Annotated in this window: 42 protein-coding genes (1 of these 42 running past the window's edge); 5 read left to right on the forward strand and 37 right to left on the reverse strand. The window is 58.9% G+C overall.

All coding sequences use genetic code 11. The annotated features are described in order from the left end of the window. Positions 1–226: 226 nt before the first annotated feature. The 12 genes from CLV84_RS00030 to CLV84_RS00085 form a co-directional block, all read right to left on the reverse strand. Positions 227–532, reverse strand: coding sequence for a hypothetical protein (locus CLV84_RS00030; RefSeq protein WP_104417693.1), 306 nt, complete (start codon positions 530–532; stop codon positions 227–229). Between the two features lie 253 nt (positions 533–785). Continuing rightward, positions 786–1,511 carry an NADase-type glycan-binding domain-containing protein gene (locus tag CLV84_RS21400; protein ID WP_406603337.1) on the reverse strand — a complete coding sequence of 242 codons (726 nt, stop codon included), beginning with the start codon at positions 1,509–1,511 and terminating at the stop codon, positions 786–788. Positions 1,512–1,858: 347 nt separating this feature from the next. After that, complete coding sequence (locus CLV84_RS00045; protein WP_104417696.1) at positions 1,859–2,320, reverse strand: hypothetical protein; 462 nt, start codon at positions 2,318–2,320, stop codon at positions 1,859–1,861. 85 nt (positions 2,321–2,405) lie between these two features. Further along, complete coding sequence (locus tag CLV84_RS21405; RefSeq protein WP_146088652.1) at positions 2,406–2,639, reverse strand: hypothetical protein; 234 nt, start codon at positions 2,637–2,639, stop codon at positions 2,406–2,408. 379 nt (positions 2,640–3,018) lie between these two features. Continuing rightward, positions 3,019–4,170 (reverse strand): tyrosine-type recombinase/integrase, encoded by a 1,152-nt coding sequence (locus tag CLV84_RS00050; RefSeq protein WP_104417697.1) that lies wholly within the window; start codon positions 4,168–4,170, stop codon positions 3,019–3,021. 1,025 nt (positions 4,171–5,195) lie between these two features. Continuing rightward, the gene (locus CLV84_RS00055) at positions 5,196–6,356 is read right to left on the reverse strand and encodes a patatin-like phospholipase family protein (RefSeq protein WP_104417698.1); all 1,161 of its coding nucleotides are present in this window, start codon (positions 6,354–6,356) and stop codon (positions 5,196–5,198) included. A gap of 47 nt (positions 6,357–6,403) precedes the next feature. Next, a complete protein-coding gene (locus tag CLV84_RS00060; protein WP_104417699.1) occupies positions 6,404–7,093 on the reverse strand; it encodes a DUF5995 family protein in 690 nt (229 codons plus the stop codon). A 50-nt stretch (positions 7,094–7,143) separates the two neighbouring features. Next, positions 7,144–7,911, reverse strand: a complete 768-nt coding sequence (locus tag CLV84_RS00065; protein WP_104419464.1) for a DUF6090 family protein — start codon at positions 7,909–7,911, stop codon at positions 7,144–7,146. Between the two features lie 191 nt (positions 7,912–8,102). Then, a complete protein-coding gene (locus CLV84_RS00070; protein WP_104417700.1) occupies positions 8,103–9,026 on the reverse strand; it encodes a helix-turn-helix domain-containing protein in 924 nt (307 codons plus the stop codon). Between the two features lie 12 nt (positions 9,027–9,038). Next, a complete protein-coding gene (locus CLV84_RS00075; protein WP_104417701.1) occupies positions 9,039–9,929 on the reverse strand; it encodes an NmrA family NAD(P)-binding protein in 891 nt (296 codons plus the stop codon). A 122-nt stretch (positions 9,930–10,051) separates the two neighbouring features. Beyond that, a complete protein-coding gene (locus CLV84_RS00080) occupies positions 10,052–10,804 on the reverse strand; it encodes a hypothetical protein (protein ID WP_146088653.1) in 753 nt (250 codons plus the stop codon). Positions 10,805–11,076: 272 nt separating this feature from the next. Continuing rightward, on the reverse strand, positions 11,077–11,661 hold the full coding sequence (locus tag CLV84_RS00085; RefSeq protein WP_104417703.1) for a DUF2911 domain-containing protein: 585 nt from the start codon (positions 11,659–11,661) through the stop codon (positions 11,077–11,079). 126 nt (positions 11,662–11,787) lie between these two features. Between CLV84_RS00085 and CLV84_RS00090 the strand changes: the two genes are divergently transcribed. Next, positions 11,788–13,671: a gliding motility-associated C-terminal domain-containing protein gene (locus CLV84_RS00090; RefSeq protein ID WP_146088654.1), complete on the forward strand. Its 1,884-nt coding sequence runs from the start codon at positions 11,788–11,790 to the stop codon at positions 13,669–13,671. Positions 13,672–13,689: 18 nt separating this feature from the next. On the opposite strand, the gene CLV84_RS00095 is transcribed toward CLV84_RS00090, so the two are convergent. The 12 genes from CLV84_RS00095 to CLV84_RS00150 all read right to left on the reverse strand — a co-directional run bounded on the left by CLV84_RS00095 (position 13,690) and on the right by CLV84_RS00150 (position 33,173). Beyond that, complete coding sequence (locus CLV84_RS00095) at positions 13,690–16,455, reverse strand: DUF7619 domain-containing protein (RefSeq protein WP_104417705.1); 2,766 nt, start codon at positions 16,453–16,455, stop codon at positions 13,690–13,692. A 169-nt stretch (positions 16,456–16,624) separates the two neighbouring features. After that, positions 16,625–17,464, reverse strand: coding sequence for an NmrA family NAD(P)-binding protein (locus CLV84_RS00100; RefSeq protein ID WP_104417706.1), 840 nt, complete (start codon positions 17,462–17,464; stop codon positions 16,625–16,627). A gap of 58 nt (positions 17,465–17,522) precedes the next feature. Then, positions 17,523–18,023, reverse strand: coding sequence for an anthrone oxygenase family protein (locus tag CLV84_RS00105; RefSeq protein ID WP_104417707.1), 501 nt, complete (start codon positions 18,021–18,023; stop codon positions 17,523–17,525). Positions 18,024–18,111: 88 nt separating this feature from the next. Next, complete coding sequence (locus CLV84_RS00110) at positions 18,112–18,927, reverse strand: helix-turn-helix domain-containing protein (RefSeq protein ID WP_245911331.1); 816 nt, start codon at positions 18,925–18,927, stop codon at positions 18,112–18,114. A gap of 123 nt (positions 18,928–19,050) precedes the next feature. After that, positions 19,051–19,704 carry an ATP-binding cassette domain-containing protein gene (locus CLV84_RS00115; protein WP_170067502.1) on the reverse strand — a complete coding sequence of 218 codons (654 nt, stop codon included), beginning with the start codon at positions 19,702–19,704 and terminating at the stop codon, positions 19,051–19,053. A gap of 1 nt (position 19,705) precedes the next feature. Continuing rightward, a complete protein-coding gene (locus tag CLV84_RS00120; protein WP_104417710.1) occupies positions 19,706–20,041 on the reverse strand; it encodes a hypothetical protein in 336 nt (111 codons plus the stop codon). Positions 20,042–20,306: 265 nt separating this feature from the next. Then, positions 20,307–21,476 (reverse strand): T9SS type A sorting domain-containing protein, encoded by a 1,170-nt coding sequence (locus CLV84_RS00125; RefSeq protein WP_146088655.1) that lies wholly within the window; start codon positions 21,474–21,476, stop codon positions 20,307–20,309. Positions 21,477–21,484: 8 nt separating this feature from the next. Beyond that, the gene (locus tag CLV84_RS00130; RefSeq protein WP_104417712.1) at positions 21,485–22,954 is read right to left on the reverse strand and encodes a formylglycine-generating enzyme family protein; all 1,470 of its coding nucleotides are present in this window, start codon (positions 22,952–22,954) and stop codon (positions 21,485–21,487) included. A 104-nt stretch (positions 22,955–23,058) separates the two neighbouring features. Next, positions 23,059–24,639, reverse strand: coding sequence for a glycoside hydrolase family 30 protein (locus CLV84_RS00135; RefSeq protein ID WP_104417713.1), 1,581 nt, complete (start codon positions 24,637–24,639; stop codon positions 23,059–23,061). A 137-nt stretch (positions 24,640–24,776) separates the two neighbouring features. Beyond that, positions 24,777–26,420 carry a RagB/SusD family nutrient uptake outer membrane protein gene (locus CLV84_RS00140; protein WP_104417714.1) on the reverse strand — a complete coding sequence of 548 codons (1,644 nt, stop codon included), beginning with the start codon at positions 26,418–26,420 and terminating at the stop codon, positions 24,777–24,779. Between the two features lie 11 nt (positions 26,421–26,431). Further along, positions 26,432–29,500, reverse strand: coding sequence for a SusC/RagA family TonB-linked outer membrane protein (locus CLV84_RS00145; RefSeq protein WP_104417715.1), 3,069 nt, complete (start codon positions 29,498–29,500; stop codon positions 26,432–26,434). A 247-nt stretch (positions 29,501–29,747) separates the two neighbouring features. After that, a complete protein-coding gene (locus tag CLV84_RS00150; protein WP_104417716.1) occupies positions 29,748–33,173 on the reverse strand; it encodes a VCBS repeat-containing protein in 3,426 nt (1,141 codons plus the stop codon). Positions 33,174–33,584: 411 nt separating this feature from the next. Between CLV84_RS00150 and CLV84_RS00155 the strand changes: the two genes are divergently transcribed. Further along, positions 33,585–34,850, forward strand: coding sequence for an aminotransferase class I/II-fold pyridoxal phosphate-dependent enzyme (locus CLV84_RS00155; RefSeq protein WP_104417717.1), 1,266 nt, complete (start codon positions 33,585–33,587; stop codon positions 34,848–34,850). Between the two features lie 97 nt (positions 34,851–34,947). Here CLV84_RS00155 and CLV84_RS00160 read toward each other — a convergent pair whose 3' ends face one another. The 3 genes from CLV84_RS00160 to CLV84_RS00170 form a co-directional block, all read right to left on the reverse strand. Further along, on the reverse strand, positions 34,948–36,690 hold the full coding sequence (locus tag CLV84_RS00160; protein ID WP_104417718.1) for a phospho-sugar mutase: 1,743 nt from the start codon (positions 36,688–36,690) through the stop codon (positions 34,948–34,950). A 236-nt stretch (positions 36,691–36,926) separates the two neighbouring features. Beyond that, entirely contained in the window at positions 36,927–38,639 is a 1,713-nt protein-coding gene (locus CLV84_RS00165) for a hypothetical protein (RefSeq protein WP_104417719.1), read from the reverse strand. A gap of 567 nt (positions 38,640–39,206) precedes the next feature. Continuing rightward, positions 39,207–39,632, reverse strand: coding sequence for a CBS domain-containing protein (locus CLV84_RS00170; RefSeq protein WP_104417720.1), 426 nt, complete (start codon positions 39,630–39,632; stop codon positions 39,207–39,209). Between the two features lie 147 nt (positions 39,633–39,779). Between CLV84_RS00170 and CLV84_RS00175 the strand changes: the two genes are divergently transcribed. Together CLV84_RS00175 and CLV84_RS00180 are read left to right on the forward strand one after the other, a co-directional pair. Then, on the forward strand, positions 39,780–40,613 hold the full coding sequence (locus CLV84_RS00175; protein WP_104417721.1) for a hypothetical protein: 834 nt from the start codon (positions 39,780–39,782) through the stop codon (positions 40,611–40,613). A gap of 41 nt (positions 40,614–40,654) precedes the next feature. Continuing rightward, a complete protein-coding gene (locus CLV84_RS00180) occupies positions 40,655–41,719 on the forward strand; it encodes an AAA family ATPase (RefSeq protein WP_104417722.1) in 1,065 nt (354 codons plus the stop codon). 5 nt (positions 41,720–41,724) lie between these two features. On the opposite strand, the gene CLV84_RS00185 is transcribed toward CLV84_RS00180, so the two are convergent. The 3 genes from CLV84_RS00185 to CLV84_RS22135 all read right to left on the reverse strand — a co-directional run bounded on the left by CLV84_RS00185 (position 41,725) and on the right by CLV84_RS22135 (position 45,428). Then, a complete protein-coding gene (locus CLV84_RS00185) occupies positions 41,725–43,104 on the reverse strand; it encodes a glycoside hydrolase family 27 protein (protein WP_104417723.1) in 1,380 nt (459 codons plus the stop codon). Positions 43,105–43,219: 115 nt separating this feature from the next. Then, positions 43,220–44,674, reverse strand: a complete 1,455-nt coding sequence (locus CLV84_RS00190; protein WP_104417724.1) for a DUF1499 domain-containing protein — start codon at positions 44,672–44,674, stop codon at positions 43,220–43,222. Beyond that, entirely contained in the window at positions 44,667–45,428 is a 762-nt protein-coding gene (locus CLV84_RS22135) for a hypothetical protein (RefSeq protein WP_104417725.1), read from the reverse strand. Before CLV84_RS22135 ends, CLV84_RS00190 begins: the two co-directional genes overlap by 8 nt. Positions 45,429–45,476: 48 nt before the next feature. On the opposite strand from CLV84_RS22135, the gene CLV84_RS00200 reads away from it, so the two are divergent. Beyond that, positions 45,477–46,076 (forward strand): thymidine kinase, encoded by a 600-nt coding sequence (locus CLV84_RS00200; RefSeq protein ID WP_104417726.1) that lies wholly within the window; start codon positions 45,477–45,479, stop codon positions 46,074–46,076. 87 nt (positions 46,077–46,163) lie between these two features. Here CLV84_RS00200 and CLV84_RS00205 read toward each other — a convergent pair whose 3' ends face one another. The 7 genes from CLV84_RS00205 to CLV84_RS00230 form a co-directional block, all read right to left on the reverse strand. Then, positions 46,164–47,012, reverse strand: coding sequence for an oxidoreductase (locus tag CLV84_RS00205; protein WP_104417727.1), 849 nt, complete (start codon positions 47,010–47,012; stop codon positions 46,164–46,166). Positions 47,013–47,094: 82 nt separating this feature from the next. Beyond that, complete coding sequence (locus tag CLV84_RS00210; protein ID WP_211295107.1) at positions 47,095–47,898, reverse strand: helix-turn-helix domain-containing protein; 804 nt, start codon at positions 47,896–47,898, stop codon at positions 47,095–47,097. 556 nt (positions 47,899–48,454) lie between these two features. Then, positions 48,455–48,622: a hypothetical protein gene (locus CLV84_RS21620; RefSeq protein ID WP_170067503.1), complete on the reverse strand. Its 168-nt coding sequence runs from the start codon at positions 48,620–48,622 to the stop codon at positions 48,455–48,457. Positions 48,623–48,664: 42 nt separating this feature from the next. Further along, a complete protein-coding gene (locus CLV84_RS00215) occupies positions 48,665–51,295 on the reverse strand; it encodes a DNA gyrase/topoisomerase IV subunit A (RefSeq protein ID WP_104417729.1) in 2,631 nt (876 codons plus the stop codon). 541 nt (positions 51,296–51,836) lie between these two features. Beyond that, positions 51,837–54,269 carry a zinc-dependent metalloprotease gene (locus tag CLV84_RS00220; RefSeq protein ID WP_104417730.1) on the reverse strand — a complete coding sequence of 811 codons (2,433 nt, stop codon included), beginning with the start codon at positions 54,267–54,269 and terminating at the stop codon, positions 51,837–51,839. Between the two features lie 577 nt (positions 54,270–54,846). Continuing rightward, positions 54,847–56,409: a hypothetical protein gene (locus CLV84_RS00225; RefSeq protein ID WP_104417731.1), complete on the reverse strand. Its 1,563-nt coding sequence runs from the start codon at positions 56,407–56,409 to the stop codon at positions 54,847–54,849. A gap of 155 nt (positions 56,410–56,564) precedes the next feature. Further along, a protein-coding gene (locus CLV84_RS00230) for a glycan-binding surface protein (protein WP_104417732.1) crosses the window boundary here: on the reverse strand, positions 56,565–57,671 show its 3' portion. Its footprint extends 18 nt past the window's final position; the window shows 1,107 of its 1,125 coding nt (coding positions 19–1,125); its start codon lies beyond the right edge, outside the window; its stop codon occupies positions 56,565–56,567.

Consider the following 57,671-nt stretch of genomic DNA (forward strand, 5'->3'; position numbering starts at 1 on the left):
CTCTGTTTATGTTTTGATCTAATTGCCATTGATGTGTAAGTAGTAGCGGGATGCTTATAGTTGGCGACCTAAATGTCGTCTATTTCGCCCAACGGATACGCCGGCGCAGACCGGCTTCACTCACCAGCTTATCGGACCACCACCAGCTTCACCCCCCAATATAAAACCCTCTCGACGCCTACCAACCCCACCGCCGGTTTGTCGCTGGCGTGTTGTTAGCGGCATTTTAATCATTTGATAATATACTTATAGTTTGAAGCAAACTAATTGAGTCCTGTACTTTACTTAGCACAATATCGTCCAGTTCTTTAACTCCAATAGCTAGATCTTCTACAGCTTCATTCTCTTCGTATCTAAGGACCAATTCGACCGCAGATATATTAGGAACCAAAGTTGAATCAATCATGGTTAGATTTATGTAATCTCCCACCTTTACGGTTCCGCTCTTCAGTTCACCTACTAAAAACAATCCGCGACCAGTAATCTGGAAGGCGGTGAAGACTTTAAATTTTCCTACTATATCAAATTTCAATATTCTTTAGTTTGTGTTGAATCACTCGGATTGGAGAAAGTAGACATTTGAACAATTTATGCCCGCTTGAATGGTAGCCAACCTCTAAATAATCTAACGTGAAATCTATAAATTGATCTACGTATACTCCTCGACGCTATAATTTATTTTAAATAAAGAGACTAACTATATAATATAGTATTCCAGTCTGATACGTTAGTTTCCCACGGTCGCTATTTAACGCAGTTCGCTAGAAAATTACATGTTTTCATAATCAATGTACATCCAATCCGTCAAAGTTAATCTCGCTAATAACAAGATCATCATATTTTTCGCCTCTATATATACTCAGAACCTCGAATGACAGGACTAGAGTTTCTTCAGATAAAGTTGATCCAACTGGATAAAATTCAAACCTTTGGCCGTTTGTCACATCGAGCAATTTCAGTATTGCATGTGGCCGCCCGTTCACTTTCAAAAGTAGCTCCCTTGCTCTTGAATTTGCATTCCATATTTCTTTATTTTTGATGTAGCCATTGTAAATGATAACTGCATTGATCCTTGGCGAACGGGGATCAAAATGAAAATTGATATTTGCTCCCATAGATCTAACTGGTGCCCAGCCCGTAAAAAGGTTAAAGTCATGAACATTAGCAGCATCGTAAGTCAAATCACCAACAGCTGCCAAAACTTCAGAAGATTCAATGAAAGATGGTCCACCACCGCAGTACCAACTGCATCCTGCGCCTTCTGTCAAAGGCCCTAGTGTTTCTTCTAGTGAATCAATATAGATCCTTGAAATCGAATCTAAGTCTAAATAATTATTTTCACCTGTATTCAATGAAACTAAATTATCAATTGATTTCTCCCATACAGTTTGTTGCTTCTTTGAGTAATCGTTAGGATGCAGCAAATCTGGGTAGATTGCTGTAGTATCTTGTGAGATTGCGGGTATAGTCATCAATACCATAACCGCTAAAATTATCATTGCTGATTGCATGCCTTCCACTGCATTTCTTTTCCAATTTAACGGCCATTCTTGCTTTTGATTGCCGCTAACGGGTGCGCCACCGCAGGCCGGCTACCACCAGCCAGCATCCAGATCTTATTAATCTTAAGGTAGCTTATAAAGGCGTGATCGTCACCCAAACGCTTCATCGCCGGCTTGACGATGGCGCAATGTTCGGCGAATATAAATTTCCTTATTATTTGAAAAATTATTGATACCGAGGCATAATATTCTACGGGTGTATACATCAGATCCGCTCGAAATCAACATAGCTTTGCCACGGAGGACGCGAACCTAAGCTACCATTTACTATTCAGGGTAAATTGGTCACGTACTTATTAATTTGTTAGTTCTAATTTAATATAATTTTTGTCAAATTCAGAGAGAGGCTTTCTGTCAAATTCGACACCGTCCAATATTAATAAATCTTCCTTAACGCTAAGCGGTATTTGGCTTTCTATCAGAGGAGCGTCTCGGCGTTTTTCAAAGTCCAAAATATCTGTTGTATAGATATTATTTATTCTTCTAATCAGCGATACCCAGCTGTCTACCACTTTCAAGCGAGCGACATAAATTGCCTTTTCCCTCATTATCTCTTCTCCTTCTGAGTCGACGGCGTATACTGCCATTGATTTGTTTGGCATCAAAAGGTATGAGACAGTTCCATCCTTTGCTTCATGGACATATTTTGACGGTTGTTCAACTGCAAACGTCTTTTCGATAAAGGAATGAAAGCCAATGAATAATGCCAAAGCTATGCCAATTATCCAACCACCAATTGTTTTCACTTTATCAACCATCGTTATGAATAAGTTTATTTGCTATTGTAGTTAGGTTGTTGAGGAATGCAATCACTCTAAACACCTATAAAACTGCATGGAAATTTTACATAAATGTCTTGCCTGTACTTGTTTTGATGAATAGTAAACCATTAGTATCAATACCTATCTCTCGAATAGTATGAGGATGGTTACTTTCTTCAAGTTCTTCTAAGTATGCTAAACACTTCTCTATATCTCGTTCATTCAAGTGATCAGACATGATAAAATTCCTTACTTCTCGATCGTCTTTTCCTTCAGGAGGGGCATAATCTAAAAGTTTTTCTTTTAAGGCTTTCATGTGACTAATTTGATTTAAAGATAATGATGTCTAGTGAATGGCAAAAATTGCGGATGTCCTTTCAGGTTTCGCCGAACATAAACGCATCCGAATTGCGCATACGCGCACAATGGCCCCGCTATTATTGACGGGTGTGCACCACCATCGGCATGAAACACGCAACTCCATACTTGCGCTTATTCATCAATTGACGGGTGTGCAGCTATTGACGTATACGTACCCAAGATGGCCCGTATTACGCAATTAACCAATCGACCAAGGTCATTCCCGGGCTCCGCCCCCGGTAGCGCAACCCCCTCCTTCCAAACCGCTCTTATCCTCCGCCTGAGAATGACGGCCTGCTACTGTCCCGTTTATCGACTCCCCTCCGTCCGAATGGCTACAAATCATCCAGCGGGCTATTCACCCGCCGCCGCTCCTTGCTGGAAATGTGCGTGTAAATTTCCGTCGTCTTGCTGCTCGAATGCCCCAACAACTCCTGAATGTGCCGCGTGCTTACCCCCCGCTCGATCAAATGAGTGGCGTAACTATGCCGTAGCGTATGTACCGTCGCCAGCGGATTTACCCCACTCTTGACAACGGCCCGCTTGAGGATCATCTGCACGCTCCGAGCCGCATATTGTCCGCCGTATTGCCCCTCAAACAGCCAACGGTCCGGCTGGTACTGCTCCCGGTACGAAGTCAAATCCTTTCGTAAGGATTCTGGAAAGGTTACATAGCGATCCTTTTTTCCCTTCGAACAACGAATGAATATTTCCTGCCGGTCCAGGTGCAGGTCCATCACCTGCAGCCGACAAACTTCTCCTAGTCGAAGTCCGCAACCGTAGACGATCTTTAGTATACACTGGTGCTTCAGGTTGTCCACCGCTGCCAGTAACCGTCGGACTTCCTCCACACTAAGTACCTGGGGCAGTTTGTCCGCCCGCCGCGGTCGCAGTTCAATAAAGGTCTTCTCCCGCCCCTCTACGTGCTCCATCCAGAATTTCAGTGCATTCAATAATTGGTGCTGGCTTGAATCGGAAAAATTTCCGCGTTCTCCCCGCCTCAGTATGTAGGTCCGTACCACGGAAGTATCTACCTGCTCGGGCTTCAGCTCCCGGTGGTCACCATAGAATTGCCGTAGGTGGGATAAATACGATTTAACGGTACGCCAACTGTATCGCTGCACCCGCAGCTGGTCCTCGGTTCGGGTGAGCCGATCCTGCCAGTGCTCCGGCAACTCTTGCCAATCCACGGGCGAAGGTGCACGCCGGGGTGGCACTTGGTTTTGTGGGGGCACCTCACCCTTCCTTTCTTTACTCCCGGAATGCAGGCTACGGGTCCACTCCAGCCCGCTTTCGCCGCAGATCGAAATCAGGATGCGGAGGGTCCCCGCTACAGTATAGGCCGACCATTGTTTAGTGGACGAATGGTACACCAGCCCCGGAATATCCCGGCACAAAAAGGTAAAGTCAGGAATGTATGTTTTTGGGCGAAATACGTAGCGCGACCGGTGGCCGCTGTCTGTTTTCTGGATCAAAATGTGGTGCATAGCCTTGTTTTAAACAAATAAAAACAAAACTATTGGTCTGTGTCGTTTTTAAACGTTTATATACGAATATATGCATTTATCAACGGCTCCGCCCTCCCTATGTCGCGGCATCTGCAACCGGGCCTGTACTCCTTAAGCGGGGTTGACGTGCCCACGCCCCTAAAATAATACGGTGGGTTGACTTCGTTTCCCCCATGCTCACCCCACCACTCCTGCTTTATCCCTGCATCCTTTCTTCTAAATGATGCGCATTCTTCTTCACGGAATTCGGGGTACGATCGAAGAATCTCCGAATGCTCTACTAATTCATGGCATTACGCACCTGGCTTAATGCGTATCTCACCGTTGGTATGCACGGTCTGTTCCACGCCGGGGTAGTTGCCTTTCCGCTACTCGCGCAGATCGACTGGCCGAGCCGCCTGCTAGTCGGGAACGAGGGTAACCTGGATCAACACCTTTCAATGATATCCTTCGCTGGATGCTTACTACCCGTGCAGGACTCAAAACAACCTATGCCATACCCCTCGGACCGCCTGGGGTACCGACTGGCTGGCTTTCAGCCTTCTCCTGATCCACCTCCTTTTCCTATCCGGCACGAAGTGGTTTAGTTTCGCTGATCGCTTTCGGCTCAGCATTGAGAAATTAGGTGGCCGCTATCTTCCTCCCGGTCAAGGTAGCACCACGCCGTAGCCGCGAAGCAGAAGCGCTAGCTACACCAGTCCGAAACGGGTATATCTGCCCTATCGGGATCCCGTTCGGTAAGATGGCGTGCTGCGGGTAGCTATCTGGGCCGCTCTGCTAGTTCTGCCGTTGGCCTTCATCGGCGGCCCCCTGCGGGGAATTCCGTAGTACGGGCCACCGATTGGCTGCTTCCTCGGACTCATCCGCATCATTCCCCTGTGAATGGCCATTCGGGACACGGAGAAGCTGGCAGGTACATCGTAGTTGTGTTTCCAATCCTCCTCCAGGTAAACATGGCTCCCGCGCGCCGGCGCCCCCTGCCCGCGCCCCACCGGTTCTGCCCCTTAAACCACCGTAACCCGATCCCCCCGCGTATCATTCAAATGCCGCCGCAGCGCAATTTCCGCGCGCGCCCGACCGTGCGCCAGCCGGTACTCGACCTGCGGTCGACTTGCCGTCAGCGTATCGCCCAGTATGTTGGCCTCGGGTTGGATGATCATGGCGTTGAAGAATTTCAGGGGGTTGCCCCGACCATTGGTGTCGGGATCGTAGTCGTAAATAATCTCGTCGGGTAGCTTGCTACGGACCTGCTGGAGGATGTAGTTCTTGTCGAGAAATTCGCGGATGTCATTATTAAAGATCTCCGTGATGGCGATGTCGACCAGGGAACGCAAGGCGATTTGGACGATGTTTTTGTCCCGGAAGTTCTCCTCGGTCACCTTCCCCGAGCTGCAGTTGATGATGATAATGGTATAGTCTTCCGGTGAGCCATCTTTGGCGATCTCGTCGATCACGTCACCCAGGGGCGAAAGATCACGGATGCCGCCGTCCACCAGACTTTCGGGACTACCCGCAGTGGTACTTACCCCCTCCACCGGACTCCAGACGATGGGCATCGCCGTGGACGCCAGCACCCCATCGGCAAAGTCCGTATCGGTGACGAAGTCGTTCTGGCTGACGGAGTAATAGCGGCCGTCGCGCAGCGATACGAATCCGCATTTGTAAATGGTATCCCCGACCTTTTCCCGTTTGGCTAATTCATGCAGTTTCTGTCGCAGCGGGTCGTTACTGGCTACCGCTTTGAATTGCTGAAATTCCTTCTGAAAAGACCGCAGGATAGCCTGCCGGTTGAAGACGGCTCGTAAAAAGATATTCCGCGTGGTTTCCGGGAAGTGTTTGCGGAGCGTATCCCACGATAGGTTGACTTCCAGTTCCGGAGTAGGGTCGCTCTGGTCGGTGGCGGTGTTGATGAAGTCGGAGGTATAGATCTCACTCACGCCGTTCTCGGCTACGTCCTCCCATAGCTGCACCAGTCGCTCGAATTCCCCGGTTGCCACCAGCAAACCGTTCAGCGAGCCCACCGATACCCCCGCCACGATGTCGAAGGAGAGGGGAGGACGCTGCGGCGCGATCCGGTCCCAGTTTTCCCGCAGGTACTGCAGGGCACCCACCTGGAAAGCACCCTTAAAGCCACCACCCGAGAGGACTAATGCAATTTTTTTCATGGTTTACGTGCTTATCCTGCGGAAGATAGCGCTTTGATTGCGTGGACTCAGGGCGTCCATGCCAGTAGGCGGCCGCGTTCCAGCACTTCCTCTTCGAGCTCCCGCCGTAGCCGTTCCCGTTCCGTATGATCCCCACGCATGAGCAGGCTGCCAGCCCGGTCCCAGACCTCGTCCCGCCACCGGCTGATCAGCCCGGCAATGAGGTATTCGTCCAGTCGCCCGCAGGCCCGGTCGATCCACCCCATCACCGGATCGCCTGGGGCGAGGAGCTCGTCCTGTACCCGGTCGATGCTGTCCGCGATCACCCCGTTTACGCGGTAATGATCTTCGTAACGTTGCCGCCGCTGCTCCGGCGAAAGACGCGCCCAGTCCGCCTTGTGCAAATCGTAGAGCGTCAGCACCAGATCGTAGTTAATGTGTGCGTTAACCCCGAGCAGCAGGCACTGCACCGTACGCAGCTCTTTTCGTGCGGTCGCTACGTGCACCTGTTCCCAGACCCGCGGCACCGGATCGCCGCAGTCGAAGCAGGTCAGGGCATCGAAGTAGTAGCCGCCGAAGTGGTGCAGCAGCCGGGTGATCCACGCCCGGTCGTGAAAGTCTCCCGCGTCGATGGCTTCCAGCATGTTGGCGGTCATCAACCGGTAACAGCCGAGGAAAACGTGGCGGGCGTCCTGCTTACCCTGCCATTCCTCGATCAGGCGATCCATTCGTTCCAGGATGTCCGGTTGCGCTGTCATAGCAAGGGAAATATAGCGGGTTGTGAGAAGATCACCGCACCGTAGCCCTTTCAGTTATCCGCCGCTCCTTCCAGTCGTTGTAGTATTCGATCTACTTGTGCGAGTAAGGGGCGGTAGTGCAGGGTTTCGGTACTCCGGCTAGTCAGTAGAAAGAGTAGAAGGTGGTTCTCGAACTCGGCTGATTCAAGCAGGGCGAGATTGCTGTGGTGGTCGTTGGCCCTCGGTAGTTTCAGTTCTCTCTCGGAGACCCCCGTCAGGTCGAAAACGGTGCGGATACTATACGCGTCGCTGCTAAACAGGTCGAGTACCCGTTCCCGTTGGTGGTACAACTCTTCCTCCTGCTGGCCGATGTCCGTCAGCGTCGCCATCCAATTGGTGAGCAGGAGGCGCAACTCCAGGTCGGACAAATCCTGCAGGCTTCCGGAATTAATGATTTCCAGTAGCAGCGAGTTGTTGGGATTAAAGGCAATATCGTAGGCAAAAGATTGGTACAGCATCTCCGCGAAATCCCCCTCCGATGGCGGTTCGGTATATTGGGAAATGTGATTCGCGATCCGGTTGCCCACCTCGTAACTACGGCGGTTCACGCGGATCAGCTCTTCCAGTTTCAAGCGGTTCAGCCGAAATTCCTCCCGCAGTCCCATCAGGTATTCGCTTTCTTTTTCCTCCGTGGCACGCTGTTGGGTGCCGGTATCGATGGCCAGCGCGATCAGGATACCGATGACGACCAGCACGATTTCCCCGATTGCGTAGACCAGGTATTCCCGCAGCTTTTTATTGATGAGCAGCCTGCGTCGGATTCGTTTGAAAAACCACACGGTAAACTGTTTACCACTCAATATATGGCTTAGTGCTTCAGGACCGAAATAAGCTGCACCTTGACTTGCCATCGCGGCGCTGCACTTCCCGGCCAAAAATTCACCGTAGCTATGGCTATGCTGAACTTTTGTCCACTCGTTCAGCACCACGCTTTCGGCGTCAAGCTATTGCTTAGTTCAATCCTGAAGCACTAGGCCTCGGAGGGCGGGTAAGGCAATCCGTCGCGGAAAGCGGAGGGAGATTGCCCCGTTCGCGTCTTAAAGAATTTACTGAACGACTGCGGGTGCCGGAAACCCAGGCCGTAGGCGATCTCGCTAACGGTATGGTCGCTCCCGGCGAGGTCGGTTTTCGCCCGGTCGACGAGGCGGGCGTGCAGGTATTCCTGTGCACCGTGGCCCGTCACTACCCGCAACACTTCACTCAGATAGCCGGGGGACACGTGCAACGCGCGGGCCACCTCCTGTACGGCGGGCAGCCCCCGGTTCGCGAGATCGCCCGTCCGGAAGTAGGCGGCTACGGTTTCCTCCAGCCGGGCGATCAGCGCGTGGTTTTCCTTCTTGCGGGTCAGGAACTGCCGCCGGTAAAACCGTTCCGCGTAATTTAGTAGTCCGGTGAGCTGGGTAACCACGATGTCCTGGCTGAATTCATCCAAATTTCCCGTGAATTCCCGCCGGATGTTGTCGATGATCGACCGGATGATGTCCTCCTCCTGCCCCGAAAGATGCAACGCCTCGTGTACCGCGTAGCCGAAGTACTCGTAGCCGTGTATACCTTCTGCCAGGGAGCTTCCGTAGAGGAAGTCGGGGTGGACCATGAGTAGCCACCCCCGGGTTTGCGCATCGTCGTTGAGCTCTATGGTATACGCCTGCCCCGGGGCGGTGAAGAACATCAGTCCTTGGTCGAAATCGTACGCCTGCCGCCCGTATTTCATCGTTACTCCCGCGTCACGCTTTAGCCCCATCAGGTAGAAGCCATTCTGTAATGTCTTGACCCGTACCGAAGGGTCCAGCTGCATATCCTCGAAGCGGGCCACGCTCACCAGCGGGTGGGCGGGCGGCGGCAAGCCACAATTGGCGTGGTACTGACTGATGGTGTCGGCGCGGTACAGGGGCATGGGCGGTCAACGTTAACCGTGACGGTAAGCAGCGGCGAATTCGGGGGCATAGTCCTCCAGTTTAACGCTGCCCGCTTCGGCCGGTTTGTTGGCCTGAAAATCCCGTCCGAGCCGGCCGCTGTGAATGCTGGCGTACAGCTCGGTCAGGTTATCGGCCAGGGCTCCGGGCAACCCGGCTCCGAGCAAACCCTGCTTCATCTCCGCGTCGGAAACCACTACCCACTCCAGGTCGGGCTTCCCGATGGCGGTACCTAGCACCCGGGCTACTTCATCGCCGGTACGTTCGTCGCTGTACACGTAGCGGATCTTGCGGTGCTGTCCGGGTCGATCCACCTCTTGGGCAATCGCTTCCGCAATATCCCGGGGAGCAACGAGGGGAATCTTGTTCGGACCGCCGTAGTTAGCCAGAATCTTCCCGGTGGATTTAATACTGCCGATGAAGCCGAGAAAATTGTAGTAGAAGGAGGTGGGCCGGATGAAGGTCACGTCGGTTTCCGTTAATCCCCTCAGTGTTTCTTCCACGTGGTGGGCACCCAGGATATTTCCCGTGCCGTGGTTCAGTTCCGCGCCGAAGCTACTGAGGTAAATGACCCGCGGCACCCCGGTTTCGCGGATGGCCCGTGCGTAGTTTTCGCCCACTTCCCGGTAGAATTCGACCAGGTCGGAGGCCCGGCGCATATCCGGCGGCACCATGGCGTAGAGCAGGTCGGCTCCCGTCAAGGTGTCGGTGAGAAAGGCGGGATCGTCCAGCGCGCCAATAGCGGGTGTAGCCCCCAGCTCCTCGATCTCCGCCCGGCGGCTTTCCGAGCTGCTGATGACGGTCACGGCGTGGCCGCTGCCAAGAAGGATGTGGGTGAGGGGGCGGCTGACGTGGCCGAGCGACCCGGTAACGATAATGTGCATGGTATAGTCGTATTGATGATTATACCTGGCAAACACGCCGCTCCACCGGGGGACGTAGCCGAATTCGGGTGCAATGAAGCCGAATACTGGTTTTTAGGGCGCCGGAGCGCGGGAACGGAGCCTTACCGGAAACGGACCAGCCTGTAATGCAATTCCATCAATCGAAACCCAAAGAACCGCAAGTGGTGATCGGCGCGCAGCGCGCCCTCGCCATCCTCGTATACTCGGATCCATTCGTGCATGGCGCGCAAGAACTTGGCCCACCACTTCCCCTGTCCATCCGTCAACGTAAAGTAGAAGCCGTTCTCCCCAAAGTAACGACCGTCGGAACGCTGGAGCAGGGAGCCGTCTGCCTCAACAGACCGGTCCATGACCACCGAAGCGCTGCCCTTAGGCAGCGGGAAGATGACCTTTAGGAGCGGATGGCCGTAACGGGGATGTGCACAGGCCGTGTATATCCCGGAGTAGATCACGTCACCACTACCCTTGATGATGCGGTACCAAATAGGGTAGCGCGTCGCCCGGCTTACGGGGTCTCGCAATTTTATGACACGGCTACGCAGCCCTTTCGCCGTATCCAGGGGGTTCAGCGGCAGATTAAGCTGCTGCAGGCACCGGCTAAAGATGCGGTTCAGCAACCAGGCGAAGGGTCTAAAAAAGGGGTTCCAGTCGGACCAGACCTCGAAGTTATAGTCGGTGGTATGCTCGTAGAAGTTGGCCACCTCCCCGTTGATGCGCTCGCGCTCGGGTTCGGTCAGTCCCGGATATTGGATACTTTCCAGTAGACCTGCTCCAGGTTCGCTGTCCACGCGTTCGAGACCCTCGTCTTTCGCCAACTGCCAGATGAAACGATCGGCGATTAGCTCAAGGGTCACCGATCGGCCCGAGCCACCATGCATCCCGTATGGGGTCAACCTGACGCCCGGTGGCGCGCACCCACAGTTGGGTGATGTCGTCTTGCCATGCCATATGGAAGGTGATACGGGGGAGTTAGGTGACGCATTGTGTACCGGGATTTTATTGTTACCGGTTCATGAGCAATGCTTGCGGTGCTCAGTGTCAACACCAACCCACTTCGGCAGCCGAATTCCGCTACGCTCCCTTTGGCGGACGAAGCTGATCCCGAGCCGGAGCTCGGGAACCGACCCTACTCCGCCACCGAAATCGCAAACGGCACCTTCAGTTTTTCCCAGTGTAAGTAAGCCTTCGTGGAGGTGGCCGTATTGTCGTCGAAGCCGAAAGTCAGCCACTCCTGCATAGGGGCTTCCTCGGGGCTGACTTCCACCCGGAGGGCATCCTGGGCTTCGTCATATTTGTAGCTGCCCCAGCCGTTGGCGGCCTTGTTGAAGATGACCGTCCATGCGCCCGATTCGGCGGGAATCATGTGGATGCTGTAAGTGCCGGCGGCCAGGGGCTCGCCCTCGACCATGACGTCCTCACTGAAGGTGACCGTGGTATTCTCGTTGGCGCCCGCCCGCCAGGGGTAGGGTTTGTTATCGGAGTACTGATTGCCTTCGGCCATCCCGTAAGGTACCATGTCGCCCCATACGGTGCGGCCCTTCACGGCGGGGCGGCTGTAATCGAAGGTGATTTCCGTATCCGCGCCGAGCGTCTGGCTGGTACTGGCCGTAGGACTGGCGCGCACCTCCCCGCCCTGGGCGGAAAGTCCGGTAGAGAAGAGGGTAAGCAGGGCAACCAGGCAAAGCCCGGTGAATCGGGGGAGGGTGTACATAGCGTCTGAAGCGGTAGTGAGTAAGGCGGTGAATGGGGTACAAGATACGGGTATCCCGCTTGTCACTTCACTATCCTTCCCTGATTTCACCGATCCGGCGGGGGTCGGTAGATTATCTTTAGCGAATTGCCCACGAAATCCCGTCGATCCTTGCTCCTGCGCGCCGTCGCCCTATCCCTTTGTTTCCTGCTCACGGGCTATGCGCTGCCCGCACAGCAGTGTACCGGTAATCTGGGCGAAAACATATTCACCGACGGCGACTTCGGCAGCGGCACCGCCAACGTCCTGACTCCCGATCCGGGCATCGCGCCGGGCTTCTCCTACACCACCTTCCCGCCGCCGAACGACGGTTCCTACACCATCACCAACGATACGCGGCGCTGGGCCAGTATTTTCGATACCTGGCGCCTCTTCGGCGACAACAGCGACGACCCCAACGGCTACATGATGCTCGTGAACGCGAGCTACGAACCCGGGCTATTCTACGAGCAGGACGTCGACGGGCTGTGCGAGAACACCCTCTACCAGTTCTCCGCCGACGTCACCAACGTGGTGCGGCGCGGCGTGAATCAGCTGCTGCCCAATGTCTCCTTCCTGCTCGACGACGAAGTATACGTCACCACCGGCGCCCTGCCGGAAAACGAAACCTGGACCACCTACGGTTTCACCTTCGTCACCCGGCCCGGGCAAACCTCCGTCACCCTCGCCCTGCGCAACAATGCCCCCGGCGGCATCGGCAACGACATTGCCATCGATAACATCAGTTTTCGCGCCTGTGGACCCGAAGCCCTCATCCTGCCCGATACCGTTGCCGACGTTTGTGAAGATGGCGAGCCGATCACCCTCACCGCCACCGTCAACGGCGACCAGTTTCCCACGCCGGCAGTGCAGTGGCAACGCAGTACCGACGGCGGCCTGAGCTGGCAGGACATTCCCGGGGAAACCAACCGCTCTTTCGTACAGCAACCCACGGCCAGCGGCCAGTACCTATACCGCTATCTGCTGGCCAACAGCCCCGCTAACCTGGCCAACACCAAGTGCTATATCGTCTCCAACGAAAAGCGTGTGAACGTGATCCCCAAAAACTACTCGGTGACGGATACTCTGTGCGCCGGCCTCACTTTCGCGGTGGGAAGCAAAACGTATGGCAGCAGCGGTATCTACGTGGATACGCTGCGGTCAGGCCTGGGCTGCGACAGTATCGTGCGCCTCGCACTGGAGATCGTGCCCGACCCCGGGCTCCGGCCAAGCTTCTCCCTGGTCGACCCCAGCTGCACCTACCTCGCCGACGGCCGCGTCACCCTCGACTCCATGCGCGGCGGCATCGCGCCCTACCGTTTCGAGCTCGCGGGCACCCCCGGTAGGGTAGGCATACCGGTTGATTCCCTGACGGAAGGCACCTACGCCTACCTTCTCGAAGACCGCTACGGATGCCGTGCGGCGGATACCCTTTCGCTGGTCAGTCCGTTCCCCTTCGAAGTGGACCTGGGCGCCGACCAAAACCTCGTTCTCGGGGAGCGGGCAACGGTGCCGATTCGTACGTCCCAGCCAATCACCGCGTATACGTGGTTGCCTGCGGGGATCACTGACTGTGACTCCGGCTGTAACCCGCTAGAAGTACTGCCTACGTCCTCCGTAACGCTCGGCCTGGTAGCGACCTCGGCCACGGGCTGCTTGGCCGTCGACAGCGTACGGCTCTCCGTGGTGGCGGAACGGCTCGTTTTCATCCCATCCGCCTTCTCGCCCAACGGGGACGGCAACAACGACCGCTTCACCGTTTTCGGCAGTCTCCCCAACGTAAGCGGGTTACGGAGCCTCCGGGTCTTCGACCGCTGGGGGGGCGAGCTGTTCTCCGCCGGTGACGTGAACGCGAACGACGAGACGGCCGGCTGGGACGGCACGGTCGGCGGGCGCGACGTGCCGGTGGGTACCTACGTTTACGCGGCCGAGGTGGGGTTTCTCGACGGGGTGGTGGTAACCTATACCGGGACGCTTACCTTGATACGCTAGCCCCGCGGCCGGAGGTGCTTATTTCCCGCTGACGATCACCCTCCGTACGGCCGTAGCCCCGGTGGCGATGTCCGTGACCCGCAGCGTGTACACGCCGGAGGGGTAGTCCGTTACCGGTAAACTGATCGCACTCCGGAAATCCTCGCGTAGCAATCGCCGACCGGTCGCGTCCGTCAGTTCGGCCCGCAGTTCCGCCGTGGACAGGGAATACGCAAAGTGAATCCAGTCGTTGGTAGGGTTGGGATACAGCTTTACGGTTCCGGGGAGCGCGTTCGTCAGGCCGGTCGTCTTCTCCAGGCGACCGTCGCAGTTCTCGTCGATCGTGTTGCCGGTGATTTCCTCGGCGGCGGGGTTGATGGCGGGGTCTTCGTCGTTGCAGTCCTGGTAGAAATGGTACTTATCGTCGTCCTTGTCCAGATCGGCGACCATGGTCGAGATCACGGTATTCGTGATTACGGGCTTATTGGCGTCGAAGTAGATGGCCGCGTTGTTTTTCACGACGGTGAAGTCCTCCAATTCCGGGCGCGCCCGGATGTCGAAGGTGACGAAGCCCTGGCTGGCGGCGTGGTTCACGTTGCTGTCGGGCAGGTAGATGTTGTCGAAGCGGAAGACTACCCGGCCGGCCTCGTGCATCTTCACCGTATACGGATGGCTGGCGGCGACCTCCCGGAAGGTGGACAGGTCGTGCAGGACGGTCAGCTCGTCCTCGATCAATACGGTATAGGCCGTATCGTTGCCCGTATTCTGGAAGCGCACGGTATAGGTGATCGTCTCGTCCAGCTGAGTATAGTTGCTGTTGGTCGGTTCCTTGCGGCTCGGGCTGACCAGCATATCGTTGGGGTCGTAGGCGCAGCGCAGTTGCTCGGTGGAGGTGTCGGAGCTGGCGGCGGTGAGGCCTCCGGCGGTAGCGGCCGTGGCCTCCCCGGTGAGGAGGATGTCGGTGCCGACGGCGGTTTCGTCCGGGGTAGTCACCTTTAGCAGGCTGTAAAAGGGTTGCCCGGGCTGCAACGTATCGAAGGCGTAGGTGAGAACTTGCCCGCTTTGTGTCTTCGGGGCCGGGGAAGATTCCACGAAGGTCACCCCATCCGGCAGGGTGAGGGTAGCCGTACCGGCCAGGGGCAAGCAACCGTCGTTGAGGACGGTGAACCAGACCGGCACGTCCGAGTTACAGCGCAGCCGGCCGGTGTTGACGAGCAACCGCAGCTTGGCCGCCGATTCGTCGGGTTGGTAACCGAAGGCGATGGCGGGTGGATTCGCGACACTGAAGGTGCCGGCGTAGCTTTCGGTCGCCGACGTTAGGGTGTAGCATTCGAGCGGATCGGTGGTAACCGAATAGGGAGCGCCGTGGGCCAGGGGCAGGCTGAAGTTCCCGTCCTCGTCCGTAAACAGTTTCGTATCGCCATTGAAGATAGCCATATTGGGCAGGCCGGGTTCTTCTGCATCGCGAGTGCCGTTGCCGTTATCGTCGCGGAATGCGCTGCCGCTCAGGACGGACTGCTCGTTGACGGTCAGGTAGTGTATCTCGTGGCCCAGCGTGGCGTCCGTGGCAGCGAAGTACAGGCGATTGCCTACTACGGCCAGCCCCGGGTCGGCGGCGTTGGTGCTGCGGTCGGCGGTCACTTCCTGTAAGATGTCCGCAACGGGATCGAAGAGGTAGAGGGGGTGATGGGGGGAAAGGAAGGCAACGAAGGAGCCCAGGCGGGCGAATTCCTGTGGGCCGTCTGCGTCCATGGCCGGTATGGCCCCGAGGTTACGGGTACCGGCTACCGTTCCGTTGCTGCGGCCGAGGGTCCACTGCCCGAAGGCGTCCACCCGGGCGTAGAGGACCTCGGTGTCGCTAAGCCGGAAGACTTTCGTGGGCCGGTTGAGATCGTTGGGAGCGGCCACCACTTCGGTCGCGGCGCCGCTTACGTAATCGATGCCGTAGACGATGCCGTTTTCGCCCAACGCGACCAACTTACCGGCGAGCGCGGCACTTACCGTGGGGCGAATGGTTGCGGCGTGCACGGCTCCGCCGCCGGTGAAGGTGAAAAAGCGGCTGACGGAGCGTTCGTTCGTACCCCGATAGCTCAGGAGCAGCCGGTCCGCGACGCGGGTGAAACGGAGGGTGGTCGTCGTCTCGATGGTGCCGAAGTTGGTAACGGTGCCGCCGACTACGTCATAGGCCGCCGGACCGGAGCCACCGTCCTGAAAGTGGCTGAAGTAAACGTGGCCGTCTAGCTGGGCGATACTACCGCAGAGTGGCTGGGAAAGGGAGGCTAGCGTGTCGGCAACGACGATGCGGACGCTTTCGTCGAGGGGGCTAAGCTCGAGCAACTGACGGACGTGGCGGCCGAGGGTGGCGTCGCGTTGCTCCCGTACAAGGTAAAAGTTATCACCACTCATCACCGGTTCAGTGTAAGTGAATTCTTCCTTATTGAGCAGGTCGAACTGCAGCTCGCGGGGGTACGGCAGGCGGGCGTCCACCTTGACGTAGTAACTTTTCGGGCCGTCGGCATAATAGAAGTAGTACTCCTGCCCGCGGTTACCGAGGGTTTGGAGCCCGCTGCGGAAACCGACGTTGCTGTCTCCCGCGAAGCTGACCGTAGAGCTTGCCGATCCGTTGGACAGGTAATTAATATCGCCTTCCACGGCCCAGAACACCTTGCCGGCGATGGCACCGAGCTCGAGGATAGCTTTTTCTTCGCCGGTGGGTTGGATATCCAGTACGCCGACTTGGTGGGGAATGCTTTGACCGGCCAGCAAAAGCGGCAGGAAGAACAAGGGGAGCAGGTATAGTTTCATCGATAGGGATAGGCTAAATAGCCGCACGGCACGGAAGCAACCACCGAAATATCGGCCTTGCGGTACCCCTGGCGGGGGCAGTGCGGTATGTATAATTCACGAGAGACTACAGGTAAACGACCGCGGGGCTTCCCTTATTTCGGAAGCCCCGGTTCTCGGTCGTAGCCGCTCAGGATGAGCTCGGCACCCGGTTCCAGATCCCGCTATCGGCGGTTTCCCGCACGTAGTCGGAAAAGTCCCGCGCCGGCCGGCCGAGCACCCGTTCGATGTCGCCGCTGACGTCCTCGTTGCCGGGCTTGCCCAGCACTTCCCCGAAGAGGTAGCCGATCAGCCACACGTAGTCGGGCGGAAGGTCGTGGTTCCGAAGGCCCTCCACGTATTCCTCCAGGGGCACCGGCACGTAGCGGATGTACCGCCGCGTTGCCGCCGCGATTTCCTCGACGACTTCTGGGAAGGTGAGTTGGCGCGGCCCGGTGAGCTCATAGATGCGCCCGTCGTGGCGATCGTCGAGCAGGCTCTGTACGGCCACCTCGGCAATGTCGCCGGTATCGACGTACGGGATCGGGGCTTCCGGCTTCGGCAGGGCGACCGTGCCGGATAGAATGGGCTCCATAAGGAAGCTCTCGCTGAAGTTCTGGCTGAACCAGCTGGCCCGCAAAATGGTGTAGGGGATGCCGGAATCGGCTACGATACGTTCGCAACGCTCCGCTTCCTGCTCACCCTTTCCGGAGAGCAGCACCACCTTCCGCACGCCCCCGGCCACGGCCAGGTACGTCAGGTCGGAAATGGCCTTCGCAGCGCCGGGCACCGCCAGGTCGGGCTGAAAGCTGACGTACAGGCGATCGATGCCCGCCAGCGCCGCGGGCCAGGTAGCCGGATTCTCCCAGTCGAAGGGAGGGCTGTTGCGACGGGAACCGATCCGGACGGGCTCGCCGAGCGCCCGGAGTTGCTGAACTACTTTGCGGCCGGTCTTGCCGGTGCCGCCGATTACGAGGGTTGTGGATGACATGATAAAGGAAATTGATTGGTGAAAAAATGGAGGTCCCCGGCGGGGGTTCCGGGATAGGTTATTGATGGGGCCCGGTCGTGAGCGCGCCAACCACCGCAGCGGCGAAGCTGAGTACCGCGGCCGCCGTACGTACGGTATGCAGGCGGTTCCAGCGGCTTTCGTAGGCTTTGCGGGTAGTGGCTTCCTCCTCGGGCAGTAGGTCGGCCAGGTCCAACGCGTCCAGGGCCTCGTTCAGTGGCACGTTCCCGAAGGCCGTGACGCCGAAGGTGCCGATGAGGTAGAGCAGGGTAGCGGCCAGCCACCAACCCCAGCTGCCATCGCCGCGGTACTGCAGGAGGGTAGCCGCGGCCAGGGCCAAGGGGCTGCCGAAAAAGACCAGGAAGAAGGCGGGATTGAGGATGGCCCGGTTGATCGACTGCATCACGTAGAGGTAGTAGGCGTCGCCAACCTGCCGGGTACCGGGGATGACCGAAAATTCCCAGCCGTAAAACAGGCCGGCGGAGAGCCCCGTCAGCACCACGGAAGAGAAGCAAGTAAGCGTGTTGATCGTCGTTTCCATCGTCGTCTATCTTTGTTGACGACACGAAACTACCGGCACCCCGCAGCGGCGGCTGGTCCGAAAGGGAGTCAGATTGGTTCGAAAGGGATTACCGCCGGATTTCGCTCGGGCGATAGCCAAATTTCCGGGCAAAAGCCTTGGAAAAGGAGCTTAGGCTATCGTAGCCCACCTCCCAGGCAGCCTCCTGCACGCTCATCTCTCCGCGCCGGAGCAGGTCGTGGGCGGTGGTCAGTCGCTCGTTCTGCAGATACTTGAAAACCGGTACGCCGAAGAGCTCCTTGAATTCCTTTTTCAGCTTGTAGGTATTCAGGCCGATCCGGCGGGACAACTCGGAAAGCGAGGGTGGGGCATCCAGGTGCTCGATCAAAATCCTCCGGGCTTCCTCCAGCTGGCTTCTTTCCCGCTGCGGGATGGAGCCCGTCGGTTCGGCGGCCAGCAAGCCGAAAAACTGGGCCAGCAAACCTGTCGTCTGACTCCTGTAAAAGAGGATGCGCGGCCGGCCGGCGAGCTGGGTATGGAAGACCTGCTCCACCGAAGTCTGCATCGCCGGCCCCATGAAGCGGGTGGGCCCCTCGACGAAGTGATCGCGGGGGTCCAGCAGTTGCTGCAGCAGTTCGCCGAAGAGTTCGCCCTCGTAGTCGGGCAGGCGGTCCAGGTTCCGCGCGGCGGTGGCGATCACGATGCACTCCAGCGGCGTATCGGGCCGGACGGTGTGGACGAATTCGACTTCCTGGTCGGCGTAGAAGGCCAGCGCCAGTCCCCGCGTGTGCTCGTATACCTTTTCCCGGCCTGCGTAGCGCACCTTCAGTTCCACGTTCCCCGATCCGTACAGTGCTACGGCGATCAGCGGCTCCTCGAAGCGGCAGCTGTCCACCGTCGGGCGGTCGGCGGTCGCCGTTTCCACCAGCACGGTGTAGTCGTTGATGTCTAGAATGTCACGGGTGATAATCCAGCGGGATTGACTCGGGGACCACTAAGATACCGGCTTCACCCCTGCCAGTCAAGGCGTGATCAGTGCGGTCGGTGCTTAGCCCGGCTTCTCGCGCAAATACCCGAATTCCACCAATTCGCGCACCGCGGAGAGCTTACGAATACGCCGGTCCGCGATCAGGTACAGCTCGTCGGCCACCGCGAGGACGGTGCGGTACTGGTGGTCCGACAGCAGCACCCCTTTGCGCGTTGCTACCCGCCGGATCGTATCCGTGAGCATATCCTTGTGCAGCGGCATGATATTGGAAAAGGGCTCGTCCAGAACGGTATAGCGGGTATCCGCTTCCAGCGCGATCAGGGTGACAAGCAGCCGTTCCGTACCGGGGGAAAGATCCCGGAGCTGCGTACCGTCCAATTCCGGGAACAGGGGATAGCGTTCGTAGAATGCGCCCGCCCGCAGTCCGTAGTGGGTGAGTAAGGCCGAAACGGTAAGTCGCGGTGGATGGGCGGCATCCTGGGGAATGTAGTTGATGAGTCCGGGTACGGTGTAGGGTTTGGCTATTCGCCGCCCGTCGACCGATACGCTCAAGTCCGGATCGCTGTACAGCCCGCAGATCGACCGGAAAATGCTGGACTTCCCCGTTCCGTTCCGCCCCAGGAGCGCCGTTACCCGTCCCGGTTCGATGCGCAGCGTGCTGGCCTCCAGCACCCGCCGGCCACCGTAAACGATCGTGACGTTTTCCAGTACCACCCTAGCGCAGGAAAAGGATGAGGCAGGACAGGAGCAGGAAAGCAACCATATCGAGGAGCAGAAAGGTGGCCTGCAACCGCCATAGCTCCAGGTTCATATTCAGAAAAAATACCGCATTGTTGCCGGTTCGCCGGTGGTGGATCGCCATCAGCACCGCCGACAGGATGGCGTTGGCCAGGCATTGGATAAAAAGGGCCACCAAACCGGAGAAATAAACGGGAAGCAACAGTAGCGCACCCAGCAACAATACCGGAAAGATGAGCCGGTCGTGGTATAGGAGCGCATACCGCAGGTAGCGAAAGCGATGGTTGCGTCGGTCTGTCTGCTCGAGCTGCACCTCCCGAAGTTATTCGACGGATAGCATCCATCCGTTAGGAAGGTGTTAAACATCAACGCCCCGGTCGATCATCCGAAAGGTTAATCGATCGCCGGGCCCGGGATGGTTGGGGTAGTCAAGCCACCCGCGCTCCGGCGCAAAAAAACAGGCATTTGGACATCCGATGTGTCGTCGGCGATGGCCGTAATTTCTCCGGTGGTGTATGCAGGCTTCACCATCGCATACTCCCGTTGCTCCAGGTAATCCTGATCGGGTGTAAAGGTACCTACCGCCCGACCACCAGAAACTTCGTGCGCGTACGACCCGCCGCGTCCGTGGCCCGGATTAGGTAGGATCCCGGAGAAAGTCGGTGCTGTAGCGTGATCCGCAGGTCGGGCGTGCCGGCGGCGACGGTGGTTTCGAGCAATTGCCGGCCCCCGGCATCGTAGATCGTCAACGCCAGGCGATCCGTTCCGACGGTCGGCCGCAGGTTGAAGTGCGTACCTTCGTTCGGGTTGGGGTAGAGGGTGAAATCCCAGTCGGGGGTGGCGGCGGAGCGCGTGAGCGGAATAAAGTCCGAAACGGTAGTCCGGCCCTGTAGGTCGTGAAACTGCAGGCGGTAGTGGCTGGTGCCCGTGGCGACCTCCGGGTCCTGCATCCGGTACCCCCGCCGTTCGCCCGGCGCCGTGAAGCCCGCGGCGGCGACGTTACCCACCTCCTCCGGTCCGGTACCTTCGGCTATTTTCTGGACCGTAAAGTAATCGGTTTCGACTTCCGCTTCCGTTTCCCACTCCAGCAGGGCGTAGGTTCCGTAGTCGGTGGCCGTAAAGCTGATCAGCTTCAGGGGCACGGCCACCGCCCCGAAGTAGACGGCATGGTCGAATCCCGAGCCGGTTCCCCCGGTGTATAGCGCGTTGAGGACCGCAGTGCCGCCGAGCGCGGTCTGGGTGAGGAGGTCCTGGTCGTGGCCGTCGCCCGCGCCGCCGGCGTAGAGCAGCAGCGGCTCTCCGGCGATGGTGGTTCCGGTCAGCACGATCCGGTCGTGCCCGTCACCCGCGCCGCCGGCGTAGAGTATTTGCAGGGAACGGCCGTCCACAGCGACGGCCCCTTGTTCGCCGCGGTCGTGGCCGTCGCCCGGGCCACCGGCGTAGAGCATGGCCAGCGATGGTCCCCCGAGGCTCGTGGCGTAGATCGTACGCCCGTCGTGGCCATCGCCGCGACCACCACCATAGAAAACCAGCAGGGAGGTCCCATCCAGCAGACTTGCGTTTTGTATCCGGTTGGCATGCCCGTCGGCGGCACCGCCCCCGTACAGCGGCCGGATGCCCGCAGGTTTCCCCTTCAGGTTGATCTGTACCGACCGGCTTCGGCCGTGGCCGTCATCGGGTCCGCCCCGGTACTGAGCGACCAGCGGCAGGGTAGCGACCAGCATGGTGAGGAGGAGAGCATGTCGCATGGTTCCGGCTATTGAGCGGTACGTACCCCGCGGAAGCCGAGCCGCGAATTGGCCCCGTTGAGGACGGTAGCGGCGTCGGCCCGGTCCGCTACCCGCAGGAACGGCGTCAGGTTCGCGTGGGAACCTCCCCGGTAGCCGATCCCCATATCCGCCGACGGCCAATTCGCGACGTTATGCACACCCGTCGGGGCCAGCATACCGTCCCCGTGGGTGCCGCGGTAGTCACGGCCGGGGGCGTTGCCCACCGTAACCGCCCGTTCGTATACATTACCGGAGAGGTCCATGATGCCGTAGTAGCTTCCGCCGGATTCCTCCCGGCTCTGGTTCACGGCGCTGGCGGCAATGCTGCCCACCCGGAGCGGGCCGATGGAAGAAGCGGTGGAGAAATAGACCACGTTGCCGGTCCCCTCCGCCGGGTTGGCTACTACTTCGTTTGCCGTACCCTCGTTTGCAAGGGTATAGGTTTCGGTGGCAATACCCGCCGTACCCCAGGCGAATTCTCCGGCTACCGGGGTGCCCGGGCCCCGGCAGGCCTTTTCGTACTCCAGCTCCGTCATCATACGGAGGCCGGCCCAGTCGAGGTAGGCCATCATGCGTACGTTATTGACGTAGTTCAGTGGGAGGTTGGGAAGACTGGTGGTCGCGTTACCCGTGCCCGTCCAACTGATCCCGTTCCGGCCCAGGACGTTGTCCGAGTTCTTTCCATTGGTACCGGTAATATCGTTCGTGGTTTTGGCCGCATCGGACAGGGTATTGAAAAAGGCCGTCCACTGGTCCTGGGAAACCTCGTACTTCATACAGTAGAAGGCCGCGAAGCCCTTCGGGAATGCGGCGGGGATCGGTCCGGATTGGTCCCCGCCAATTCCGGAAACAGGATCGCTGGGATAGTACAGACTATTGAGGGAGGGTCCGACGCTGATCGCCCCTTCGCCGGTCACGGGGAAAGGTTGCGACAGGAAACCGACCCGGAAGAATTCATTGTTCAAGGTATCCCGATCGCCAGACACGGAACCGAGATAAAAAGCGCCGGACGGAACGTAGACCATTTCGATGGCGAATACCTGAACGTCCACGATATCCGCGTCACTGACGCCGTCGAGGCGGTAGTCCCAGCGCAGTTGAAAGTCATCCCAGTCCACCTGGCCACTACCGTCCGCAGCGCGGTAGATCATGGCCCCCATACGGTCGTAAATGTCCATGACTGCGCCGGCGGGAACCTTATGGCCGAAGTTCGGCAGACTGCAGTGCCGCCAGTCCCCGTTGTTCACCCGGAATTTCGCGAAGATCCAAGCCGCGTCGTGGTTGGCCGGGCCGACACTGATGCGCCAGCTGTTCTCCCAGCTGAGGTCGAACTGGATTTTGGTGGTTCCGTTCCCACTGCTCTGTTCCGTCAGGGCTACGTTGGAAACCTGAATATTGTTGGCGTAAACCGTGCCCCAGAACAGGCACAGCAACAACGGGTAAATAATACGGTCCATAGTGTGTGTATGTGTTGTGGACCATTATGCCTTCCGCAGGGTAGCCGTTACGACTTGTTGGGTATTTATTTCCCGCGCTCCGCCGCCCCCGTTTTCCCTCCGCATCAGGACGCCGGCAACAGCCAGGTCACGACCGACCGGGCCGGCAGCGTGTAGGCGTCGACGGTCGTAAATGTACCCGCGTAGCGCAGGTCGTCCGCTTCCGCGTCACTGGTGACGTAAGCCCGGAAGGTGGAGGCGGTATCCCTATTCCCGGTAAGGGTAACCGGCTGCGGCGTCGGTTGCTGGTTGACGAAGACGATCACGCGGCTCCCGTCCGCATTTTCGTAGGCGGAGGCAATCACTCCGGTGGGAAATGCTTCCTCGGCCGGCGTACCGTCGGCGCGTTCGATCGAAAGGCGTATGGCGCCGGGGCGCAGGAAATAAGAAAAATTACCCACCGTCCACAGCAACTTCGAGTCGTACACTTCCCCCGCGAATTTGTCGTCGTCGGTATAGACCAGCCCGTCCTTGTAGTCGCCGTTGCTTACCCCCAGCCACCACTGCCAGGAGCTAGCGTTGGCGAATAGAAAGTCAGCCTGCATCACCCGGGCCAGGTAGAGCGCCGGGTCCATGCCGAGGTCGCGGCCGGGGCCCTTCACCTCCTCGTTGTCTTCGAGCAGGCAGTACTCGCTGGCCATGTATTCCAGTTCGGGGTTGATCGCCTGGAGTGCCGTCCAGGCTTCCTGGCGGGTCCGGACCAGGTTTTCCACCGGCCAGGTGGAGAAGTAATCGTGGACCGCTACCTCCAGTGCCAGGTGCTCCAGATTGCCCAAGTACAGCTCGGAGGTCGGATCGAAGAAAGCCCGTAGCTGGTCGCTACGCTGCTTCGGTCCCTTATCCGGTTTATATAAGTATTCGACCTGGGCGGTCTCGGCGATCTCGAGCTCGGTTTCCGTGATCCCGGCCTTGGTGAAGGCGGCGTCGATCTCCCGCGTGACCGCCGCCAGTTCGTCGTTGTCGTAGGGGGTTCCCTCCTGCTTGCAGCACATCCACTCCCACTGGGGCTCGTTGAAGGGGCTCAGAAAGTCGAAGGGGATGCCGGTTTCGCGTTCCACTCCCCGGACGATTTTTACGAGGTAGTCGGCAAAATCAGCGTAGTGCTCGGGCTGCAGGTTGGATTCCTTGCCGTCCTCCGACCAGGCCTTCCCGTTGCGGGTCATCCAGACCGGGGGGCTGTTCACGAAGCCGATGAAGGTTTCCACCCCGCGGTCTTTCGCCGCCTGCAGCATCCAGCGCTGGCCGGCGTGGCGCGACCAGTCGTAGGTGCCGTCGGGATTTCCGAAGGATTCGGCCCGCCGCCACTCACTGGTGATGCCGCTGCCGTCGCCCTGGGCTTGACTGCCCGCTCCGATGTTGAACCGCCAGGCGGTGAGGCCGATGCCGACCGGATTTCCTTCCTCGTCGGTTTCCTTGCTAAAGAGCAGGTCCGCAATTTCGTTTCGCTGCTCCTCCGGCCAGTTCGCGCCGACGTACTGGATCGTCCAGGCGTCGGAAGCGCCAAAGTTGTGGACGGTCTGGTAGCGGACGGTGGGGTCGAGGGTGTAGGCAACTTCCCCCTGATCGGATTCCGGGAGGGAGGGGGGCTGCCGACAGCCGGTGGCGATTGCTCCGCACAGCAGGAGGGAAAGGAATCGACGCTTCATGGGTCTAATAAAGTCAATCTTGGACGAAAGCGGATTTTCTTGCGCTCCGGTGTTTGACTACCTACCTAGCGGCGGCGCATGCACTTATACCGGCCTATTACGCCGGAGAGCGATCCTTCCGGCAGCATCGGCCTGGTTTACCAACCCAGGATCTGACTTGCGGCCGGGTTTTTATCGATCTCATCCTGCGGAATGGGTAACACGTAGAGCCTAGCCGGGAAACTGCGTTCCTCGAAGGCTTCGACCGAGTAGGTTAGGGAACCGGCTGCCTCCCTGACGATCTGCATACCGTAAAGGGGGCCATTGAGGAGCTCCTCGGCAATCCCCCAGCGGCGGATATCGAAAAAGCGATGTTCCTCAAAGGCGAGTTCGATGCGGCGTTCGTGGCGGATTCGCTCCCGCATTTCGTCCTGACCTAGGGCTTCGGGAAGCGGGGGCATACCGGCACGGTCGCGGATGGCGTTGATCGCATCGTAGACCGTCTGGTCGGGGCCGCTAGCTTCGTTGCGGGCCTCGGCGTAATTCAGCAGAATTTCGGCGTAGCGGAAGTAGAGCCAATCCTGGTCGCTGGACTGGGAGTAGATGACCAAGTCTTCATTGTGGAACTTCCGCAGGAAGTAACCGGTGTGCATAAAGAGGTCGTCGATACCGCCTTCGAAGAGTTCTACTTCCCGGCCGCGGAATTCCGCCCCATCGTGGACGACCGTGGCCTCGAAGCGGGGGTCCAGGTTTTCGAAGGGTTCCTGTGGATCGTACAGCGGCGATTCCTCCTGCGGCTCGCCGTCGATCATTTCGTAGGATCCGACGAAGTTCTGCGTGGGTAGGTTACCGCCCCAGCCGCCGTCGCTCGGTCCGCGGTAACTGGAGGGGGTATTGTACACGTCCCAGCCGGCCCCCGGCGTACCGCCGGCATTGGATTGGTGGTGCTTGTCCGGGAAAGCGAACTTCTTGGCCCAGATCACCTCCTCGTTATTCTTCGTCAGGAAGAGGGTCCGGTAGTCCGGAAACAGGCGATACGTTCCGTCCATGATTTCCTGGGCGGCGGTGGCTGCTTCCTCGTAGCGTTCCGCGTAGAGCAGTACCCGGCTTCGAAGGGCGCTTACGGTACCGGTATTGGCACGGCCGGCGGCGATCTGGCCCGGCCCGGGCAGCAAGTCCGCCGCCGCGTTCAGGTCGTCTAGAATGAACGTGATGACAGCATCGTAGGGAGCACGGGGGATCTGGAGGTCGTCCTCCAGGGTCAGACTTCGTTCGATCAGCGGAACTCCGGTGGGTTCTCCCCCGTCCGAGGGGGTGCCGAAGAGCCGCAGCAGGTCGTGGTAGACGTACGCGCGCAGGAAGTGTGCCTCCCCCCGGAGGCGGTTTGCCAGCTCCTCGTCTTCCAGGCGGTCCAGGTTCTCCAGGGCTACGTTGGTCTTTCTTACGAGGTTGTAGAGGATGCCCCACTGATTGCCCCAGGGCACGTTGGTGGTCTGGAAGGTGGCATTTTGGTAGACCGTGGAGTGGGTCCAGAGCATGGACACGTCTCCGTCGTCCGTCAGTCCGTCAAGCAGGTACAGTCCCTTGGCCCAACCGTCGTAGTTGCGGTCGAATCCGGAGGGCATATCGCCGTAGATCAGGTTGACGAATTGGGTGGCTCCCGCCGGGTCGGTCCAGACCAACTCCTCGGTAAGGGAGTCTTTCGGAATCTGATTCAACAGATCGTCGTTACAGGCCTGCAATCCACCGAGGATCAATAAAAGGGCAGCACCCCTGAGTGCTATATATCCTTTGATGTTCATCAAGGTATGTTTTAGAAATTAGCCGTTAGTCCCGTGTTCCAGATTCGGAGTTGGGGGTAGCCCCAACCCCTTCCGTCGGCGTTTTCCGGGTCGAAATTCTCGATACCGGTCCAGGTGTACACATTATTGGCGTTGAAGAATACCCGTACGTTCTTCACGAAACCTCCGAACAGGCGGTCGGTGGGTAGATTGTAGGCGACCTCCACGTTCTTCAGGCGGAGGTATGAGGCGTCTTCCAGCCAGAAGGAAGAGCCCGCGTGATTGTTGGTAGCATCGATGAGGACGCGGGGCTCGCTGGCATCCGTATTCGTCGGCGTCCACCGGTCGAGGTTGGTTTCAAAGGCACCGGCCCCGACGAAGAAGGGCCAGACCCCCTCCCCGGAGTAGTACTGATTGACGTTCGTGGCGCCCTGAAATAGCAGTGACAGTTCGAAGTTGTGGAGTTTGATGTTTCCGCCGAGGCCGTAGATGATTTCCGGCGTGTTGGAGCTTCCGATGTACACCCGGTCGAGGTCGTCGATGACGCCGTCGTTGTTAACGTCCTCGTACTGGATGTCACCGGGTTCCACGTCGGTCAGGTGTTCGGCGGCGTTTTCGATCTGCTGCTCGGTCTGGAAGATCCCAAGGGCGTTAAATCCGAACTGAGCGCCGAGCGGACGGCCGGTCCGGCGGATATTGGGGTTCTCCGATTCCGGCTCGTCGATAAAGACCACCGTGTTCCGTGCGTAGGTGAAGTTGGCGTTTATCGAGTAGCTGAAGTTGTCGGAGACGGTATTCATATGGCCGAGGCTGAGCTCTACCCCTTCGTTGTCCACCTTCGACAGGTTTTCCACGGGCAGGCCTACTCCCAGCAGACTGGGCACCGAAAGGTTGCGGCTACCCAGGATGTCACTCCGTTTGTCCATGAAGTAATCCGCGGAAAAGGACCACTTGTAATCAAGGAATTTGGCGTCGAAACCGACGTTGAACTTCTTGACCGTCTCCCAGGTCACGTTCGGGTTGGCTAGGTTGCCCTCGACGATGCCGGGCACGACATTTCCGTCACCGAATACCGCGGCGCCGCTGATCTGGCGGTACGATTGCAGATACAGGAAACGGGAACCACCGATGCGGTCATTTCCGAGTACGCCGTAGGAGGTTCTCAGCTTCAGGAAATCGAGAAAGTCAGCTCCCTGCATGAAGTTCTCCTTGCTGATGATATAGCCCAGGGACCCCGAGGGGAAGAAGCCCCAGCGATTACCGGGCGCGAACTGCTCCGAGCCGTCCGCCCGGAAGCTACCTTCCAGAATGATCTTTTCCGCAATGGTGTAGTTCAGTCGTCCTACGACCCCCTGCCGGGCCCGGGTGCCGGAGTAGCCGCTGTTCGTGCGGTTGTCCACTCCGCCGAAGTCAATCTCGTCGATGGCCAGGGTGAAGCCGTCGCGGTAGGCACTCGTAAACCGCCACTGGTCCTTCGTTTGCGTATACAAGAGCAGGGCGGATACGCTGCTGTTCCGCAATTCCCTGGTGAAATTGAGGTGGGCCTGCAGCGTCAGGCTTTGGTAGTCATCGGTGGACTGGTAGAGGGAGGTTTGCCCACGGGGCTGTTCTACGAAAGTGCCGTCGCCCAACCGGTTGTAGAAGGGAATCTGGGGATAGGTGAAGTTCTTCTGACCGGTGATGTCCTTATTGTAGGAAGCTATTCCCATGAGGGACAAACCTTCGAGGGGCAGCTGCTGCACCAGTTGAAGGCGTCCATTGAAGTTCTGGATGCGCCGGTTACGGTACCCGTTTTCCGGCAGGGTCAGATAGGCGGGGCCACTGGAATAGGTGCCATTCGACCATTGGATGGGCGCTTCGTTCGGCGGAGTGCCCGCCATCCAGCGGAATACGTCGGTAGCCGCCACGTCGTTCGTGACCTCATCCCGCCCGGAAAGGTCAAAGGATAGCCGCGTGGAAGTAGTTACGTCGGCGTCGATGTTCGAGCGGTAATTGTAGCGGTTGAACTCGTTCGAGGGTACGATGCCTTTCTGGTCTACGTAGCCGAGGAGGGCGGAATAGCGGATGCGCTCGGTACCACCGTTGGCTCCGAGACTGTAATTCTGGATCGGTGCCCAATCATCCAGTACCGAAAGCCAGTCGGCGTCGGGGTGGGTGTCCGGGCTGCTCCCTTCGCGGTATTTATCGAGATCGTCCTCACTGTAGAGGGGGTCGTCGCCCTGGTTGGTTAGGGCCTCGTTGTAGAGTTTGGCGTATTCGTACGATCCGAGAAACTGCTGCTCGTTGGTGCGTTCCTGCAGACCGTAATTGGCGGAAAGACTTACCTGCATGCGGCCTTCCCTGCCCCGCCGCGTCGTGACCAGTACGACGCCGTTTCCGCCCCGCACCCCAAATACGGCCGCGCTGGCAGCATCCTTTAAAATGGATACCGATTCGATCTCATTGCTGTTCAGTTGTGAGAAGTCCCGGGCCGAGCGCACGATTCCGTCGATGACATAGAGCGGCGAAGCATCTCCCGTCGTACCGATGCCCCGGATAAAGATTTGCGAGGCATCGTCTCCCGGGGCCCCCGACCGTTGGGTGGCGATGATGCCCGGAGTCCGCCCGACCAGGGTGTTACTAATGTTGGGGGTGGGGTTCTCGGAGATTTCCTTGTTGCTGATCTCCGACACGGCCCCCGCCAGGTCGCTGCGCTTCTGCTCGCCGTACCCAATTACGACCACCTCCTCCAGCGTACCCGACGCGGGCCGCAAGTTGACGTCGATCTCGGTACGACCTTCCACCTCGACGTTCATCGACTCGTAACCGATAAACGAAATGATCAGGGTGGCGTTTTCGGCGACTTCCAGCGTATAGGCTCCGTCGATGTCGGTAACGGTGCCGTTCTGGGTACCTTCCTCCAGGATAGTTGCTCCGGGGAGGGGCTCGCCGGTTTCGTCCTGTACCGTTCCGGTGACGATGACGGTGGCGGCGGACTGCAAAAAGGAGCGTTCGGCCGGAGGGGCCGATGCCCCTGCCTGCAGGTTTGCCAAGATCCCGGCCGTAAAGAGTAAGGCGAGCCCGCACCGCCGGGAGACGGTGGCTGATTTCTGGTGTTTCATACTAGCGGATCGACGATAAGAATAATAACTAAATCGAATTTATAACCGTCAAACTAACAATTACCGAATTTAAACCCTAGTAAAAACCATTATTTCACGAACTTTTTATGGCCCGCCTGTCTTTAGGCGTGTTTTCGGTTAGTATATGCACAAATTGCAAGCGTAGTCGGGTAGCCAGATTTCCACCGCCACGGGAGAAGAAAATTGCTGGTCCATTTCTGGCTCCCTTGCGTTCTCCGTCAACCCGCTACTTCTGGGAAAAAAGGTCGGCCGCTCCATCGTTACGGGTGATCAACAGCCGGGGATCCGCCCCCCCGGCATCCAGCAGGCGCACGCCCCGGATGTCACCCGTGAAGGGTAAGGTGCTTACTCCCCGCCGGTCTATAATCCGCCCGTTCTGGAAGTGCATCAGTAGTCCGGACGAAGCGTCGGACGGGCCCCATTCCACCCGGTACGGATAAAAGTTTCCGACCGCGAGGATATCGTCGTTATCGCCGTCAAGGCCGAAATCGGCCACGACGAAGTCCGTAATCATGGACACTTGGGCGGCGGCGGGGAAAGCATGGAAAACGAAGCTTTCCCCGGTATTTTCCGACCATCCCGACCGAAGTTCGGAAATGCGCAGGCGAAAGGCCCCTGTGGTATCCCCACCAGCCGTAACGGCCTCGATCCGGGCGTCGGCGTAGGTCGCGTAGTCCGTAAACCGCCGGCGAAAGCCGGATAGTTGATCCGCCATCTCGTCGTAGCTCGGCGCGGGATAGCGTTCTCCCTGAACGTAGAACGTCATGATCGGGTCGGGCTGTCCGTCGTGATTGATGTCCTGGACAAAGTATTCCAGCGGTTCCGTTGGGGACGCGGCGTAGCGCAGGTTGGTCCCGGCATTCCCTAGCAGAAAATCCGGATCGCCGTCGCCGTCCAGATCGGCGGCAGTGACCGCGCTCCACCAGCCGTGGGTGCCGTCCAGCCCCCATTCCCGGCTACGGTCCTCGAAGCGGGTGCCGTCCACGTTGATAAGCGCCCGCAGGGGCATCCATTCCCCTACCAGCAGCAGGTCTTCCCAACCGTCGCCGTTGATATCGGTCCAGGCGGCGCCGGTCACCATTCCGGGCCGGAATGCACCTCCGGTCAGATCGGCCGATGCGTCTACGAAGCGAACCGCAGCCCCCATGCTTTCATTCCGCAGCAGGTAGCTCCGCGGCGGTTGCGGATAGGCCTGGGCTTCTACCCGCCCGGCGACGAACAGGTCCTGATCGCCGTCGTGATCGAAATCGGCGGCGATTACCCGGCCCCCGCTGGTCGCCATTTCCGGCAGGGCATTAGCGGCCCGTACGAAGCCCCCGGCCCCGTCGTTGAGGTACAACCGGTCCCGATAGGCCGGGTGGCTGGCGGGGTGTTCGTTGCCGCCGCTTACCACGTACAGATCCACATCCCCGTCCGCGTCGGCATCGAAGAAGGTGGCGCCGAGGTCTTCGTAGTGGGCGTCCTCCGCCCAGGGGCCTCCGGTCGCGGGTCGGTACCCGCCCTGGCCCGTAGACAGGTATAGAATACCCGGCTGCCCCAGCGCGCCCCCGAAGTAGATATCGTCGTGCCCGTCCTGGTTCGCGTCACCGACCGCGGTGAGCCCGCCGAGCCGCGATGGCTGATAGGGGATCAGGCGCTGGACCTTGAAGTCGACGAAGTCATTTTCCCGGTGGCGGTAGTCGATACCGGCTACTTCCGTTATACGGCGGAAGGGGCTGGCGGCGGAAGTGTCCGGCGCAGTGGCTACGGTTGTTGCCGCCGCCTGGTCGATGCTGATCGCTTGATCGGCGGAAACGTCCCGCTCGGTGGTCACCGTGCCGTCCGGCCAGGTCACGCGCAGGACATCTACCCGCTCCGCGCCCCCGAGGCCGAAGGTGAGCACGGGTTCGACGCTGGACTGGTAGCCCCGGGCGTAGTAGGCTTCACGACGCAGCCGGGTACCGCCGATCTCCGCTTCCACGGTGGCACCGATTCCGTTCACGTTGGGCGCCCTGCCCCGCAGCCGCACCCGCAGGTAATGACGGGTGTTCGGGGCAAGTTCGTTACGGTACACGAAGGCCGGCTGATTGAGGTTACTGACAACTAGGTCGAGGTCGCCGTCCCCGTCGAGATCACCGTAGGCCGCACCGTTGGAAATGGACGGTTCCGCTACTCCCCAGGCTTTCCCGCGATCAATAAAGGCGAGGGAGTCCGTTCCCGCGAAGGCATAATTCGGCAACCGGGTTTCGGGCATCTCCGCGATCAGCGCCATCAGGCGGTCGCTGCTTGCCCGGCTACCGGAGATGGCCTGCCCCATCCGGTCCTGGGCGTAGCGCAGAAAGTCCAGATTGGTGTAGTCGCGCAGGTAGCCGTTGGTGACGTAGAGATCGAGGTGGGAGTCGTTGTCGAAGTCGGCAAAGAGGGTGGCCCAGCTCCAGTCGGTGCCGGCGATGCCCGCCATTTGCCCGACTTCCCGAAAGCGGGGCTGCCCGTCCGGGCCGGGGCCGACGTTCAGCTGGAGCACGTTGCGCATGTTCTGGTAGTGGAAGCCACTATCGACGGCCAGTCGGTATTTGTCGTATTTGTCGGGGCCGCGTAGCAGTTTCTGGCGGCGGTTATTCTCGGGCAGCATATCCGCGACGAAGAGGTCCGGCCGGCCGTCATTATTGATGTCGGCGACGTCGGAGCCCATGGAGAATTTGGAGAGGTGGTCGAAGGATGTGTGGGAGACTTCCCGGAAGGTTCCGTCTTGCTGGTTGAGGTAGAGGAAGTCCTGCTCGTCGTAATCGTTCGTGACGAAAAGGTCGGGCCAGCCATCGCCGTTGAAGTCGGAGATGCTCGCGCTGAGGCCATAATTGAGTCCGCTGCCGTGGATACCGGCCGCTTCGCTTACGTCGGTGAAGTGGCCGCCTTCGTTGCGGTAGAGCCGGTTGCCGAAGTAGGGGTGGCGCTGGCGACGGAGTTCGGAGGTATTGAAGAAGGGGGCGAAAAACATATTGGCGTGGTTGACGAGGAACATATCCAGGTCACCGTCGCGGTCGTAATCGAGGAAATAGGACTGGGAGGAGAAGGTACCCGTAGCCTCCAGTCCGAATTTCTTCGCTTGCTCCGTGAAGGTGGGCACGCCGCCCGCATCCCCGGGTCCGTTGTTGATGAATAGTTCGTTGGCCCGCTCCGGCCGTTCGGTGCGGACGCCGGCCTGCAGGCCCTCGCCGGCCACGTTTCCGGAGTAGCAGACATAGATATCCAGCCAGCCATCGCCGTTGATGTCTACCATGGTTACGCCGGTGCGCCAGTCCCCTTCGCGTCCCCGGACGCCCGCCGCGCCCGCCACCTCGTCGAAGGTCCATTCGCCCCGGTTGAGGTAGAGCGCGTTGGGTACGGCATTGCCGACCAGAAAGATATCCGTCGTCCCGTCGTTGTTGAGGTCGCCCAGCCCCACGCCCGCCCCGTTGTACATATACTGGTAGGTCATGATGTTGGTGGTGGCGTCCTCCTCGATGGTGTTGGTGAAGTCGATGCCGGTCCTGGCCGACGAAAGCCGGACGAAGCGCGGCGTATCCTCCCCGCAGCCCAGAAGCCCGCATGTCAGCAGGATCGCCGAGGCGATACCGCGCAAAGCGCCACCGAAAAGCCTTGGCCGCCGACAAGCCTGAAGACGTTGTTCTCTCATGGGTAAGCTTAGGAATGGTTGGTTCGGACGATCAGGTTACAACATTTCCCGGCCATTGGCAAAGGTCTGGTGCCGGCTTACCCCGGGAAATTGGCTTTTGCACCCGCGCTCCGGCGCCCCGGTCCCCCTTTGTACAGCTTCCCAGGGCCGAGTAAACGTGACGGAATCCATGGAAGCATCAGTCCCCCCCCCCCGACGTTCTGAAGGCAAAGCCGGCGGATTCCCCGCCGGCAGCGAGCCACTGGCAAACGCGGATAGCACGGGGCGGTAGCGTAAGGGTGTGTAGCTAAGCTCCGGAGCCCGCGGCGGATCTAGCCCAGTGGACAAAAGTGGCCGTTACAGAATATCCCTGCACGGCATCACGGGCTTGAACAGCTTTTGTATCTTTGCGCCCAGGTTCAACCCCTACGCATGAAAGATCTATTCGACAAATTCCGCGAATTCAAAGGCCCCCTCGGCCAGTACCAGGACGTCGCCCACGGCTATTTCTCCTTTCCCAAGCTGGAAGGAGAGCTTGGCCCCCGGATGACCTTCCGCGGTAAGGAATGCATCATCTGGAGCATCAACTCCTACCTCGGCATCACCAACCACCCCGACGTACGCAAGGCCGACGCAGATGCGTCTGCCGAGTACGGCCTGGCCTACCCCATGGGCGCCCGTATCATGAGCGGCGAAACCGACGCCCACATCCAGCTGGAGGAAGAGCTCGCCGAGTTCACCCAGAAGGAAGCCGCCTTGCTACTCAACTTCGGGTACCAGGGTATCATGTCGATCGTGGACGCATTGTTGACCCGCCACGACGTGGTGGTCTACGACCGCGACGATCATGCCTGCATCATGGACGGTATCCGGATGCACCTCGGCCCCAAGTACGCCTTCACGCACAACGACATCGACCACTTCCTGGTCCGCATGGAACAGGCCAAGAAGGAAGCGGAAAAGCGCAACTCCGGCATCCTGGTCATCACCGAGGGCGTCTTCGGCATGCGCGGCGAGCAGGGCATCCTGAAGGAGATCTGCCAGTACAAGGAACAGTACGGCTTCCGCCTGCTGGTGGACGATGCCCACGGCTTCGGCACGATGGGCGCTACCGGTGCCGGCGCCGGCGAAGAGCAGGGCGTACAGGACCAGATCGACGTCTACTTCTCCACCTTCGCCAAGGCCATGTCCGGCTTTGGTGCCTTCGTGAGTGCTGACAAGGACATCATCGAGTTCATGCGGTACAACCTCCGCAGCCAGGTCTTCGCCAAGAGCCTCTGCATGCCGATGGTGAAGGGTGCCCTCGCCCGCCTCAAGCTGCTCCGCGAGCAGCCCGAGCTCCGCGAAAAGCTCTGGAAGAACGTCCATCACCTGCAGAACGGCCTGCGCGAGGCTGGCTTCGACATCGGTAACACCGGTGCCTGCGTGACGCCCGTATTCATGAAGGGGTCGACCTACGAGGCCGGCGCCCTGATTTACGATTTGCGGGAGACCTACGGCATCTTCTGCTCCGTGGTGCTGCCGCCGGTTATTCCGAAAGGCCAGCTGATCCTGCGCCTCATTCCCACCGCCGAGCACAGCTCGGAGGACATCCAGACCACCATCGACGCCTTCAAGGCCGTTCGCTCCAAACTGGAGGACGGTACCTACGAGAAGATGGGCGAGATGTTCCGCGCCGGGGAGATCAACGTAGTGTAGGCCGGTATGCCTACCATAAAAAAGGGTCGTTGGCGGTTGCCAACGACCCTTTTTTCGTTTGCGCGGCATTCCCCGCGCCGAGGTTTGCCGCTTAGTCTCAGTCGTTCGATGCCAGGAGGCTCTTGCTGAGATCGTCGATCAGTGCTTCCAGTTCGGCGTCCTTCGCGGCAAAATCGCTTACGCTGTCGAGCTCCGTATTCACGCTGATGTAGTACTTGATCTTCGGCTCGGTGCCAGACGGCCTGGCCGTGATCACGTAGCCTTCCTCCGTGAGGAATTGCATCACGTTCGATTTCGGCAGGTCGATGGCGGTTTCCCCCCCTCCGTCGAACGTATAGGACTTAGAAGTTTGGTAGTCATTGACGCGGACGATCTTCTTTCCTCCGAGTTCCTGCGGGGGGTTATTCCGGTAGCCCTGCATCAGCTGACTGATCTCCTCGGCGCCCTGCTTGCCGCCCTTGGTAAGGGAGATCAACTCCTCCTTGTAGAAGCCGTACTTGACGTATATCTCCTGGAGGGTCTGGAAGAGGGTTTTTCCGTTGTGCTTGTAGTAGGCCGCCATTTCGGCAATGATGGTACAGGCTACGACCGCGTCCTTGTCCCGTACGTGGGCCCCGATCAGGTAGCCATAGCTTTCCTCGGCGCCGGCGATGTAGGTCGCCTTTCCTTCGAGCTCGGTCATCAGGGCACCGATGTACTTGAAGCCGGTGAGCAGGTTATAGCAGGTTACGTCATTGGCCTTGGCGATCTCATCGATGATGTTGGTCGTTACGATGGTCTTGGCGATGTACTCGTTGCCGGTCAATTTCCCCTTTTGCTTCCACTGCTCAATCAGGTAATTGAAGATCAGGGTACCGGTCTGGTTGCCGTTAAGGAGTACGTGCTCGCCTGCGTTGTTCTTTACGGCGATACCTACCCGGTCGGCGTCGGGATCGGTGGCCATCACGAGATCGGCGTCGATCTTCCCGGCTAATTTCAGGGCCAGGGTGAGGGCTTCCTTTTCTTCCGGGTTCGGGTAAACGACGGTCGGGAAGTCGCCGCTCGTCACGAGCTGTTCTTCCACCAGATTGACGTTGGTGAATCCCAGTTCCTTCAGGGCGCGTGGCACCATCTCCACACCCGCGCCGTGGATCGGGGAGTACACGATCTTCAGGTCCTGCTCCTGCTTGACGACCTCCGGGTTGATACTCGCCGCGAGGACGTTCTCGATGAACCGCTTATCGATTTTTTCGCCGATGCTTTCGATGCGTTCGGGCTTGCCTTCGAATTTGATGTCGGCAACCGACTGGATGTTATTCACCTCGGCGATGATCCCCTTATCGTGGGGATTCACCACCTGGCCGCCGTCGGACCAGTACACCTTGTAGCCGCTGTATTCCTTCGGGTTGTGGGATGCGGTCAGCATGATGCCGCTCTGGCAGCCCAGCTCCCGGATCGCGAAGGAGAGCTCGGGGGTGGGGCGGAGGCCTTCGAAGAAATACACGTGAATTCCGTTCGCGGAAAAAATATCGGCCGCGGTTTGGGCAAAGAATTCCGCGTTATTCCGGTTATCGTGGGCGATGGCAACCTTGATCTGCTCGTCCGGAAATTGCTGCTTCAGGTAATTGCTCAGTCCCTGAGTGGCCGATCCGATGGTGTACTTGTTGATGCGGTTGGAACCGACGCCCATTATCCCGCGTAAACCGCCCGTACCGAATTCGAGATCCCGGTAAAAAGCGTCCGTCAGCTCGCTCGTTTTTTCCTGCGCTACGAGCTCACGGATGGTCTGCTTCGTTGTATCGTCGTAATCGCCGTCCAGCCAACTGTTTACTTTGGTCAATATGTTCGGTTCCAGATTCATGCTAACTTGGTTTTATGCGACTTGGATAATGTACTATCCGTTCTTCGGTAAACGGATGCTTCGGGGGCAGCCCCTCCGTATGGCAACGGAACGGCACCGCGGACGTACAAGTTCCGTTGCCAATCGGCCATTTACGGATTCCTGCCCGGCACGGTAAGCCCACTTCCGAGGTGGGCGAAAATAGGGTTTCTACCGTAATGCCGCTAGCTTCACCGACCGCCGGCGACAAAAGGCGGTTAGTACCGCCAGGAAGTCAGGTCCGCCCCGGCCGGCGCCAGCTCCACCACCTTATCCGCCCACTTCGGGATGAACATCCGGTGGTACCGTAGCCGGCTGATCGCGTTCGGTTGGTCGGGATCGCCGTTCCAGCAGTGCTCGTCGCGGTCGCCGTAGGTGATCTCGCCACCGAAGTCGACGGAGCGGAGGAATTTTTCGGCCAGGTAGACCGCGTTGTTGAGGTAGTAGTTGTCCATGTCCCCGACGTAGATATTCAGCTTCCCCCGCAAATCGGGCGCCAGCTCCGACCAGTCGCGCTGCAGGATGTGGGTGAGATCGTAGTTTTCCCGCCAGTACTCCGCCACTTCGGGGTTGATCTGCCCCGACACCTTATCCCAGATCCGCAGCGGGTAGCCATCCGGGCCCACCGGACTGTACACCGCCTCCCAGATATCCCACTGCTGACCGCTGCGGCTGCGGTCGCCCAGGGCGAGCTCCCGTTGGTTCGACTCGCGGAGGGTGCTCGATACGTGGCCCAGGCTGTCGCGGTGGGCCGGTCGCTCGGTCCGTTTAAACTCGCTATCGAGGTAGTAGGCGTTGGCGTCTTCGTAGAGATTCACCACCGTGTAGGCCCGGAAGTCGATGGGGTCCGGGCAGGACGCGTAGCTGCCACCGTATTCCGTCGGGTACTTCACCTGCACGGCCATAGCCTCCCAGCCGCCGGTGCTCCCGCCGTAGACGAAGCGGGCCCAGCCTTCGCCGATCCCGCGGAACTGCCGTTCGATCTCCGGGATCAGTTCGTAGGTAATGGCATCGCCGTAGGGGCCGAGGTTCTCGGAGTTGACGGCGTAGCTATCGTCGTAGTAGGGGTTGGCGTGCTGGATCTCGATGGCGATCACCCGGGGGAAGTCCGGCCCGGTCCAGGCCCGGTACAGGTCGTAGGCCTCCTGATCCACGATCCGGTTGTAGCAGTCCAGGCCAAAGCGGGCACTGTACGCGCAGGGCTCGGTGGTATCGGGCGGGGTGGTTCTCCAGCCGCCGAAGTCGGCGGGAAAGTGACCGTGCATGATCGCCAGGGGGTACTTTGCTTCGGGGTGGTCGGCCCAACCTTCGGGAAGCAGCACGTGAGCACCCAGGTACATATCGCGGCCCCAGAATGCACTGAGTAACTCGGAACGGATCCTGATGTGCTTCACGTATTCGGTATCCTCCGGCTCCTCGATTTCGGGGATGGCGCTATCGAAGGCCAGTTCGATTGGTGCCGTGCGTCCGCCGGTTAGGGTTATCGCTACCGGCGTGCTGATCAGGTTACCGGGGGCGCGGTGCCACTGCTGGCCTTCGCCGCGGTCCATGGGCAACTGCACGGTATGGCCGTCACTACGGTGGAACGTTTCGTACTTATGGAGCAGTACTTGGGCTTGGTAGCTGCCGTTGGGCAGGTCGGCAAGCGATTCGAGGGGGTAGCCGTAGGCGGTACTGGCATCGACGGTGACGGGCGTTCCGGGTTTCCAGTTTTCCACGTTCTGCCCAAAGAACAGCTGGGTTTCGGGGCCGTCGGAGATCTGGAAGCGGGGCTCGGTGGTGTCGTCCGTGGAGAGCAGAAGCAGCAGCCGACCGTCGAGGGCGCTATCGGCCAGGCTTTCCGGTAGCAATACGGAGAAACTTGTTTGCGCCGGGGCGCGGGTGCAAAACAATACCAGGAAGGAGCAAAGCAGTCGGGTAGGGAGCGTCATGGCCAGGGGGTAATCACCGTGAGGTAAACCGGAAGATACGCTGGCGTCGCTGCTTTTCGCCCCAGGGGGATCGCGGAGGCCCCGCTCCGCCTACCCACCCCTGGGCAAAACGTCTACTGGAACTAGTGCTTTGTCAAGTTAGGAATTGAGACTTGCCGCCAAATGTTGCTACGGACGCTCTTTGCATCAAGGCCAACGAAATCACCCATCAAAAGCATACTTCGTTCGGGAGTTGGGGTTCGACTGCGCTGCAGTCGATGGTGCTTTACCTCCACATACCCGGAGTTGCACTCCGGGCAATGTGGGTTGGACAGCGCTGCGGTCTTGCATGGGCTTGTCAACCTGAAGGGCCAGCCATGTTGCTTGGTGGGGGAGTTGTGGAGCGGCGAGGCACGAAAGGGGAAACCCACCGCCCCTGCTCTAGGGTCGCGACGCTCCAGAAGTGATTGGGAACGGACCATCGCGCCACACGAGATCGGAGACAACCTTAGATGCTGACTTGACACCGCGCTAGTGGCCTGCACAACCATTCCCGGAGCTGGGGACCCGGGGACCCGGGTAGCCGGACTACCCCAGGACCTCCCGGTACAGAATGGGCTCCTTGTACTCCCGCTTGAGGGTATAGCGGATGATGTCGAAAGCCGTCACCACCCCCTTCAGTTTACCCTCCAGGTTGACGACGGGGATGGTCTTGAAACGGCGATCCATGAATAGCTCCGCGGCGGTCCCGACCTTATCCTTCGGCGCCAGTTTGATGATCCGGGTGTTCATGACCTCGCTGACGAGCCGGGACTCGCTGTCCAGGTTCTCGCGGCAGTCGCGCCACATATCGTAGGAGGTGATGAGCCCCAGCAGTTTGTCATCCCGGTCTACGACGGGAAGTTGCTGTAGCTCTTCCCGCAGCATGATCTGGGCGATTTCGCCGACGGTCTGGGATGCGTAGGCGGTGGCTACGTCGGTGGTCATGATCGTCCGCACTTCTTCATTCATCATAGCGAATGGTATTTGCGGCTTTTTGGGCTTATCCCTCTAAATATACGCTACTTTGGACGGAATATCGTGCTATACCCCGAACAACAATCCGGCACTTTTTTCCGTAAGGGAACGGAACCGCCAACCTCCTAATCCCCAGTACCCGACATGGATCCCGTCCGCTCCATTTACCTGACCGCCCTCTGCCTTATTTTGCTGGGTGTTATCCTGACCTGGCAGACCGGCAACGTGCAGTCGGAGCTATTGCTCCTCCCTGCCCTGGCCGCGGCGGGTGCCTATACGCTGGCGCCCCAGCTGCGGTGGTGGTACTGGAAGCGCCATCCACCGGATCTGTCCACGGAGTTGGCACCGCTTCTGGAGCGTTTCCCCCTGTACCGGGCGCTGGACCTGGAAGGCAAACGGGATTTCCGTCGCCGCGCTTTCCTGATCCGGGAAGCCACGGAATACACCGGGATGGCCATCGAAAGCATTCCGTCCGATGTGCGCCTCATGGCCGCCGCCTCCGCGGCTACCGTTACGTACTACCGGGAAGCCTTTCTGATCCCGGGGTTTGAGAACGTAATTTTTTATCCCCACCAGTTTCCCACCCCGGAGCACGACGTGCTGCACGCTTCGGAAATGTACGCGCAAGACGGCGTGATCATCTGGACGCTGAATTACTTTATCCGCTCGGTAGTCGAGCCCGACAAGTACCTCCAACTCGGATTTTACGAGTACACCCGCGCCCTCTTTTTCACCGATCCGGAGGCCCGGCAGCGAGCGGCGGCCCACGCCCTCACCTTCGAGGAGATTCACCGGCTGACGGCTTTTTCCCGGGAGGCGTTGCAAGGCTTCGTCGGATTGGACGACCTAGACCTAGACGCCCTCACCCTTACCGTTTTTCATTCCCACGCCCCGGCCTTTTCCCGGCAATATCCCGATCGCTTTGCCGGATTGCTGCGGGCGTTTCCGTTGCGGCTGCCACAGCTTTCGGTCGCCTAAGCATACAACCGGTCACCACGCCGTCCGTTACCTTTACCGCCATGGAAGACGACCGCCCCCAAGACCCCGCCCCCGAAGCAGATCCGATCATCGAGCCCGTGCCCGGTGAGCTCGTCGTGGATCATTCCGGCCAGTCGTCCGAAAGCCACGAGCGGGTGAACCTCGACCGGCTCCGGGCAGCCGCCGACCAGATTCGTGCCTCCGTCGGAAAGGTGATCGTCGGACAGCACGAGCTCATCGATCTGTTGATCGTTTCGCTGGTTGCCGGCGGCCACGTGTTGGTAGAAGGCGTTCCGGGTATTGCCAAGACGCTTACCGCCCGCCTCGTTGCCCGCACTATCGATGCTACGTACAGCCGCATTCAGTTTACCCCCGACCTGATGCCCAGTGACGTGACGGGCAGCACCGTGCTGAATACGCACGACGGCACCTTTTCCTTTAATCGTGGCCCCATTTTCGGTAACCTCATCCTGATCGACGAGATCAATCGGGCACCGGCCAAAACTCAGGCCGCCCTCTTCGAAGTGATGGCCGAGCAGCAGGTGACCGTCGACGGCATCACCCATTCGCTACCCGACCCCTTCTTCGTGATCGCTACCCAGAACCCCATCGAGCAGGAAGGCACCTATCGCCTGCCGGAGGCGCAGCTGGACCGGTTTTTACTCCGCGTCGTAGTCGAGTATCCCGACCAGGAAGGCGAACGGGATATTCTTTACCGGTTCCGCAATGATTTCCGCCACCGGCAGCTACAGGAGATCGACGCGGTGATCAGCCGGCAGCAGATCGCCGATTGCCGGGAGATCGTGGAGCGGATTCACATTCGGGACGAGTTACTGGACTACATCGCCGCCCTGGTATACCGTACGCGTACGCACCCGGACTTGTACCTCGGCGCTAGTCCGCGCGCCTCCCTGGCCATTCTCCGGCTGGCCAAGGCGATGGCCGGGCTGGACGGTCGTGATTTCGTTACCCCGGACGACATCCAGCGGGTTGCCTACCCCGCCCTAAACCACCGGATTATCCTCACCCCCGAACGGGAGATGGAGGGCGGCGGTGCGAAAGACGTAATCGACGAGATTCTTAAGGCGATCGAAGTACCCCGGTAGCCGGCTTAGCGGATCCGGTAGAGCCCGCTGGCGTGGGGGGCGAGTTCGCGGCTGAATGTCCCGCTGACGGTTCCCAGGTCATCACCGCTCCAGAGATCGGTGACGGTTACCTCTCCCTGGATGTCCAAGTCTTCGAGGGGCACGCTGACTTCCCGACTAAGCGAATCGCCGCGATTGAAAAGGGCTAAATAGGTCCAGTCTTCCTCCGGATGCCGGGAAGTGATTGCCACCTGCGCTTCGTCGCCAAAAAGCAACCGAACGTCCGCGCTCTCGCGGTGCATTTCCAGTACGGCCTCGTTGGTCAGCAGGGCGTTCGTGAAGGCATCGTTGCTGGGGAGGTCGCCGCCGAACATGAGCGGGGAGCGGAAGATGGTGAACAGGGTCATGAGGGTATACTGCTCATCGGGGGTGAGTTCGGTCATGCGGTCGTCGCCCCTTTCCCCGCGTATGGACAGACGACCGAGGGGGATCATATCGCAGTCGGGCCAGGTACCGCCGCCGATGTAGGGGTACCAGGCCTCGCTGACGTCGAAGAGGTGATCGATGTGGTACCAGCTGTCCCAGACGTCGTTGACCATCCGCCACATATTGGCGTGGCCGTCGACGTGTTCGGCGTAATCGACGGGGGTGGGGCCGGGGGAGGTGCTCAGCACGATGGAGCGGCCGGAGTTGTCGATGGCCTTGCGGATCAGTTCGATCTCCTCCTTATGGTAGATCGGCGCGGAGAGGTCGTCGATCTTGATGAAGTCGACCCCCCAGTCGGCGTAGAGCTCGAAGATGGAATTGTAGTATTCCTGGGCTCCGGGGCGGTCGGCAACGATGGTGTAATTGTCGCGGAGCCACTCACACTGCTCCGCGGTGGTGTAAATATCGGCCGCGGTGATGCCGTCGGTTCCTTTGATGGGTAATTGCCGTTCCACCGCCTCGGTGGGCACCCCGCGCATGATGTGGATGCCGAACTTCAGGCCTTTCGCGTGGATGTAATCGGCCAGGGGTTTGAATCCCTTACCGGCGGCGGCGGAGGGGAAGCGATTAACGGCGGGCAGGTAGCGGCCGAAGGAATCCAGCACGTAGATCGGATTGTCCTGATTATAGCCGTGGCGTTTCGTATTCTCCACGAACCAGCGGATGTCGACGACCACGTATTCCCAGCCGTAGTCCAGGAGGTGCTCGGCCATGTAATCCGCGTTGGCCTTTACTTCATCTTCCCGTACCGTTGGGCCGTACGAGTCCCAGCTGTTCCACCCCATGGGCGGAGTGGCGGCCCAGGTGGTGAAATCCGCATCCGCGGCCGTTGCCCCAACGGAATCGGCGGCTTCGGATTCGGTGCTTTTACAGCCGGTGAAGGTCGAAAAAAGGAGTAGGAGGACGTAAATTCTGGTCATCGATGGCGCTTGATCTGGCGGCGCCCTACCGGAGGGTTTCGGGGGTCGCCGTGGCCGTACAAGATAGGCGTAAGTGTCGGGATCACCATTATCCGGCTGATCCCTTCACCCGGGGTTAATCTGCTTCGTAGGCGGCCACCACCTTCTTCATGCGCCGGCTATTGACGCCGAGATCGCTGTGCCCAACGCGGCTGGCGCTGCGGTAGTGGATCACTTTTTCATCCGCGTCGATCAGGAACTCGACATCGTCGACGTAGGGGATCGGCCAGGTTTTGAACGTGTAGTGGAGGTAATTCTCCTCTTCAGACACCAGTTCGGTACGGGACATATCGCCGATTACCCGTTTCAGTTTCGCCTTGGCCTCCGTCGCGCTGCCGGTAAAGGGGATGGGTGCGCGCTGCTTACTCGCCTGCATACTCTGGGTACTTACGCAGTTAGGAGAATCGGGGCAGGGCTTCAGTTCTCGTTGCATCCGGTCGTTTGGATGGACAAGGCGGGTAAGCTCCGCTTTGTTCACCGCCCCCTCGGGGAGGGCGAGGCTGGCTAGCAGGTCGTTGTCCTCGACCGACCGCACTTCGGCCAGTAGTCGCAGGCCCGAAGCGGTGGGCAAAAAGTGCAGCAGGCCGAAGTTCTTCTCGGTCACCAGATCGCTGATGCGCTTATCGTTTGCTTCCCGCGCCGCTTCGTAGCTGTGGGTGAGGCCGCTGGAGGTTACCTCATACACCGGGAAGCCCTGAATGGTGTCGACCATGATTTCCGCGAGGTGACGGTCGCCGCTAATCAAGATCGGCAGTGCCGGCTTCAGTTCGGCGAGCAACTGCATCAGTCGCTCCCGCTCCCGGGGGAAAAGCGCCCATTTCTCGTAGCCGTGATCGGTGGGCAGCACCTGGATACTACTGGCGATGACGTGTGCCCGGGCGTTACTTTGCTGCAATTCATTCCGTAACCAGGTCCACTGGGCCGCGCCGAGCATGCCCCCCTCCTCGTTGGGTCCGTAGCGGTCGCCGGCGCGGACGGCGGGGGACAGCGTATCCCGGAAGTATCGGGTATCGAGCAGGATGACCCGCACGTCCTCGACGAGATAGGACTGGTAGACCCCCTCCCGTTGTCGCACCTCGGCGTTGGGCGGCACCTGTAAAAAATCCAGCATCAGGCGTTTGGCTTCCTCCTTGATGGGCCAGTCGCGGCCGGCGTCGTTGCTGCCGTAGTCGTGGTCGTCCCAGGTTCCGTAGATGGCGGGCACCTGATCGACGAAGGCGCGGTATTCGGGCGCGGATTCCAGTTCCGCGTAATCCTCGGCCATTTCGTCGGTATCGTCGGTATCGGCGTAGATATTATCGCCCAGCCAGAGCCAGGCGGCCGGCTCGTGGGTGGCGATGGTTTTCCAGAAAGCCTGGCTCTCGTCCTGGCGGTTACAGCTCCCGAAGGCGATAGTGAGGACGGAATCGGCCACCGTCACCTGACCGATATCGGCCAGGTCGGCCTGCTGGGATTTGAACGCCTTTCCGACGAGGTAGATCAGGAACACGAGGCTGATGACCGCAACGACGGAGAGGATCTTTTTAAGCATACCGCCGGCGCACGAGTTCGATGAATTCCCGGGCCGTTTCTTCGCGCTCCTCGGCGGCCCAACGGTGCTGCTGGGCCAGATCGATGAGGAGGGGTTTGGCGTTGGACATGCTGCCCTTCAGGTTGAGGGACTTGAGTACGTCGTTCAATTCGTCGTTGCCGTTGAACAGCTTATTGGCGAATAGCACCCGGTTATTAATACTGAGCGCGCGATTCAGGTCAGCGACCCGCTGACGACCGAGGCGGTTGCCGAGGTCGCTGCCACTATCCGTTTCCGCGAAGAGGGCTTCCACATCCGGACTGGCGTTGGGCGCCGGTGCGGGCTGCGGCGGATCGGGTGCCGGCCGCTCGTCGTAGCGGGGCTCGATCTTCGCGGTGTGGGTCGCCATGGCGGGGGGCTGGGGCGGGGGTACCGGCGCGTCCGGGAACTCCGGGGGGGAAGTTGGGTTGGGGCGTTCGGGGGCGGGCACCTCCGGCTGCGGTTGGGGCGGGGGCGGGGCAGTCGGCTTGGGTGGGTCCGGGGGCTTAGGGGTTTCTTTCGGGGGAGCGGGTGGAATCTCCTTCGGCGTGGTTTTCGGTTTCTCCCGCGGCGCGTCGTCCCCAACCTCCAGGTAAATGGTGTACAGGTCACGTAGGTAGCCCAGCATCAGATCTCTTTCGAGGGTGGAGGGCGCGTCATCCTGGTCGTCCAGCTGTAAGCTGCGGTGCAGGGCCGTTATTCGATTGAGTAGTTTATCCGCTTTGGCCTGAGTCATGGCTGCTCAAATTTTAATACCTTGGGCCGCCTAAATTACGGTGGCGGCATGTTTCTAGAACCTCACTTCAGCGGTCAACGCAGCGGATGGCTGGAAGTTATCTGTGGTTCCATGTTTTCGGGAAAGACCGAGGAACTCATCCGGCGCCTGAAACGGGCGGGCATAGCCGGGCAGCGGGTTGCCGTTTTTAAACCCGCCGTCGATACGCGCTACCACGAGGAAAGCGTGGTCAGCCACGATAGCAACTCCTTTCTCGCCACCCCGATCGCCCGCTCCGAGCAGTTGATTAACATTCCCGACGACGTCAGCGTAATCGGGTTGGACGAGGCCCAGTTCTTCGATGCCGATATCGTCAAGCACACCCAGGATCTCGCCCACCGTGGCAAGCGGATCATCATCGCCGGCCTGGATATGGATTTCCGCGGTAAGCCGTTCGGCCCCATGTCCGACCTGCTGGCCGTTGCCGAATACATCACCAAGGTGCACGCCATCTGCTCGCACTGCGGCAACCTGGCTACGCACTCCTATCGCCTTACCCCGGATCAGGATACGGTGGTGCTAGGCGAGAAGAACCTATACGAGGCGCGGTGCCGGAAGTGTTTTCGGATGGGGAATATTTTGGACCTACGCGTTAAGGGAAAGGGCTGAGACGGGGTACGCTCCAACTAAGGCACCGCCGCCCCGGTGGGGAGCGGCGGTGCCGGATAAATTCACTTCAGGATCAGGAACGGTCCCTTACGCGGTTTCCAGGTCGGTAGACAGGCTTAGCTCCTTCCAGGCTTCCATCTCCTTTTTCAAGTCGGCCAGCTTCTTTTCGGCCATAGCGTAGGCGTCGGGGCCGAGCAGCAGGTGCAGGGGAGGATGCTCCGTACCGGCGATGCGGATGATGGCGGCGGCACCCTTGACCGGATCCCCAGGCTGGTTGCCCTGTAGGTGGCTGGTGTGGGCCGATTCACTTTCGCGGATCGCCACGTAAGCGGAAATGGGATGCTCCGGCAGGCCAAGACTGCCGTTATCCAGAAATTCCGTGCGGAAATAACCCGGTGCGACTACGGTAACCTTGATTCCGAACTCGGCCACCTCCGCGGCCAGGGATTCGGAAAGGCCTTCGACGGCGAACTTGGTGCCGCAGTAAACGCCCCAGCCGGGGAAGCCACCGGTGATGCCGGCAATCGAGGAGATATTGATGATGTGCCCCGATCCTTGCGCCCGTAGCTGCGGTAGCACCGCCCGAATGACGTTCTGCGTTCCGAACACGTTCACTGCGTAATTCTTACGCGTTTCGGTATCGGACAATTCCTCCAACCCACCCAGTTGGCCATATCCGGCATTATTGATAATCACGTCCAGACTTCCGAAGGCACCGATGGCTTCGGCTACCGCCTGACCAATGCTAGACTCATCGGTCAGGTCCATTTCCAGCGGAAGAAAAGCCGGAGTAGGCGTACCGGCCGCAGCGATCAGGCCAGCCTTACTGCGTGAGGTGGCGGCTACGGAATGTCCCGCGGCCAATAACTGACGGGTTAACTCCAGGCCAAAGCCTTTGGAAGCCCCCGTGATGAAAAATACCTTAGCATCTTGCATAACAATACTTATTTGATTGCTACAAAGGTGCGGGTACACTCCTAGTACCGGTTTGCAAGGATCGGGCCATTACTTGCAAAATTCAAACACTACGGTAGGCGGTTGGACTTTGTCCCGTATGTCGCTTGAAAAAGTTAGCGAAGTGGGCGGGCTCGCGGAAACCGAGGCTGTCACCGACCTCGGATATATTCCAGTCGGTATGCTTCAGCAGGGCACGTGCTTCGGCCGCGACCCGATTCGCGATAAGGGTGGTCGTAGTTTTCCCCGTAGTTTCCTTTACCGACCGGTTTAGATGATTGACGTGGACGGCCAGCCGTTCGGCGTAATCCCCCGCCGACCGAAGTGTAAATCGCTGCTGCTGGGAATCGATCGGAAATTGCCTTTCCAACAGCTCCAAAAATACCCCGGTGAGTCGGCCACTTGCGTCCACGTTCTCGTACAGTTTCTCCGACGGCTGCAATTTCAGTGCGTAGTGGATCATTTCCGCGGCGTAATTCCGCAGCAGGTCGTACTTATGCGGGTAATCGGAATCTACCTCCCGGAGCATCTTCTCGAACAAATCGGTGACTTCCTTTTCCTGCGCGTCGTTCAACCGGTAAGCGGGGCTTCCACCCGGCTGAAACATGCTCAGCTCGGAAAGTGCCGGTACAAACCGCCCGCTTACAAACGCCTCCTGGAAAATAATGAAGTAGCCATTCACATCCTCCGATAGGCCCTCCCAGGTATAGGGTACCCGCGGATTGAAGAAGATCAGCGTCGGACCATCAATCTCCAGGCTTTTATCCGCGTAGTGATAGCAGTTGTGCCCCCGGATCAGGGTAATCTTGAAGAAGTCCCGCCGGCTGTAGCGCACCTCCCCGCAATTCGGATTCATGACGTTTTCCATTCGAAAAACATTCGCTTCCCCCAAAGCTACCGTAGGCCCCAGATGCGTATCGCGAAAGGATTGAAGGGATTGCGTTGCCATAGTGCGTAAACGCAATAGGCCCTACTCCGGGTTGCTGCCTACCCTCGGTCAAAAGGACGAATCGAATGGTTCAATCCGTGGTAGCTCGCCCGCGGCTCGGTTCCATTTTCCACCTGCTTTTGCGATCTTCTCCGCGGCAACCCTTTGATGACCCGCTTAGTCGTGGAGCGACGGCCCTACTCTGCTATTTGGAGAATCCGCCGTGCGTGACTCGCCTTCACTCGCCGGAAAATGCTATTGCGCACGATGGGTGGCCACCGATTTACGGCGCAGATTTTGCGGGGATTGGCCGCGCCGCTACTTCCTGGTTGTGCGCGTTACTTCGAATTACAAAAATTACCGAATGCGGTACGCGCGTTCTCGGTCTACTTAGCGAAGCTTGGTGTCGTTGCTCCTTCAGTTCCCAGCAACGACGGTATACCAATCGAGCGCCAGCGAGCATCCACGCCTATTCACTAATTCCTGAATTTACCAACTAGTAAAAATACGTCTTGTAGTAGGCCCACCACTCCCGCCAGTTCTTGATTACCATCATAACCAGAAAGATCAGCAAGCCGATGCCGAGGATCCGCGCGGCACGGCCTACTGATTGGTTTTTTTCCCGGCGGGTGCGGTACCGATGACGTGTAGACTGTCTTCCCATGGGATAAAGGTAGTGGCTCCGGGCGCGTTGGGTGCCGAAGGCTTAGAATTCAAACTCGATGGTGTCGCCCGGTTTGATGCCGTCTTCGGACTTACCGTTCTGGCCGGCCTTGGCCGACCCTTTATTCCCGGTGGCGGATCCGTCCTTCGGAAGATAGGGTTCATTCATCTCCTTGATGGAGATCAGCTTGCCGTCGTGCAGTCGGTTACCGAGCGATTTCCAACCCTTTACGTCGATGAATTCGGCGAGCTTCTCGGTGGCCTCCTTCTTGTCCCGCTTGTCCCGCCAGACGTAGGCGATTTCCGGCTCGGGGTGAACGGTGGCCAAGTAAAGTTTGCTCTGCCGGTGGTCGGTGATAAAACTGAAAGCCTGACCGGGCGAGCTGGTTTCGATGTTGAAGCGTTTGACAAGGGTTACGCCCCGCTCCCCTTCGAAGTACACGGCACTGACGACCATGTCGTCCTGGTATTTGCCGATGTAGTACAGGTTCTTCGGATCGTAGCGCCGGGTGAGGTCGAGTTCCTCCCGTTCGTAACTGCCGTCCTTGTAGAGGGTCAGCAGCAGATCGCCGGTGTCGAAGCCGCCGAGGAATTGCCCCCGCTCGTCGAGGTTGAGGCGACCGCTTACTTCGTCCATCCACACCTTCATCGCGCCCAGGGTGCTTTTGCCCACCTCCTTGAGGGTGACCTTCCGGACGGGGTAGCGGGTCATGATGTTGCCCGACGCGCTCCGGCTCTTGATCGCCAGGTCGGAGAAGTCGAAATCGAAGTTTTTCTGCCTGGCCTTGGACGACTGGCTGAGCTGGGCGGTGATAATCTCGGCTTCGCCGTTGGGGTTGGCACTGAAGTACAGGAGCTTCGACCCTTTGGTATCCTTCGTCAGGTTGTACTCCCGGTCGCGGGTGATGGCCGTGACGTTGAACCGCTTGGCCATGGCTCGGCCGGTTTTCCCGTCGAGGTAGACCAGGTTGTAGGTGGTCCGCTCGTCCCCCTTTTTCCACACGTTAACGTGGATAATGTCCTTGCCCACGAAGGTTTTATCATCGATGCGGGTGACGGTCATCACGCCATCGCGGCGAAATACGATGATATCGTCCACGTCCGAGCAGTCGCAGACGAACTCTTCCTTCTTGAGTCCCTGACCTACGAAGCCTTCTTTGCGATCCACGTAAAGCTTGGTGTTGTTGGCCGCCACCGCGGCGACCTCCACTTTCTCGAAGGTGGACAGCTGGGTTTTGCGCTCCCTACCCTTCCCGTATTTATCGAGCAGCCCCTGGTACCAGCTGATGGCGTATTCGGTCAGGTGCTCGAGGTCGTGGCGGACCTGCTTCAGTTCCTCCTCCAGCTTGGCCATCATTTCGTCGGCCTTGAAGCTGTTGTACTTCGAGATCCGTTTGATCCGGATTTCCGTCAGTCGGGTAATGTCTTCCTCGCTGATCTGCCGGATAAGCAGTAGCCGGTTATCGTTCTTTTTAGCCGCGTCACCGGGTTCGCGGACGTACTTTTTCAATCCGGCGAAAATGAGATCGATCACTTCCTCGAAGCTTTCGGCTTCCTCGATGTCACGGTAGATGCGCTTTTCGATGAAGATCTTCTCCAGGCTGGCGAAGTGGATCTTTTCGGTCAGTTCTCCCTCCCGGATTTTCAGTTCCTGCCGCAGGAGGTCCTTGGTCTGCTCGGTATTAAACTGGAGAATATCCTCGACGCTGACGAAATGGGGCTTGTCGCCCTCGATGATCACGCAGGCATTGGGGGAGACGGACAGCTCACAGTTGGTGAAGGCGTAGAGGGCGTCGATGGTGACGTCCGGACTGATGCCCGGCGCCAGTTCGATGAGCAGCTCGACTTCGGCGGCGGTATTGTCGGTGACCTTTTTGATCTTGATCTTCCCCTTGTCGTTGGCCTTGATGATGCTGTCGATCAGGGTCTGGGTCGTCATGCCGTAGGGGATCTCCTTGATGGCGATGAACTTATTGTCGATCTTTTCGATGGTCGCCCGGATTTTGACCCGGCCGCCGCGCTTTCCCTGTTGGTAGTCGGTGACGTCGATGGTTCCGCCGGTGGGGAAGTCGGGGTAGATCTTCACCTTCTTCCCCTCCAGGATCTTGATGCTGGCCTTGCACAGCTCGATGAAGTTGTGGGGTAGAATCTTGGTACTCAGGCCTACCGCGATCCCCTCCGCCCCCTGGGCCAGCAGCATGGGGAACTTCATGGGCAGGTTGACGGGCTCCCGCTTGCGGCCGTCGTAGCTGAGCTGCCACTCGGTGGTCTGGGGATTGAAGACGACCTCCAGCGCGAACTTGGTCAGCCGGGCTTCGATGTAGCGGCTGGCGGCGGCCGAATCGCCGGTCAGGGTATTCCCCCAGTTGCCCTGGGGGTCGATCATCAGTTCCTTTTGCCCCAGGTTCACCAAAGCATCGCCGATGGCGGCGTCGCCGTGGGGGTGGTACTGCATGGTCTGTCCGATCACGTTCGCCACTTTGTGGTAGCGGCCGTCGTCCATTTCCTTCAGGGCGTGGAGGATGCGGCGCTGCACGGGCTTGAGCCCGTCCTCGATGGCGGGTACCGCCCGCTCCAGGATGACGTAGCTGGCGTAGTCGAGGAAGTAGTCCTCGTACATCCCCTTCAGTCCGGGAGCGTCCCCGTCCGTCTCTATTCCGTGTTGATTTTGCATCTGCTGTTCTTCACTCAAAAACCCGGCCGGTTATCGACTTTGGCGGGTTCCTGCGCCCCGTCGCCCAATGTCGCTAACTAACCGCGCACGAAGATACGTAATTTCGGTTTACTAACAAAATGTTTGAAATATAGCTAGTCGTCCGCCGAGCTTGGCTCGTCGGCCGACGGGTCGATGGTTACCCCCACGCTCGCAGGTCCCGCTCCCGCGTCACGGCACCTTCCGAGGTGCTGGGTTTACCCGAGCGACAAGCATAGGACCCCGGAGGGTCCGCAGGACCTGCGAGGGTCCGGAAGGAACAGTAAATATCAACCGACTCGGTTCGGCGGACGACCTCCGCTACGCTGCGGGTGGCACCTTCGTACTTTGTCTTTTGTCCTTCAAACATGGTACTTCACCCCCCGACCCGGTTCGGCGGACGACCTCCACCACGCTGCGGTCGGCACCTTCGTACTTTGACTTTTGTCCTTCAAACATGGTACTTCACCCCCCGACCCGGTTCGTCGGACGACCTCCGCTACGCTGCGGTCGGCCGACGAACCTACTGCCCGATCGGCGATCCGTCCGGCAGGTCGGGCACTTCGGTGGGCTCGTAGTTGTCGGGGTTGGCGAGGAAGCTGCTGACCAGCTGACTGAGGTACAGCTCGTGAGCGGTCATCCCGGTCAGGCTTTCGTTCGGCTGTCGGTACCTGACGGCCTGCGACAGCGCCTCGGCGCTTACCGCTTCGCTGATCTCTTTGTTCGCCGCCAATCCGATCAGGTGGTGGACCAGGCGCCGTTCGACCATCTCGGCAATCTCCGAACGGTAATCCGAGCGGAAGTTGTCCCGGATAGCCCGAGAAATGGCACCTTGCACTTCATCCAGGTATTCTTTCAGACTGGGCAGCACGGAACCGTACATGGCCCGCTGCTCCACCACCCGGGCCAGCCGCTCGGGGTGCAGCAGGAAGGCGAGGGAGTTGTCGGCCGCCGACTGCGCCATGGCCATCGGATCCAGTCCGCCACCGTTTTGGGTATTGAAAAGCTCGCGGTTGCGGTCGTAGCCCATGGCCGGGGGTGGGATCAGGGAGGCGAGGCGCTTCGGGATGACGAGGGTTTCGGGGGCCACCGTTCGTAGTAAGGCTTCCCGGGCGGCGCGCTGACGGTCCGGATCGGTGGGTGGATACGCCGGTTTCTCTCCCGCGATGCGCACGCCGTAATCGTATTCGTAGCCGCCGATCATTTTGGCCACGGCCTCCACCTGGTAGCGGTGCATCAGGTAGACGGGCACCAGCACGCTTTCCAGTTCGGAGAGCGGCATTCCGACGGGAATATTTTTCTCGCTAAAGTTTTCGAGGGCGACGGAGCGCAGGTTCAATAGCCGATCCATTTCCGCCACGGGGTCGCTCCCGTTGTCCCACAGGTGGCCCTGGGGCTGGCTGCTGCCCTGGGGGCGGGCGTCGGAGTCGCTGATGTAACGCAGTCCCATTTCCTCGTTTTCCGTAAGGATTTCCTGTAAGGCCTGTGCTTCATCCGTTCCGTCCGCAAAGTCGGTGTAGCCGTACATGATCGTCCGCTTATCCCACTCGCCAATGCCCGTGGCGTAAGCCTCGCTGAAGTCCATTTCACCGCCGTCGGTCAGGGTGACGTAGGGGGCGGGGTAATCCATTACGGAAGCGCGATCGTTCGTCGATGCCGCGAAGTTGTGGGCGAGCCCCAGGGTGTGGCCGACCTCGTGGGCGCTCAATTGCCGCAGCCGGGCGATGGCTAATTCTTCCAGCCGGGGATCGGGCGTCGTACCGTCCTCCCCGTAGGCTTCGATCATTCCCTGGGCGATCAGAAAATCCTGACGTACGCGCAGGCTACCGAGCAGTACGTGCCCCTTAATGATCTCGCCGGTGCGCGGGTCGGTGACCGAGCTGCCGTAGCTCCAGCCTCGGGTGCTGCGGTGCACCCAGTTGATGACGTTGTAGCGCACGTCGAGCGGGTCGGCGTCTTCCGGCAGTACCGCTACCCGGAAAGCATTAGTGTAGCCGGCGGCTTCGTAGGCCTGGTTCCACCAGCGGGCGCCCTCGAGCAGGGCGGTGCGTACGGGTTCCGGTGCGCCGCGATCCAGGTAGTAGGTGATCGGTTCCACCGGCTCGCTCATCGCCGCGGAGGGATCTTTCTTTTGCAGGCGGTGGCGGGTGATGAACCGCTTCGTCAGGGGCTGATCGATGGGGGTGGCATAGTCCGCATAGCCGCGGGCGTAGTAGCCGGAGCGGGGGTCGTAGGCACGTGGCTCGTAGTCGTCGTCGGGCAGCTCTACGAAGCTGTGGTGCATCCGCAGCGTGAAACTTTCACTGTTGGGCGTCACGCTGCGCACGTTGCGGCCGGTGGGCTCTCCCGTGAAGGTGATGGTGGCTTCGAACTCGGTATTCTTGGGGAAGTTCTTGGTGTTTTCGGGGTACACCGCGCTGCGGTTAGCGTCTACTTTGTAGGTACCTTCCTTACCCCGCTTGAGGCGGGCGGCCACGCCGTGGGCATCGCTGAGCAGCAAATCGGTGATGTCGATCAGGGCGCGGTCGTCGGTTTTCGCCACTACCTTGAAGCCTTCGAGGACCGACTGGGCGAAGGCCTCTTCGACGCTCTCGGCTTCGGCGGGGTTATCCGATACTGCACGGTAGTCGAGGTTGCGTTGCTGCAGCATCACTTTCGGCCCGACGCGCCGGAAGAAAACGACGCGGGTGTCACCCAATTGGTTGCGGTCCAGGCCGATATCGTTGCTGCCGAGCCCGGCGGCCAGGCTGTTGACGTAGAGGAAATCCTCGTCCCAACGGTCGATCTCGAGGTACACTTTGCCTTCCTCGTCGCTCCAGTAGTAAGTGAAGAAGCCTTCCTGCTGCTCCATTTTCTCCGTTTTGTCGGCGATGGAGGGGGTGGCTTTCTTTTCGTCGGACTGGGCCGGAAGGACGAGGGGGAGCAGGCAAACGCTGAAAAGGAGGAGTAATCGCATGCGGGGTGGCTTTTGTGGGGGGCAGTTAGGCGCTTGCTTGGATTCTCCTCACCGGTCTGCAAATGGCCTATTTGCACCCTGTTGTCGTTACCCGACGCGGTAGATAGCGCTGCTATCCCCCGCGTCGGGTGCCTAAACAGGTCGCGAATTGCCTCATTTTCGACCAGGTTCGGAAAACCCAAACAAGCGCTAAGATTCACCAAGATAATAAGCGTTCACCTGCCAATTACCGCCGCCCGCCTCAACCGGAGCTTTTCGCCCAATGAAAAAGGCCGCCGGAACACCGACGGCCCATAAGCGTGATCACTGAATTGAACACTAGTTCTTTCGAAACCGGACGGTAGGGACCGCCCTATTCAGCCAGGTTATCCCCTTGTGGCGTGCCATTCCAAATTCGCCGGTGAACGAGCGGATGGGTAATGGCCGAGATGACGTCGTCGCCAGCCGAACCGACCGTACTTTCTTCGGCACGGGTGACTCCCGTTCCATTGGTGGTGGTACGGATAACCCGGCCGCTGCCGGTCCCGTGATAGTGAAGTCACCCGCTTCAGGGGTATGCACCAACCGTTCGTACCGGCTACTGAAAGCCAACGTAGTCGATGTACACATCACCGGCCAATTGGTCAAACTCCTGCAGGATTATCATATTCCAGGTGTTATCGGTACCCGACGTAGCGTTCAGCTCGCTGATGGCCAGGGAGTACGGAGTCCATTCCCCCTCCACCACGCTGATGGTAGCTCCCGGGTCGTTTGCACTGTCATTGATCTTAACCATCACCTGGCCGTCGTTTGATCCCGGGCCGCCGTACACGTAGAATACCAGATTGGTGTAGCCTGAGACATCCAATGGCGTACCGTTACCGATCTGAATGCCTTCCCAGGCGCCACCGGCCGAGTTAAACAAAACCTTCAGGGAGGAGGAGCCGTCGAAGACCTGCTCGTCGCTGGCAGCATCTACCTGTACCCATCCCCAGTTCTCCCAACCGTTTTGGAAATTATCGTTGAAGATGGTCAGGACCAATGGAAGAGGACCTTCCCCCGGCAATTCCAGGGTAGTAGCCAAATTCACCACATAGCCATGAATCGTGATAAATTTCATGAAGCCGGAGATAGCACCTTCGGGCACTATGACCCCTATCTCCGTAGCCGACTGGCTTACGAATTCCGTAACGGGTTCCGCCACGCCGGGAAATACCAGGCTTCCCACCAGGTCCAGGTCAGTGCCGGTAATGGTGAGTTCTTCGCCCACGGGAACCGGTGTGGGAGCAAGCGAAGTTTCCGCGGGAAGTATGATCGTGATCGGCTCCTCTACAGCAACCTCGACGTCGGAATAGGCCACCAGGGTGATCTGCCCGTCTACCGCCGTAGCGGGAACATGCACTACCAGAGAAGTTTCGTCGGACCCGGATACAAAGTCCTGCCGCGCAACCACCGTGTCACCGGGAAAGATGATCTCTTTGACAAGATCCAGATCAGTACCCGTAATGGTAATCTCCTCCGTATGGCGTACTGCTTGGGGCGTGACGGAGGTGACGGCCGGAAGCGTCACGACCAGGCTTTCCTCGGTCTCTACGGTCATTGGCTCGAAGCCGCCCCCCTGAAACACCAGCCGACCCGTACTGGCTTCCTGGGGAACCGTTACCACGATTTCGGTCTGCGTCTGACTGACAAAATCCTCCACCGTCAGATTATTACTGAAAGTGATGGATTCTATCCAGTTCAGAAAATTACCGGTAATGGTGATATCTGAACCCGGCCGGGCTTCGTCGGTGACGTCCGTGATGGAGTAGGTTACCGAAAAATTCAGTTGTGTCTTGGATTCGATCACCTCGTCATCGGTATGCAGTTTAATCGTTCCGGTTTCCGCGGTCGGCGGTACGATCACCATAAAACGGTTGTCTTCCCGCATCAGGAACTCGCTTTCCGGGACCCTTTCCGCCGGAGCGAATTCTACCGCGTTGACGCGCATCAAATTTTCACCGATGATTAGAACCGAGTCTCCGTGCATCACTCCCGAAGGACCGAAGCTGATCAACGTCGTCTCCGTACTCTGCATCACGTCGTCGTCCTCACACGACAGTATTCCCGTCAGGGTCAGGGTGATGATCGCCAGAAGAAATAGGTTGCTTGGTTTAGACATAGCGCTTTGAGCTTCGATTGAAGAGGATTGCCTTTTGCACCACACCCTGTGGCGGATCGAAAAGCAATTGTATTATGGTTGGTCGTGGGGTAACCGGAAATGGAGCGAATAGCCGTTGCCGGATGCAGGCCGGTCGGTAATCGCCGACCGGAGATTTAGTCCAGTGTTTTGGGTACGACGCGGAAATTGTCGAAGGAGATATCAGCATCCAACGCATTTCCGCCAAAAATGAGAATGCGGGTCCAGTATCCCTCGTCTAGCACTACGGGGGTCACCCCCTGATCGGAATAGGCGCTAAATACCTGTTCCAGGGGAATCGCGACCGTCTCCCATTCTCCCTGGCTATCGTAGGGTGGCTGCCAGAAGTAAGCTTCATTGACTTCGGATGGCAGGCCGAAATTGAAGCGAACGATATTATTATTGTATGGCTTGACGGTATTTACCTCGAATTTCAGGTAGTAGTCCCGGGGGTTCTGAATGGCATCATCCGGAAAATTACGGGATACTTCTCCCACGGCATCCGCTGCGCCACCGGCAACTTCGGTCCACTCCCACGCTCCGATCATTTTATTTACCCGGATGTAGTTACCGCTGATCGATGCGGGGTCACCGGGACCCACTTCGGAGGGTTCAACAACGTAGTCAACGTTCCACCATCCCGTAAAGGGATCGCTGCTCAGGATGATGTTCCGATCGTCGCGGAACCAGAAGTCGGATTCGGTGGTACCGAAGTTAGTGGAAACGGTGATCGGCCCGGCCTGTGCGCCTTCGGGTACGACTACCCGGAGTGTCTGACCGTCCGCCGTCGTCATAGGCAGCACCTCCCCTTCCAGGCCACCCGAAAAGGTAACGGTGATGGGTTCGTAGAAGTAGTTGCCGTAGATAGTGGCTACTTCACCAGCGAAAACGTATTCGGATTTCATCGAATTGACTTCGGGCTCGGATATGTCTACCTCGAAGGCGTAGGTTAGGTTATTCCCGTCGGCAAATTCGAGTCGAATCTGATTCGTCACCTCCGTAGGCACGTCACTGGGTACGGAAACGAGAATAGATTGGTCGGTGACGTAGACGGGGTTGAGGTCCGCCATAAGGTCGTTGAACCATATTTCTACGGTGCCGCCCAGGTTATTTCCGATGATGGCGATCAGGCTACCCTGAAAGGCGGATACCAGCAGCGAATCCGACAATTCAGGGGTAGTCACCCGTACGTAATCGATACTGGGTCGACCTCCGTCGACCAAATCGTCTTTTTCGCAACTCAG

It is taken from the genome of Neolewinella xylanilytica (genome assembly GCF_002934605.1).
Classification (GTDB): Bacteria; Bacteroidota; Bacteroidia; order Chitinophagales; family Saprospiraceae; genus Neolewinella; species Neolewinella xylanilytica.

Bases quoted from the DNA above. Each gene is read 5' to 3' on its own strand.
- CLV84_RS21400 (WP_406603337.1), bottom strand. From the start codon at position 1,511: ATGCAATCAGCAATGATAATTTTAGCGGTTATGGTATTGATGACTATA.
- CLV84_RS00045 (WP_104417696.1), bottom strand. From the start codon at position 2,320: ATGGTTGATAAAGTGAAAACAATTGGTGGTTGGATAATTGGCATAGCT.
- CLV84_RS21405 (WP_146088652.1), bottom strand. From the start codon at position 2,639: ATGAAAGCCTTAAAAGAAAAACTTTTAGATTATGCCCCTCCTGAAGGA.
- CLV84_RS00050 (WP_104417697.1), bottom strand. From the start codon at position 4,170: ATGCACCACATTTTGATCCAGAAAACAGACAGCGGCCACCGGTCGCGC.
- CLV84_RS00055 (WP_104417698.1), bottom strand. From the start codon at position 6,356: ATGAAAAAAATTGCATTAGTCCTCTCGGGTGGTGGCTTTAAGGGTGCT.
- CLV84_RS00060 (WP_104417699.1), bottom strand. From the start codon at position 7,093: ATGACAGCGCAACCGGACATCCTGGAACGAATGGATCGCCTGATCGAG.
- CLV84_RS00070 (WP_104417700.1), bottom strand. From the start codon at position 9,026: ATGCCCCTGTACCGCGCCGACACCATCAGTCAGTACCACGCCAATTGT.
- CLV84_RS00075 (WP_104417701.1), bottom strand. From the start codon at position 9,929: ATGCACATTATCGTTACCGGGTCGCTCGGCCACGTCAGCCGCCCCCTC.
- CLV84_RS00085 (WP_104417703.1), bottom strand. From the start codon at position 11,661: ATGTACACCCTCCCCCGATTCACCGGGCTTTGCCTGGTTGCCCTGCTT.
- CLV84_RS00095 (WP_104417705.1), bottom strand. From the start codon at position 16,455: ATGAAACTATACCTGCTCCCCTTGTTCTTCCTGCCGCTTTTGCTGGCC.
- CLV84_RS00100 (WP_104417706.1), bottom strand. From the start codon at position 17,464: ATGTCATCCACAACCCTCGTAATCGGCGGCACCGGCAAGACCGGCCGC.
- CLV84_RS00105 (WP_104417707.1), bottom strand. From the start codon at position 18,023: ATGGAAACGACGATCAACACGCTTACTTGCTTCTCTTCCGTGGTGCTG.
- CLV84_RS00125 (WP_146088655.1), bottom strand. From the start codon at position 21,476: ATGCGACATGCTCTCCTCCTCACCATGCTGGTCGCTACCCTGCCGCTG.
- CLV84_RS00130 (WP_104417712.1), bottom strand. From the start codon at position 22,954: ATGGACCGTATTATTTACCCGTTGTTGCTGTGCCTGTTCTGGGGCACG.
- CLV84_RS00135 (WP_104417713.1), bottom strand. From the start codon at position 24,639: ATGAAGCGTCGATTCCTTTCCCTCCTGCTGTGCGGAGCAATCGCCACC.
- CLV84_RS00140 (WP_104417714.1), bottom strand. From the start codon at position 26,420: ATGAACATCAAAGGATATATAGCACTCAGGGGTGCTGCCCTTTTATTG.
- CLV84_RS00145 (WP_104417715.1), bottom strand. From the start codon at position 29,500: ATGAAACACCAGAAATCAGCCACCGTCTCCCGGCGGTGCGGGCTCGCC.
- CLV84_RS00150 (WP_104417716.1), bottom strand. From the start codon at position 33,173: ATGAGAGAACAACGTCTTCAGGCTTGTCGGCGGCCAAGGCTTTTCGGT.
- CLV84_RS00155 (WP_104417717.1), top strand. From the start codon at position 33,585: ATGAAAGATCTATTCGACAAATTCCGCGAATTCAAAGGCCCCCTCGGC.
- CLV84_RS00160 (WP_104417718.1), bottom strand. From the start codon at position 36,690: ATGAATCTGGAACCGAACATATTGACCAAAGTAAACAGTTGGCTGGAC.
- CLV84_RS00165 (WP_104417719.1), bottom strand. From the start codon at position 38,639: ATGACGCTCCCTACCCGACTGCTTTGCTCCTTCCTGGTATTGTTTTGC.
- CLV84_RS00170 (WP_104417720.1), bottom strand. From the start codon at position 39,632: ATGATGAATGAAGAAGTGCGGACGATCATGACCACCGACGTAGCCACC.
- CLV84_RS00175 (WP_104417721.1), top strand. From the start codon at position 39,780: ATGGATCCCGTCCGCTCCATTTACCTGACCGCCCTCTGCCTTATTTTG.
- CLV84_RS00180 (WP_104417722.1), top strand. From the start codon at position 40,655: ATGGAAGACGACCGCCCCCAAGACCCCGCCCCCGAAGCAGATCCGATC.
- CLV84_RS00185 (WP_104417723.1), bottom strand. From the start codon at position 43,104: ATGACCAGAATTTACGTCCTCCTACTCCTTTTTTCGACCTTCACCGGC.
- CLV84_RS00190 (WP_104417724.1), bottom strand. From the start codon at position 44,674: ATGCTTAAAAAGATCCTCTCCGTCGTTGCGGTCATCAGCCTCGTGTTC.
- CLV84_RS22135 (WP_104417725.1), bottom strand. From the start codon at position 45,428: ATGACTCAGGCCAAAGCGGATAAACTACTCAATCGAATAACGGCCCTG.
- CLV84_RS00200 (WP_104417726.1), top strand. From the start codon at position 45,477: ATGTTTCTAGAACCTCACTTCAGCGGTCAACGCAGCGGATGGCTGGAA.
- CLV84_RS00205 (WP_104417727.1), bottom strand. From the start codon at position 47,012: ATGCAAGATGCTAAGGTATTTTTCATCACGGGGGCTTCCAAAGGCTTT.
- CLV84_RS00210 (WP_211295107.1), bottom strand. From the start codon at position 47,898: ATGGAAAACGTCATGAATCCGAATTGCGGGGAGGTGCGCTACAGCCGG.
- CLV84_RS21620 (WP_170067503.1), bottom strand. From the start codon at position 48,622: ATGGGAAGACAGTCTACACGTCATCGGTACCGCACCCGCCGGGAAAAA.
- CLV84_RS00215 (WP_104417729.1), bottom strand. From the start codon at position 51,295: ATGCAAAATCAACACGGAATAGAGACGGACGGGGACGCTCCCGGACTG.
- CLV84_RS00220 (WP_104417730.1), bottom strand. From the start codon at position 54,269: ATGCGATTACTCCTCCTTTTCAGCGTTTGCCTGCTCCCCCTCGTCCTT.
- CLV84_RS00225 (WP_104417731.1), bottom strand. From the start codon at position 56,409: ATGTCTAAACCAAGCAACCTATTTCTTCTGGCGATCATCACCCTGACC.